This is a genomic window from Paenibacillus sp. FSL R7-0216 (assembly GCF_037969915.1).
GTDB lineage: Bacteria > Bacillota > Bacilli > Paenibacillales > Paenibacillaceae > Fontibacillus > Fontibacillus rhizolycopersici.
Genome location: NZ_CP150222.1, coordinates 851,879 through 909,549, shown reverse-complemented (window position 1 = coordinate 909,549; position 57,671 = coordinate 851,879). Strand labels below are relative to the sequence as shown.

Annotated in this window: 52 protein-coding genes and 1 pseudogene (2 of these 53 running past the window's edge); 12 read left to right on the top strand and 41 right to left on the bottom strand. The window is 53.8% G+C overall.

What is annotated here, in order from left to right; translation table 11 throughout:
* Positions 1–83 carry the end of a bile acid:sodium symporter family protein gene (locus tag MKZ15_RS03850; RefSeq protein ID WP_339819958.1) on the top strand. Its footprint begins 889 nt before the window's first position, so 83 of the gene's 972 nt are visible here — the last part of the coding sequence; its start codon lies beyond the left edge, outside the window; its stop codon occupies positions 81–83.
* A gap of 522 nt (positions 84–605) precedes the next feature.
* Here the strand turns inward: MKZ15_RS03850 and MKZ15_RS03845 are convergent.
* The 8 genes from MKZ15_RS03845 to MKZ15_RS03810 form a co-directional block, all read right to left on the bottom strand.
* Positions 606–2,072, bottom strand: a complete 1,467-nt coding sequence (locus MKZ15_RS03845) for an extracellular solute-binding protein (RefSeq protein WP_155607208.1) — start codon at positions 2,070–2,072, stop codon at positions 606–608.
* A 291-nt stretch (positions 2,073–2,363) separates the two neighbouring features.
* Positions 2,364–3,230, bottom strand: coding sequence for a carbohydrate ABC transporter permease (locus MKZ15_RS03840; RefSeq protein ID WP_155607209.1), 867 nt, complete (start codon positions 3,228–3,230; stop codon positions 2,364–2,366).
* Between the two features lie 2 nt (positions 3,231–3,232).
* Positions 3,233–4,141 (bottom strand): sugar ABC transporter permease, encoded by a 909-nt coding sequence (locus MKZ15_RS03835; RefSeq protein WP_239484100.1) that lies wholly within the window; start codon positions 4,139–4,141, stop codon positions 3,233–3,235.
* Positions 4,142–4,275: 134 nt separating this feature from the next.
* Entirely contained in the window at positions 4,276–5,601 is a 1,326-nt protein-coding gene (locus MKZ15_RS03830) for a response regulator (protein WP_193418787.1), read from the bottom strand.
* Between the two features lie 20 nt (positions 5,602–5,621).
* A complete protein-coding gene (locus tag MKZ15_RS03825; protein WP_193418824.1) occupies positions 5,622–7,412 on the bottom strand; it encodes a histidine kinase in 1,791 nt (596 codons plus the stop codon).
* 258 nt (positions 7,413–7,670) lie between these two features.
* Positions 7,671–8,315, bottom strand: a complete 645-nt coding sequence (gene pgmB / locus MKZ15_RS03820; RefSeq protein WP_339819953.1) for a beta-phosphoglucomutase — start codon at positions 8,313–8,315, stop codon at positions 7,671–7,673.
* A 211-nt stretch (positions 8,316–8,526) separates the two neighbouring features.
* Complete coding sequence (locus MKZ15_RS03815) at positions 8,527–10,857, bottom strand: glycosyl hydrolase family 65 protein (protein WP_339819951.1); 2,331 nt, start codon at positions 10,855–10,857, stop codon at positions 8,527–8,529.
* Positions 10,854–13,172 (bottom strand): glycosyl hydrolase family 65 protein, encoded by a 2,319-nt coding sequence (locus MKZ15_RS03810; RefSeq protein WP_339819948.1) that lies wholly within the window; start codon positions 13,170–13,172, stop codon positions 10,854–10,856. Before MKZ15_RS03810 ends, MKZ15_RS03815 begins: the two co-directional genes overlap by 4 nt.
* Positions 13,173–13,472: 300 nt before the next feature.
* Here MKZ15_RS03810 and MKZ15_RS03805 point away from each other — a divergent pair, with 300 nt between their 5' ends.
* Positions 13,473–14,387, top strand: a complete 915-nt coding sequence (locus tag MKZ15_RS03805; RefSeq protein WP_339819945.1) for an IS1595 family transposase — start codon at positions 13,473–13,475, stop codon at positions 14,385–14,387.
* A 277-nt stretch (positions 14,388–14,664) separates the two neighbouring features.
* Here the strand turns inward: MKZ15_RS03805 and MKZ15_RS03800 are convergent, their stop codons facing one another.
* The 8 genes from MKZ15_RS03800 to MKZ15_RS03765 form a co-directional block, all read right to left on the bottom strand.
* Positions 14,665–15,933, bottom strand: a complete 1,269-nt coding sequence (locus MKZ15_RS03800) for a stalk domain-containing protein (RefSeq protein ID WP_339819942.1) — start codon at positions 15,931–15,933, stop codon at positions 14,665–14,667.
* 35 nt (positions 15,934–15,968) lie between these two features.
* Positions 15,969–16,217 carry a hypothetical protein gene (locus tag MKZ15_RS03795; protein ID WP_155607215.1) on the bottom strand — a complete coding sequence of 83 codons (249 nt, stop codon included), beginning with the start codon at positions 16,215–16,217 and terminating at the stop codon, positions 15,969–15,971.
* A 57-nt stretch (positions 16,218–16,274) separates the two neighbouring features.
* The gene (locus MKZ15_RS03790; protein WP_339819938.1) at positions 16,275–17,087 is read right to left on the bottom strand and encodes an inositol monophosphatase family protein; all 813 of its coding nucleotides are present in this window, start codon (positions 17,085–17,087) and stop codon (positions 16,275–16,277) included.
* Positions 17,088–17,343: 256 nt separating this feature from the next.
* Positions 17,344–18,114, bottom strand: a complete 771-nt coding sequence (gene fabI / locus MKZ15_RS03785) for an enoyl-ACP reductase FabI (RefSeq protein ID WP_155607217.1) — start codon at positions 18,112–18,114, stop codon at positions 17,344–17,346.
* A 99-nt stretch (positions 18,115–18,213) separates the two neighbouring features.
* Positions 18,214–19,215, bottom strand: coding sequence for a UV DNA damage repair endonuclease UvsE (uvsE, locus tag MKZ15_RS03780; RefSeq protein WP_155607218.1), 1,002 nt, complete (start codon positions 19,213–19,215; stop codon positions 18,214–18,216).
* On the bottom strand, positions 19,212–19,535 hold the full coding sequence (locus MKZ15_RS03775; protein ID WP_155607219.1) for a hypothetical protein: 324 nt from the start codon (positions 19,533–19,535) through the stop codon (positions 19,212–19,214). The genes uvsE and MKZ15_RS03775 overlap by 4 nt, the downstream gene beginning before the upstream one ends.
* Positions 19,536–19,589: 54 nt before the next feature.
* On the bottom strand, positions 19,590–20,684 hold the full coding sequence (locus tag MKZ15_RS03770; protein WP_339819935.1) for a D-alanine--D-alanine ligase: 1,095 nt from the start codon (positions 20,682–20,684) through the stop codon (positions 19,590–19,592).
* A gap of 40 nt (positions 20,685–20,724) precedes the next feature.
* Positions 20,725–21,729: an amidase domain-containing protein gene (locus MKZ15_RS03765; protein ID WP_339819932.1), complete on the bottom strand. Its 1,005-nt coding sequence runs from the start codon at positions 21,727–21,729 to the stop codon at positions 20,725–20,727.
* 236 nt (positions 21,730–21,965) lie between these two features.
* Here MKZ15_RS03765 and acnA point away from each other — a divergent pair, with 236 nt between their 5' ends.
* Positions 21,966–24,680, top strand: coding sequence for an aconitate hydratase AcnA (acnA, locus tag MKZ15_RS03760; RefSeq protein ID WP_155607222.1), 2,715 nt, complete (start codon positions 21,966–21,968; stop codon positions 24,678–24,680).
* Between the two features lie 39 nt (positions 24,681–24,719).
* Here acnA and MKZ15_RS03755 read toward each other — a convergent pair whose 3' ends face one another.
* Positions 24,720–25,595 (bottom strand): GNAT family N-acetyltransferase, encoded by an 876-nt coding sequence (locus MKZ15_RS03755; RefSeq protein ID WP_339819929.1) that lies wholly within the window; start codon positions 25,593–25,595, stop codon positions 24,720–24,722.
* 125 nt (positions 25,596–25,720) lie between these two features.
* Here MKZ15_RS03755 and MKZ15_RS03750 point away from each other — a divergent pair, with 125 nt between their 5' ends.
* The 3 genes from MKZ15_RS03750 to MKZ15_RS03740 are packed head-to-tail and all read left to right on the top strand — an operon-like array spanning position 25,721 to position 28,869.
* Positions 25,721–26,107: a GntR family transcriptional regulator gene (locus MKZ15_RS03750; RefSeq protein ID WP_193418810.1), complete on the top strand. Its 387-nt coding sequence runs from the start codon at positions 25,721–25,723 to the stop codon at positions 26,105–26,107.
* A 6-nt stretch (positions 26,108–26,113) separates the two neighbouring features.
* Positions 26,114–27,220: a DUF5808 domain-containing protein gene (locus MKZ15_RS03745; RefSeq protein ID WP_213623566.1), complete on the top strand. Its 1,107-nt coding sequence runs from the start codon at positions 26,114–26,116 to the stop codon at positions 27,218–27,220.
* 23 nt (positions 27,221–27,243) lie between these two features.
* Positions 27,244–28,869 carry an alpha/beta fold hydrolase gene (locus MKZ15_RS03740; protein ID WP_339819925.1) on the top strand — a complete coding sequence of 542 codons (1,626 nt, stop codon included), beginning with the start codon at positions 27,244–27,246 and terminating at the stop codon, positions 28,867–28,869.
* Between the two features lie 124 nt (positions 28,870–28,993).
* On the opposite strand, the gene MKZ15_RS03735 is transcribed toward MKZ15_RS03740, so the two are convergent.
* Positions 28,994–29,746, bottom strand: a complete 753-nt coding sequence (locus MKZ15_RS03735) for an IclR family transcriptional regulator (RefSeq protein ID WP_155607299.1) — start codon at positions 29,744–29,746, stop codon at positions 28,994–28,996.
* 242 nt (positions 29,747–29,988) lie between these two features.
* On the opposite strand from MKZ15_RS03735, the gene MKZ15_RS03730 reads away from it, so the two are divergent.
* The gene (locus tag MKZ15_RS03730) at positions 29,989–31,020 is read left to right on the top strand and encodes an alpha/beta fold hydrolase (RefSeq protein ID WP_155607226.1); all 1,032 of its coding nucleotides are present in this window, start codon (positions 29,989–29,991) and stop codon (positions 31,018–31,020) included.
* Positions 31,021–31,088: 68 nt separating this feature from the next.
* Positions 31,089–32,345 (top strand): Fe-Mn family superoxide dismutase, encoded by a 1,257-nt coding sequence (locus MKZ15_RS03725; protein ID WP_339819922.1) that lies wholly within the window; start codon positions 31,089–31,091, stop codon positions 32,343–32,345.
* Positions 32,346–33,375: 1,030 nt separating this feature from the next.
* On the opposite strand, the gene MKZ15_RS03720 is transcribed toward MKZ15_RS03725, so the two are convergent.
* From MKZ15_RS03720 to MKZ15_RS03685, 8 genes and pseudogenes are all read right to left on the bottom strand, one after another.
* The gene (locus MKZ15_RS03720; RefSeq protein WP_339819920.1) at positions 33,376–33,798 is read right to left on the bottom strand and encodes a hypothetical protein; all 423 of its coding nucleotides are present in this window, start codon (positions 33,796–33,798) and stop codon (positions 33,376–33,378) included.
* Positions 33,799–34,017: 219 nt separating this feature from the next.
* A complete protein-coding gene (gene folE, locus MKZ15_RS03715; protein WP_155607229.1) occupies positions 34,018–34,611 on the bottom strand; it encodes a GTP cyclohydrolase I FolE in 594 nt (197 codons plus the stop codon).
* 44 nt (positions 34,612–34,655) lie between these two features.
* Positions 34,656–34,898, bottom strand: coding sequence for a YneF family protein (locus MKZ15_RS03710; RefSeq protein WP_155607230.1), 243 nt, complete (start codon positions 34,896–34,898; stop codon positions 34,656–34,658).
* A gap of 96 nt (positions 34,899–34,994) precedes the next feature.
* Positions 34,995–36,029, bottom strand: a complete 1,035-nt coding sequence (locus MKZ15_RS03705) for an HD domain-containing phosphohydrolase (protein WP_155607231.1) — start codon at positions 36,027–36,029, stop codon at positions 34,995–34,997.
* Positions 36,030–36,104: 75 nt separating this feature from the next.
* Positions 36,105–37,244, bottom strand: a pseudogene (gene queG / locus MKZ15_RS03700) (tRNA epoxyqueuosine(34) reductase QueG); the annotation flags it as partial.
* A 54-nt stretch (positions 37,245–37,298) separates the two neighbouring features.
* The gene (rnhA, locus tag MKZ15_RS03695) at positions 37,299–37,739 is read right to left on the bottom strand and encodes a ribonuclease HI (RefSeq protein WP_193416594.1); all 441 of its coding nucleotides are present in this window, start codon (positions 37,737–37,739) and stop codon (positions 37,299–37,301) included.
* Between the two features lie 24 nt (positions 37,740–37,763).
* Positions 37,764–38,348: a signal peptidase I gene (lepB, locus tag MKZ15_RS03690; RefSeq protein WP_240908758.1), complete on the bottom strand. Its 585-nt coding sequence runs from the start codon at positions 38,346–38,348 to the stop codon at positions 37,764–37,766.
* 129 nt (positions 38,349–38,477) lie between these two features.
* A complete protein-coding gene (locus MKZ15_RS03685) occupies positions 38,478–38,921 on the bottom strand; it encodes a GNAT family N-acetyltransferase (protein ID WP_155607234.1) in 444 nt (147 codons plus the stop codon).
* 360 nt (positions 38,922–39,281) lie between these two features.
* Here MKZ15_RS03685 and MKZ15_RS03680 point away from each other — a divergent pair, with 360 nt between their 5' ends.
* Both MKZ15_RS03680 and MKZ15_RS03675 read left to right on the top strand, forming a co-directional pair.
* Positions 39,282–39,896, top strand: coding sequence for a superoxide dismutase (locus MKZ15_RS03680; protein ID WP_155607235.1), 615 nt, complete (start codon positions 39,282–39,284; stop codon positions 39,894–39,896).
* A gap of 35 nt (positions 39,897–39,931) precedes the next feature.
* Positions 39,932–40,144, top strand: a complete 213-nt coding sequence (locus MKZ15_RS03675) for a hypothetical protein (protein WP_155607236.1) — start codon at positions 39,932–39,934, stop codon at positions 40,142–40,144.
* Between the two features lie 800 nt (positions 40,145–40,944).
* Here the strand turns inward: MKZ15_RS03675 and mutY are convergent.
* Both mutY and acpS read right to left on the bottom strand, forming a co-directional pair.
* Positions 40,945–42,132 carry an A/G-specific adenine glycosylase gene (gene mutY, locus MKZ15_RS03670; RefSeq protein ID WP_339819912.1) on the bottom strand — a complete coding sequence of 396 codons (1,188 nt, stop codon included), beginning with the start codon at positions 42,130–42,132 and terminating at the stop codon, positions 40,945–40,947.
* 12 nt (positions 42,133–42,144) lie between these two features.
* The gene (acpS, locus tag MKZ15_RS03665; protein WP_339819909.1) at positions 42,145–42,552 is read right to left on the bottom strand and encodes a holo-ACP synthase; all 408 of its coding nucleotides are present in this window, start codon (positions 42,550–42,552) and stop codon (positions 42,145–42,147) included.
* Between the two features lie 219 nt (positions 42,553–42,771).
* Here acpS and MKZ15_RS03660 point away from each other — a divergent pair, with 219 nt between their 5' ends.
* Positions 42,772–43,677 (top strand): AraC family transcriptional regulator, encoded by a 906-nt coding sequence (locus MKZ15_RS03660; protein WP_339819907.1) that lies wholly within the window; start codon positions 42,772–42,774, stop codon positions 43,675–43,677.
* A gap of 94 nt (positions 43,678–43,771) precedes the next feature.
* Here the strand turns inward: MKZ15_RS03660 and MKZ15_RS03655 are convergent, their stop codons facing one another.
* The 7 genes from MKZ15_RS03655 to MKZ15_RS03625 all read right to left on the bottom strand — a co-directional run bounded on the left by MKZ15_RS03655 (position 43,772) and on the right by MKZ15_RS03625 (position 50,946).
* Positions 43,772–44,971 (bottom strand): ABC transporter permease, encoded by a 1,200-nt coding sequence (locus MKZ15_RS03655; RefSeq protein ID WP_155607241.1) that lies wholly within the window; start codon positions 44,969–44,971, stop codon positions 43,772–43,774.
* Entirely contained in the window at positions 44,968–45,657 is a 690-nt protein-coding gene (locus tag MKZ15_RS03650; protein ID WP_155607242.1) for an ABC transporter ATP-binding protein, read from the bottom strand. Before MKZ15_RS03650 ends, MKZ15_RS03655 begins: the two co-directional genes overlap by 4 nt.
* A complete protein-coding gene (locus tag MKZ15_RS03645; RefSeq protein WP_155607243.1) occupies positions 45,654–46,721 on the bottom strand; it encodes an efflux RND transporter periplasmic adaptor subunit in 1,068 nt (355 codons plus the stop codon). The genes MKZ15_RS03650 and MKZ15_RS03645 overlap by 4 nt, the downstream gene beginning before the upstream one ends.
* Before the next feature lie 30 nt (positions 46,722–46,751).
* A complete protein-coding gene (locus MKZ15_RS03640) occupies positions 46,752–47,387 on the bottom strand; it encodes a Yip1 family protein (protein WP_155607244.1) in 636 nt (211 codons plus the stop codon).
* Positions 47,388–47,721: 334 nt separating this feature from the next.
* Positions 47,722–48,531, bottom strand: coding sequence for an ammonia-dependent NAD(+) synthetase (gene nadE / locus MKZ15_RS03635; RefSeq protein WP_193416600.1), 810 nt, complete (start codon positions 48,529–48,531; stop codon positions 47,722–47,724).
* A 138-nt stretch (positions 48,532–48,669) separates the two neighbouring features.
* Positions 48,670–49,104 carry a BrxA/BrxB family bacilliredoxin gene (locus MKZ15_RS03630; RefSeq protein WP_155607246.1) on the bottom strand — a complete coding sequence of 145 codons (435 nt, stop codon included), beginning with the start codon at positions 49,102–49,104 and terminating at the stop codon, positions 48,670–48,672.
* 144 nt (positions 49,105–49,248) lie between these two features.
* Positions 49,249–50,946 carry an ATP-binding protein gene (locus MKZ15_RS03625; protein WP_339819901.1) on the bottom strand — a complete coding sequence of 566 codons (1,698 nt, stop codon included), beginning with the start codon at positions 50,944–50,946 and terminating at the stop codon, positions 49,249–49,251.
* A 129-nt stretch (positions 50,947–51,075) separates the two neighbouring features.
* Here MKZ15_RS03625 and MKZ15_RS03620 point away from each other — a divergent pair, with 129 nt between their 5' ends.
* Positions 51,076–52,341, top strand: coding sequence for an NAD(P)/FAD-dependent oxidoreductase (locus MKZ15_RS03620; RefSeq protein ID WP_193416602.1), 1,266 nt, complete (start codon positions 51,076–51,078; stop codon positions 52,339–52,341).
* Positions 52,342–52,451: 110 nt separating this feature from the next.
* On the opposite strand, the gene MKZ15_RS03615 is transcribed toward MKZ15_RS03620, so the two are convergent.
* The 6 genes from MKZ15_RS03615 to MKZ15_RS03590 all read right to left on the bottom strand — a co-directional run.
* Positions 52,452–52,973, bottom strand: coding sequence for an MgtC/SapB family protein (locus tag MKZ15_RS03615; protein ID WP_339819900.1), 522 nt, complete (start codon positions 52,971–52,973; stop codon positions 52,452–52,454).
* 81 nt (positions 52,974–53,054) lie between these two features.
* Positions 53,055–53,639 (bottom strand): HAD family hydrolase, encoded by a 585-nt coding sequence (locus tag MKZ15_RS03610; RefSeq protein ID WP_339819898.1) that lies wholly within the window; start codon positions 53,637–53,639, stop codon positions 53,055–53,057.
* Positions 53,632–54,651, bottom strand: a complete 1,020-nt coding sequence (locus MKZ15_RS03605; protein WP_193416604.1) for an oligopeptide/dipeptide ABC transporter ATP-binding protein — start codon at positions 54,649–54,651, stop codon at positions 53,632–53,634. Before MKZ15_RS03605 ends, MKZ15_RS03610 begins: the two co-directional genes overlap by 8 nt.
* On the bottom strand, positions 54,648–55,697 hold the full coding sequence (locus tag MKZ15_RS03600; protein WP_193416605.1) for an ABC transporter ATP-binding protein: 1,050 nt from the start codon (positions 55,695–55,697) through the stop codon (positions 54,648–54,650). The genes MKZ15_RS03605 and MKZ15_RS03600 overlap by 4 nt, the downstream gene beginning before the upstream one ends.
* Positions 55,698–55,731: 34 nt before the next feature.
* Positions 55,732–56,895 carry an ABC transporter permease gene (locus MKZ15_RS03595; RefSeq protein ID WP_193416606.1) on the bottom strand — a complete coding sequence of 388 codons (1,164 nt, stop codon included), beginning with the start codon at positions 56,893–56,895 and terminating at the stop codon, positions 55,732–55,734.
* Between the two features lie 2 nt (positions 56,896–56,897).
* Positions 56,898–57,671, bottom strand: partial view of an ABC transporter permease gene (locus tag MKZ15_RS03590; RefSeq protein WP_193416607.1) — the 3' portion only. 225 nt of this gene lie beyond the right edge of the window; 774 of the gene's 999 nt are visible here — the last part of the coding sequence; the start codon falls outside the window, past its right edge — the gene reads right to left on this strand; it ends in the stop codon at positions 56,898–56,900.

Here is a 57,671-nt window from a genome sequence, read left to right as displayed (position 1 = left end):
TGATGGCCTCGCTCGTGGGCCTGGTGCTGGGCCGGCAAGCCCGTGCGCGCCAGCAGAAGGACAAAACGGCGGCGGCGGCGTGATCCATCGAAACTCGGAAGCATCCGTTCACTCGTCTCAGCAGCCACACTCACGGCCTTCCCTGCTTTCTCCGCCCTTTTCCTCCTTTTCCGCCTCTCTGCCACTCCGCCATCTCCACTCTCTCCGGCTTCCCCTCTCCCCCTCTAACGGAAACAGTTGACCTTATTCGATCATTTCCCGGCCATTTCCCAGCCTAACGGAACCAGTTGACGCTATTGGGCCTAAACTAGAGTTGAACCACGCCCAAATGGGGAAATAACGTCTCTCCGTTCCGTTAGATTCCAGAAAGGACCGATTACTCCCAAATAAGGTCTCTGAGTTCCGTTAGCGGTACTCTCACAAGTCACCGGCCCCCGTCACACTAGCACCAAACCGGCCCAACACATTGGCACCATACTAGCACACAGTTCCCCACACTGCCGTAGCTACCCGACCTTCACCACTCGCCACCTGACGCATCCAACGCAAAAAGAGCCTCCCCCGTCCAAATCGGACCGCAGGGGAGGCTCTTTAGCAATTTACGCTTATTGCGGTTGAATTTTATCGAAGAAATTCTCCTGTACGTATTTTGCTGCGACATCCAGCTGTTTCTTGGAATCGGTGCCCTTCTTCGAGAACGATTCCTGCACGACGTTCGACATCGTCGCGTAGTAGTCCTGCGTGCCGAACTGCGCTTCCGGCTTACCTTCCAGCAGGCTGAACAACTGTGGATCGTATTTGTACACGTTGTCGTACTTGTCGTAAATGGCTTTCACTTTGCCGGCGTAGTCGGAATCTTCGCTGAAATATTCCAGCGGCGTCGGCACGTAGTATTTGCCTTCAGCCTTACGGGCATTGATCGTGTCTTCGACCGATTTCAAAGCGTCATCGGTGAAGTAGTCAAACGTGATATAGCGGAACGCCATTTCCTGTTCGTCCTTCGTGGCATTTGGATTGATGACGAGGTAATTGCCGCCCAGAACGCCATAATGTTTGCCGCCCTTCTCTGCAGCAGGCATCGGGTAAGCAATGACGTCCTCCGGCTTCATGCCGCCTTCGTTCAGCGCCGCTTGAATGACGTCAAACGCCCCGGCGATCACCATCGCGGTCCGGCCTTGTTGGAAGGAGCTGACGGCATCGCCCCAGCCCAGCGCCCAGTCTTGCGGGATCGCGTTGGCTTCCCATCTCAGCTTCTTGTAGAAATCCAGCGCCTTCACCCCGGCCTCGGAGTTAAAGACGGCGGTCACTTTGCCGTTCTCATTCGTTTCGATGTCGCCGCCGGCTTCAAACAGGAAGTTGGTCCAGTTCCAGCCCGCTTCATTGCCTTTGCCCATCGGAGCGATCCCCGAAATGCCCTTCTTCGGATCGGCGACGCCTTTGGCTACGTTGTACATGTCATCCCAAGTCCAGTCGAACGCTGGAGCAGCGATCCCTTTATCGTCCAGCAGCTTCTTGTTGACTACGGTCGAAGTGACGTAACCGTTTTGGGTGATCCCGTACACCTTGCCGTCAACGATAAATTGGTTTTGCAGCACCGGGTTAATTTCGTCCTTGTACTCCCAGTTGTTCCACAGCTCCGTGATGTCGGCAACCCAGCCGCGTTCGACCAGGAACTGGGCTTCCGTTGCCCAAGTATTGTAGAAGGTTGGCGCTTCGTTGGACGCCATCTTCACGCCGATTTCGTTGACGCTATACTGCCAGTCGTCCTTCACGATCGTCACGTTCGGGTACTTGGCCTGAAAGCGAGCGATTTTATCGTCCTCCTGCTGGCGGAGCGTCGTTTCGTCCGGCAGCGGATAGTGGATTTTGATCGTAACTTTGCGCTGCGTGATGTCATCGGCTTCTCCCGCAGCCGGTTCGGCATTGCCTCCCCCGTTGTTGCCCGTGGCCGCCACATTCCCGCCGCCATTCCCGCCGTTATTTTGGGCTTCCTTGTTGTTTCCTCCACCGCAGGCCGCTAGCAACGAGCCGAACAGCATCAGGCACATCAACACCGCTGAAAACTTGCGCATTGAAACTCCCCTTTTCTAAAAGTTAGGTTATCTTGCATGTTCATCATAAAAGAGAACGATTTCGCAATCGATGTGTGATCTTATGACTTTCATGTGCAGGCCTACGATCGTTACAATGAAGGTTCAAAAAGTCAGGTTTTCAGGACCGAGAAGGTTGGATGAAGCTAGGGCCTGAGTAGCGGAGCGTAGGCAGACCTACGTGAGCAACAGAAGGCCCGGCTGAATTCAAGATTCGACGTCGAATCTGCCTCATGATCTGCCTCGTCATGGAAAGATTACTTTTTGAACTACCTATCCTTTGACCGCGGACAAGTTGACGCTGCGCATGATAAACTTCTGGAACCCGAGGAACACGAAGATCGGCGGAATCATGACCATGAACAAAATGCTGAACTTGAGGCTGCTGTCCATATTCCGCGCGTTAATCACATACTTGTAAATCGCCGTCGCCAGCGTGTACTTGTCTTCCGTATGCATGACCAGGGATGGCCAGAACCAGTCATTCCAGGCCGTGGAGAAAATAAAGATCGCCAGCGTCGCAAAGATCGGCACCGACAGCGGCACCGCGATCCGCAAGTAACTGGTCCACTCCGAAGCCCCGTCAATCCGGGCTGCCTCGAAGATTTCTGGATGGATGCCGTCGAAGAAGTTTTTCATCAGCAGGAAATAATACGCATTTGCCCCGGCAGGCAACCAGAAGGCCCAGTAAGAGTTCAACAGCCCCAACTCCTTCAGGTTCACGAAGTTCGGGATCATGTAGCTCGAGGCCGGAATAAACAACGTGAGCAGAATGAAGAAGTATATCGCCCGGCTGTACGGCACGCGGATCCGCGAAATGCTGAACGAGGCGAGGCCAAGTACCAGGATGGTCATCAGCAGGTTACCGCCGAAGATCAGCAGGGTATTTTTCAAAAACATCGGCAGATCGATATAACCCCAAGCTTTCGGAAAATTGTCCCAATGCCACTCCTGCGGCAAAAACCGCGGCGGGAACGAGTTGACCTCCTGATTGCTTTTGAGCCCGTTGAACATCGTCATCGCGATTGGATATAACATCGTAAAAGCCATGACCGCGATGCACAACACCATAAATCCGTAAACGATTTTATTAAGCGGCTTCTGCAAATCGGAGGGCGACAGGATGCCTCTTTCTTTCATAATCAGTACTCCTCCTTGTTCAGCTTGTATTGCAGCACGCCAAGCACGCTTAGCACGAGGAACATCAGGACGCCCAGCGCAGTCCCTGCCCCATAGTCGAGCTGGGTAAAGGCATATTTGACCGTCAAGAGCGCGTAGGTCAACGTTGCTTTGTTTGGACCGCCGTCCAGCAAAGCCAGCTGCGATTGGTAAGCCTGAGAAGTGCCGATCAGCTGTAGAATCAACATCAGCACGATCAAGTTCCGCATCGAGGGCAGCGTAATATATTTAATCCGGGCCCAGACGCCGGCTCCATCGATTTCCGCCGCTTCATACCAGTCCCGCGGAATGCTCAGCACCCCGGCCAAATAAATCAGCATCGCCGAACCGAACTGCTGCCACGTCTCCATAAAGACGATCGAGACCATCGACCACCTGCCGTCGGAGACGAAGGATACCGGATCGGCCCCAAACCATCCAAGCAATGCGTTGATCGGCCCAACCGGGTCGTACATCCAGCGCCACATCCCGTATAGGACGACGCCCGGCACGACAAACGGGAGGTACGCCGCAATGCGCGCGAAGCCCTGGAACCAGCGAAGTTCGGAAATCGCGATCGATGCGGCGATCGGTACCCAAAAGCCGATCACCAAGCAAAGGAGCATATAATACAAAGTGTTGCGAACCGACAGAAGTACGTCGGGGTTGTTGAACACCTTCACGTAATTGTCCATTCCGACAAACGTGTTGCCTTTGACGAAATCGATATTATAAAAGCTGTAAACCATCCCTTTGATGATCGGGACCCATAAGAACACAATAAATATGGCAATCGCCGGAATCAGGAATAGATAACCCCACATGTACTTCTTCCAGTTTGATCCCCGCCGCGGCGACCGCATAACGTCCGCCCTAACCGTGTCCTGCTGCATGTTCCCCGGTGAAATCACGGGTTCCCCCATCTTTCTCCCTCTTTTCTACGTAGTGTCTCTATCCATTGTAAAAAGGGAGTCCCCCGGCGAACATGTCTAAAACTATGTGAACTATGGTCGTTCTTACTTCATCGTTATTTCTTCAGCTCCGTGGGGCTGACGCCGAAATACTTCTTGAATATCTTGCTAAAATGCTCGGGCGACTCGTAGCCCACGCGTTCGGCAATCTCGTATCGACGGAGGTCCGTGTTCAGAATCAGCGCTTTGCTCTCCTCCATCCGCAGCTTGATGACATATTCCCAAAGGTTATAGCCGGTATTTTTCTTGAACAGGTAACTCAAATAATTGGGGCTGACATGGTTGCTGCGGGCCACCTCATGAATAGTTAACCCCTTCTGCCGGTAGTTCTCCTCGATATACTTCTTGGCACTCTCCACGATCCGGTTGCTCTGTGTCGTCAACTCCTCGGTGGAAGGGTCCTGGGTATAGTTATGCCAGTTGAAGTCGCCGTAATAAAACACATGGTAATCCCCGTGTCCCCCACCCCACAACATCGCTTTGTCCGCCTGCCGGCTCAGTGCATCCAAGAACCCCGCGCCCTTGAGAATTTGACTGATCCCAACCGTGCATAGCAAGCCAAGATACTTGTGAATATGATGGTGCAGGCTGCGGCCCAGCATTTCGAGCTGGTTGATTTTGTTGAGGTTCGGCTCGGCATACTCCGCTTCGTTCCACTGCAGGATGAGGGCCATCTCCAGGCTCCGAGTGTAAAAAGACGCCGCCCGCCACTCCTGATGCAGCAGCTCGTTGACAATATTCAGCGCCGCGTAGCGGAATAGGCGGGTATCCTCGTCCTGGTCAGCCGACGGCTCCTTCTCAGCGGGGATGACCAGCTTGATCTTGATCACGGAAAAATACGGCCCGGTAAGCCCCAACCGCTCGGCTTCGGCGGTCTGCTGCTCTTGATCTCCTTCGGAGGGTTCGCGCAAAAGGCGGCTCAGCCGATCGCCAGATTCCGGGAGCGGCTCCACCATGCGGAAGTGTTCTGCTCCCCCGGACAACCACTCCTCGGTCTGCGGCATCGGCTTATCCATCTTCAGTAGCGCGTTGCGCACGGAATCGAGGAACTGCTCGCTGTTCAGCGGCTTGATCAAATAATCCTTGGCCCCTAGCCGGATTGCCATTTGCGCGTATTGAAACGTTTCGTGCGCCGAGATAATGATCGTCTGTACCCATGGCTTGATCAGCTTCGCCTGCTGCATCAGCTCGATCCCGTTCATTTCCCCCATCTGGATGTCGGTGACCAGCAAATCGATATCCTCCATCCTCACGTAATCCAGCGCTTCATGCCCGTTATATGCAGTGTAGATCTGGCCGATATCAAGACCCGAGGCGGTCAATAGCCCGGATAATCCTTTACAAATCAACGGTTCGTCGTCGACGACCAAAATGTTATACATGTGCTTGTTCCCCCTGTTCGTCATTCGTTTCGGTCGGCCGCGAGGGGCAAGGTAATCGTAACTGCGGTGCCGCCTTCAGCTCTCCCCGCGTACTTCAAGCCGTACTCCGCCCCAAAGTGCAGCCGGAGCCGTTGATGGATGTTGCGGATCCCATAACCGAAGGATGGGCTTGGCGTCTCGTCATTAAGCAGCCTGTCGATCGCCTCGAAATCAACCGGTTTATATCCATTGTCGGTTATTGTTATGCGAACTAGGCCCTGCGCATCGTCCGCTTCGGCGCGGATGGCGATTTCGCCGTCTTCCCCCATATGCTTAACACCATGAATGATGGCATTCTCAATGAGCGGCTGGAGCGTGATTTTGGGAATGACAGTGGCATTCAACTCGGCCGGCACGTCCCAGGTCACGCGGAATCCGTACTCGTACCGATGCTCCTGCAGCTTGATATAAGCGGAGGCGTGCTCCAGCTCCTCCTCCAGCGTGATCAGCTCCCGGCCGCGGCTGAGGCTGATCTTCATCAGCTTAGACAGCTCCTTGATCATTTCTGCGGAGGCGTTGTTTCCCTCCATGGCGCTTTTCCAATAGATGCTTTCCAACGTGTTGTACAGCAGATGCGGGTTGATTTGTTGGTACAGGATTTGCAGTTGGGCTTCCTTCTGCTTGATGTCCATCTGGTATTTATAATGAATCAGCCCGTTGAGCCGGCGCGCCATCTCGTAAATCGTGGAGATCAACACGCTGACCTCGTCATTGCGATCGCGGTGCGGCGTCTCCGGCACTACGTTGCCCGGCTCGTAGCGGCGGACGAAATAAACCAGCTTCTGGATCGGGGTCATGAGCGACCGCCAGAAATACAAAATCAGCACCAGACCCACCGCAAAATAAGCGATAGAGATGAGCTGGATGATTCGTTTGATTTCGTTTTGTTGCTGTAACAGCGCCTTGACAGGCACTTTATAAACAAGCTTCTGCTGTAGGACGTAATTATAATTAATGACATAAATAAAATCATCGGTGATGACGTCCTTCACTCCAATCAGGGAATCCCCCAGATCGGCCTCCGGCGGCAGATTCAGGATTGCCCCGGACGGCGTCTCCGCTGGCGTCGAAGTCAGGATGCGGTTGCCCCAATCGGTAAAATACAGCTCCCCTTCCGGGATCGAGACCGTTTGCAACGATTCGCCGATGCGGCCGTCGACGTTGGAGACGACGAGCACGCCGATCGTGCCGTTTTTGTAAATGCTGTTGATCGCCCGGACATACGCAAGCGTTTTTTGGTTTTGCTGCCCTTGCGTAGGCGGGGACAAATGATCGATCAGGCGTAGGTAACCGTTTCCTTTTTTTGCGACGGCTTCCTCAAACCACTCCGGCTTCTCCTGTTCGAGAAAGAAATAGACGCCCGCCTTCCGCGCCTCCGGATAATAGGGGGCAAAAAAATACGCGTTGGACGGATCATACACGTAAAGGGAATAATACAGCGGCTCGCGCTGGTCGGTTTCCTGGGAATAATTGAACAGCAACGTCTCCAGCTTTTCGTAATTTTTGACCCGCTCCAGGACGGTTTCCGTCCCTTCGCCACTGGGATTCAGCTGCTGAAGCAACGGATGCTGGAACACGGTAGACGTTACTTTGTTGATCGCTTCAATGTCCCGGGTGATCAGCCGAAAGTTCTGTTTGTTGAGCTCGATATAAGCATTGGTGACGTTCCGCTTCAAGATCTGATCGGCTTTGTAGTTGCCGTAGGCATTCAGGATAAATAAGGGAATCACCATCACGACGAACAGAAGAATCATTTGCTGTTTGACGTTCATGTTGGCGAACGGGTTTCTAGTTCGGTTGCCTGGTTTCAACGAAATGCACCTCCGGCAATTCAAATATAGCAATAATCAAAATCGGCAAGGATGCGCGATCCTACGAAGATCGTGGCGATTTCTCCGATTCTAACTCGCGTAGGTCTGGGCCTCTGTGCCTTACCTCTTAGTGTAGGGGATTTTGGGAATCTTGCCAGCAAAAAATAAAAGGTCCCCCGGTCAACGTCCGGGGGACCTTATTCCATTTGGCGCAAGTCGTCATCTTACCGATTGCACCAGCTCATGCAGCCCGCTGACAACAAGGTCAGCCGCTGCCAAAATGTGCGGACTGCCGATGCCCACGACGCGGCAACCGGCGGCTATGCCCGCCTGTACCCCCGCCTCCGCGTCCTCAAACACGACGCAGTCGGACGGCGGCAACGCCAACGCCGCGCTGGCGGCGAGGAACACCTCGGGGTCCGGCTTCGCCTTGGACACCTTGGTGCCGTCGATCACCGCGTCGAACAGCTCCGCGATGCCAAGCCGGGCCAAGATGAACGCGGCGTTCTTGCTCGCCGATCCGAGGGCAATCTTCACGCCGCGCTCACGCAGCTGCAGCAAGTATTCCTTCGCCCCCGGCAAAATTTCCGAAGGCTCCAGCTTGGAAATCGAATCGACGTATTCATCATTTTTGTCCGCGGCCATTTGCTCGCGCTCTTCCTCCGTCGCTTCCACACCGCCCACCTCAAGTAAGATGCGAAGCGACTCCATGCGGCTAACGCCTTTCAGCCGCTCATTGTCGGCTTCGGTAAATTCGAAACCGAGACGGCGTGCGAGCGCCCGCCAGGCGAGATAGTGGTATTTGGCCGTATCGACGATCACGCCGTCAAGATCGAAGATCGCGCCTTTCATCGTTTCCAGCATGTTTGAATTCTCCTTCGATGAATGTATTCGATTTTTCGAATACAATTCGCTACTAACGACAATATTGGCGAATTCTATTCGATATTTCATACAGATTCTCGGCTTCCATCACCCTATGAACCAATTAAGCATGAAATTTCATATACATTAAGCCAAAGTCGCCGGAATCAGCAAATTCTATTCGATTTTTCGTATATATCTATCCAAACTTTCAGTCAACTTCATATGGGACGCAAACGTCCTGCCCCGGTGCCACCGCCAGCTCCCTATCCCCCACGATAAACCGCATAGCGGTCGGATTATCGCTATGAGCCGCAATACTCACCTCTTCCCGGCTGATGCGAATCCGGTAGGAACCGCCGCGAAGGCGGACCGGGAATTCCATCGCTTGCCAAGCGGAAGGCAAAGCGGGCCGAAGCGCTGCTTTAAGGCCATCGTATCGCAAGCCGGCAAATCCCAGTATTGCCGCCATCCAAGCCCCGCCATTCGCCGCAGGATGCGTACCGCCGATATAGAGGTCTCCGACATATTGTTTCGATTCCCCGGTGAGGTCGATCGTTGCCGTTCGCATAAAGTAAGGGTAACCCCAATCCGGAGATCCCGTATCTGCCGCCACCATGGCATAGATACAGGCGCTGAGGCTAGACCCATGCTCGGTGCGCGGCTCGTAGTAAGCCCAGTTCATCTGTTTGACAGACCGGTCGTAATCGCCTTTAAACAGGTGCAGCATCAGCACCACGTCCGCTTGCTTCAAAATTTGCGTCGTTGTAGCAGGGCCGCTTCCTCCACCGAGATATTCGTGCGGATGAAGCATCCGAGCCTTCAAATCCGGCAACGAGACGTCCTCAAGCACGTAATAACGATCGAACTGCTCAATCAAGCCGGACTCGGCGTCCGGCTGCGGAACGTACAGCCGGTCATGCATGTCGCGGATCTGTTCCGGGCTAACGGAGCTCCCCGCCGCAAGCGCCTCGTACCGACGTGGGTTGTGCGTTCGTAGAATCTCCATGACATCCAAAGCGATGCGCAGGCATTCCTTGACCATCCGGTTGGCAAACGCGTTGTTGTTCACTCGCTCGTGATATTCGTCAGGTCCGGTAACGTCTAGAATTTCGTACCGCTGCTTCCGCGGATTGAAGTACCCGTACGAGTAAAAGAACTTGGCGCACTCCCAAGCCACCTCGGCCCCGCCGTCCAGAAGCAGACTTACATCACCGGTAAACGCGTAATACTGCCAGATCCCGTAAGCCACATCCGCGCTGATATGCACTTGCTTGTCGCGAAAATAAGTACGCATCGGGCGCCCCGTGAACACGTCGTTGACGTTAAACAGCGTACAGGCATCGTCCCCTGTCTCCTGGCTTTCCCAGGCATAGAATGCCCCATCATAGCCATATTCCGCGGCTTTGCGTTTCGCGCCGTCCAATGTATGCACCCGGTACATCATCAAATTGCGGGCTACCTCCGGCTCCGTATGCAGGAAAAAAGGCAGCATAAACATCTCCGTATCCCAGAACACCGCACCTTTGTACACCTGCCCGGACAATCCGCGGGCCGGGATGGACACGCGCTCCGAACGATCCGGTGCGATGATGTGCAGTTGGTACATGCTGTAGCGCAACGCCAGCTGAGCCTCGTCATCGCCTTCGACTTTCATGTCGGAGGCTTCCCACTTACGCTCCCAGCGCTCGGCGTGCTTTAGCAGCAGCCGGTCGTAACCGAGTTGCCGTGCTTCCGAGACGGACTGCACCGCTGACGCCCGAACATCTTCTGCAGGAGCCCCGTCCTGCCCCGTGAATATGGCGACGTATTTAACAAGCTCGACCGATTCGCCGGCCCGGGAATTGATGTGGATTCTGCGACGGATTGAGGTTTCCTCGCGCAGAAGCTCCCCTCTCCCCTCACCAACGATGTCCGCCGCTTCCGCCACCGTTACCGGCACGCCAAGCTCCTGCGTCCACGCGGTCAGCGACACGACTTCTCCGGTCGCATCCGACTCGCTCTCCATCCGTTCCAGATGCGGGCCGTTGATATCCCAGACGTCACCGTCAATCCCGGTGACGATCGTCAGCGCGCCGTCCCGGCTGCTCTCCACCGCGATACGGCATACGATCAGCTCCGAATGCACCGCGCTGCAAAACCGCTCCGACGTGATCGTTACTTCCGTGCCGTCCGCCATGAGGAACACCGATCGCCGTTGGTGTAAGGCGCGGCGCAGGTCCAGCGACTGCTCGTGAGCCACCAATTCCGGACCGCCGCCGTTTCCATCCGCCTCTACGCGGGGTCCGGCTTTCAGCACGCTCAGCGGCTTCCCTTCCCAATCGACTGTCGTCGCTAGCCCGTTCGGGGCATTCACCGGCTCACGCCATTTATCCCCAACCTTGTCGTACAGACCGGCGACGATGGTGGCGGTCAGCTCGCTTTTGCCGAACTCCTCCAACGTTCCCCGATAACCCAAGTCCCCATTACCGATCATGAACTTGTTGCCGTGATGTGCGATTCGTTCCGGGTCGAACCCGCTTTCTCTAACGATCCAGCTCATTGAACGACCGCCTTTCGCAGCGGCACCCGAATGCCTGCTTCACCGACGTTAACCAGGTTCCCATACACCGAGATTTCCACCTCGCGGCCGGACATCCCGCGGATGGAGGCCTGGTTCTGATCCACTTCCACCAGCAGCTTCGCACCTTGGTAGGTGATCATGAACCGATAGCTCTTCCAACGTTCCGGGATACTCGGGTTTAATGCGAGCCGATCTCCATCCGAACGCATCCCGCCGAACCCGTACACGATGTTCATCCAGGCTGCAGCGATCGACGTTGTATGCAAGCCTTCCCGCGTATTCCGGTTATAGTTGTCGAGATCCAGACGGGTCGCAAACTCGAAGAACTTATATGCCTCCTCCGAACGCCCGATTTCCGCCGCCAGAATGGAGTGGATCGACGGCGACAACGAGGATTCGTGAATACAGCGCGATTCATAGTAATCGTAGTTCGCGCGTTTCTCCTCCAGCGAATATTCACTGTTGTACAGGAACATGAACATCAACACATCCGGCTGCTTAATCATGTCATACCGGTATAGCCGGTCATACGACCAATGCGAATAGAGCGGGAATTCCGTCACGGGAATCGCATGAATGTCCAAATGCGGCAAGTCGAAAAAACCGTCATGCTCTTCGAAAATCCCCGTCCGCTCATCCTTAGGGATTTTCATGTGCTGCGCCTTGTTCCGCCAATCCTCCTGCTCTTCCCCCGTCAAGCCGAGTCGCGCTGCCAGCTCGTCATATGCGGCAAACGCTTCGTCCCGCATCGTTCCCAGCACCTCAAGTGTGTACTCGAACAGCTTTTTGGCCATCAGGTTGAGGTAACAGTTGTTGTTAACCATCAGTTGAAATTCGTCGGGCCCCATGACACCGAAATAACCGTATTTCCCTGACTGCTGCCCCCATTGCCCCCGAGTCGCGTAGAAACGGCTGATCTGGACTAGCATTTCCGCGCCTTTTTCAAACAGGAACGCTCTGTCGCCCGTAATGTTCACATAATGACGCAACCCGTAGGCTACTGCCGTACCGACATGCAGCTGGAGATTGGAGTGTTGCCACAGGTCGCAGCTTTCCGTCCCGTCGATCGTAGCAATGGGATAAAATGCCCCTTCGCAATCCAATTCCTTGGCTCGCTTTAATGCTTCAGGTAGCGATTGGTAACGGAACTCGAGCAGACTGCGCGCCGCTTTCGGATTGTTGAAAATATAAAACGGCAAGCAATACGATTCCGTGTCCCAGAAAGCCAGCCCCCGGTAAGCCTCACCAGTCAACCCCTTCGCCCCGATATTGAAACCGGGATTATCCCCGTGGTAAGTCTGGTACAGCTGAAAAATACAAAAGCGGATTCCCTGCTGATTCTCTGGATCGCCTTCGATAGCGATGTCCGATTCGGCCCACACTTGGGACCAGTAAGCACGCTGTTCGGCCGCTACCGCATCGTATCCCGACTGCGCATGCCGAGTCGCGAGTTCGATCCCTCTTTGCCAGAGGTCGTCGCTACGGGTCGCAGGGTCTTTCTCCGCCACGTTGATGACCAGTTTGTCCAGCACGCTGCGCTTTCCCTGTTGCAGGCTCAGGATCAGTTCACGACCGATGTAGTTTTCCTCCTGTACCAGTTGGTTGCTCACGGCGTCCGATGTATCTACGCGAAAACCGGAAAACAATCGGTTCCCCGTGTTCACCGTCTCCCCCAGGATCCCTGAGATCCCGGCTCCACTGGATACGGATGCTTCTCCCTGCTTCAGCTGTTTCCAATAATAGCGTTGCTGATCCTCATGGATCACCGCGAGGTTCAATCCGGTACGCACCTGGACCATACCGGAGAAGTTCAGCGGCGTTAAGGTGATCCGCTGTGCCCCGAGATGCGACACTTTCATGCTGACTAAGCGTTCGAACGTAAGCAACACGTCCTTCCCGCCGGCCGTATGCCACACCAACTCCCGGGTGTAAATTCCAGTTCGGAAGTCCAGTTCCCGACGAAATCCGCTGAACTTGCTCTCGGCCAAATCCAGCGTCTCGCCGTCAAGCGTGATCCGCGTATGCAGCCAATCAACCGCGTTTACCATGAACCGCAGCGATTTAATGATGCCTTTATAATGAGCCGTGACCGGACTCTCTTCGTAGAGCCCATTGAAATAACTGCCCAGAAGCGTATCCCCGCTATACCCCTCTTCAGCGTAACCCCTGACCCCCATATATTCATTCCCCAGCGAAAAAATCGACTCGCTGACCCGGTTGCGTCCCGGATCAAAGCCTTCCTCCACGACCTTCCAGGGGTCGACCTGCAAATATTTATCCGCGATTTTCGGCATGCTCCGCCCTCTCCTTTTATGTTTACTCACGCGATAAGTCCGCTCATCATTCAGCTTAGCGAAACGTCCGCCGCCTCCAAATGTCCAGGACTAAGGAGCTTATGTGCGATATTACGGAGTTGGATCAACCGTGTTGAAGTCCGGGATCCCTTCTTGGCCCCTCTTTGCATGATTATCCCTTTAGTTCAGGAGGCGAAGTTAAGGGGAGTTGGAATATTTTTCTTGATAGGGGATCATATGTTTGGTATAATAAAAAAGAGAACACACGTACGCATTGCGATGACTTGGAGGTTGGCGGACATGGGGATACATACGGGAATTGATTCTCAAGACTTTAGCATCCTTTACAAGAATGAGGAAGAGTGTGCGGCGGCGATTATTGCGATGAAATGGCCGGGCGGCTTTATCTGCCCGCGTTGTGCTCATACCCACTGCAGCCGTCTCACCACCCGACGCATCCCTTTGTTCGAGTGCGGGAATTGCAGGCATCAAACGTCACCTTTAGTCGGTACGATTTTTGAGGGAACCCATTTGCCCTTGTTGAAGTGGTTTCAAGCCTTGGAGTTGTTCCTGCTCCCCGACGGCATTTCGGCGATGCGTCTGAGCCAGGTGATCCGGGTTACCTACAAGACCGCTTGGTTAATGTTGCACAAAATACGTCATGCCCTGGGGGAATTCGATGCCCGGGAATTGCTAAGCGGAGTAGTGAAGGTCAACAACGATCTGTACGGATATGATCCGTCGCGTTGTCAGCTTTCGCACCCTCATGCCTCGGTGGTCGTGGCAGGATGCGCAGTAACGGAGTCTGGCGAACCCGAACGAGTCAAAATTCATCTAGTCCCCCCACAGAACAGAACATACGGAGAAAGGGCGAGTCGTCACGATCTCGCCGAGTTCATCACCGGAAATGTAGATATTCATGCATCTGAAGTGCAATTGTTTCCTTTGGCCTTTCGACTATACGCACCCTTGCGGAAAGTGGTCCGCGAGGCTTGGCAATCGCTGAAGTGTACGTATGTAGCTTTGGGTCGCAAGCATCTCCAAGCATACCTGAACGAGTACACGGGACGACGCCGATTGCGGCAGTCCGGGGGAGAAAGAACGATGCGCCAAGGTTTGCTGCATATGTGTGCAGCCATTCCAACGATTTCTTATCGGCAGCTAACTATGCGCCATCGCCATCAAATCTTCCCTTTACCCGTGGCAGCTGCCTGATCGGGACACTCCTACTTCCTTGTCCTGCTTTCTTGATCCCTTTATGCTGCTCTTTGGGCCGATTTTCTGTCTACTTCACCAATGCCTCAACCCAACCTATCCTACTACTTCTATCCGCTTATCTTATCTTTCCTAAGCTTGCCTGCCTTCATCTCTTTGAGCATTTCATTCCCTGTGCTTCTGTACATCTCGATTATCTATAACCTGATCAAACGGGATAATCATGCAAAAGAGCGGTAAAGCATATGCTGCTCTACCGCCCACCCTAACGACAATATTAGATTTCGTTGATAAATACCGTCTTCATTTTTCCGCTATATTGTACATCGAGACCTAGTCCCTGCACGAGCAAGGCCAGTGGCACATAGGTTTTGTTCTCCTTACCAACCTTTTGAAGGAAGGCCGGAGTCGCTGTGGCGGCTGGCGTGCCGTCCACCTGGATTTGCTTGGAGCCCACCGGAATGACAACCGTCCGGCTGCCGTAAGTGATCGTGGCAGTGGAACTACGGGTATCCCATTTGCTTAACGCTCCAACCGCGTCGGTGATGTCCTTGATCGCCACAAACGTTTGACCGTTTTTCAGGATCGGCGGATATGGCGTGTTTAGTTCATTTCCTTTGACCACAACGGATATCGGCGCACCGCCTGACTTCGCCGTTGTTGTACGGAAGCTGCCCCAAACCGTCTCGGCGAATGTCTTGGCGATCACTTCATATCCAGCTTGATTCGGATGGATATCCGTATCGGAAAAAATATGCGTCAGCGATATTTCGCGTCCCGTAAAAGCTGCTGCCACATGAGCTGCCTTCACCGGCTTTGCTTGGTTCGCATGATCGGCAACAATGCCATCCACGATCGCAGTAAACTTGCCAGCCAACTGCTGCAGCTCCTCGTAAATGGAGGCGTCGGCAAGCTTTGGCACCGGCTGATATTGATCGGCAACCACGACTTGCGCCGACGGATTGAGTTCCGTCAGGACGCGGATAACCTCGCGGAGGTTGTCGCCATAAGCCTTCAACACCACTTCACTTTGGGCATGGAGCTGCTCGAGCGAGATGTTTTTCACATCCGGGAGCAGCTTAAGCAAGTCGTTCCCACCGATCGTGATCGTGATCAAATCGGCTTTCTGCAGGTCGGCCTTCGCTTGCGCGATACCGGAAGCAAATGAAGCAATCCGTGGATCCGGCACATTCGCCTGAATGTCGGCAGCGGTAACCGGTGAGCCTGCCTGAATCGCCGTTATGTAGTTCTTCAAGCCTTCGCTGGTCAAACCGAGGATGCCGTAATTAACCGCCGAAGTTCGGCCATGGAACAGTCCTTGTTCTTTCAAACGATCGACGAAGCCGTACGGAACGCTCGTTTCAGTCATCCCCGGCTCGTACCCGACGGTAATGGAATCGCCAAGCGCTACGATAAGGTAGTCGTCGGCTTGGACCGCCTCAGCGGCTTTAACCGGCGCGGCGGCGGTGACGTTGAATAGGAAAAGGATCAGAGCAAGCGCTCCCGCCAGGACGGAAGCCAAGTTTAAGCGAATGTTCTTCAACAAGCTTTTCAACTCCTTTAAATAGTAGATAGAAGCCGTTAATCCGGCTTCTTCTCTACGCGTTCAGTTCTTTTCAAATAATCATCATAACGGCCATCGATTTCCTTGGCCATTTTTCGGTAATTCAACGTCTCTTCCACGATCGGATCCAACGTCGTCTGAATGCGGATCTCGTACTTCGGTGACAATTTTCTGCGCTCTTCCTCGCGGCGTTCTTCCTCGCTGCCGTATTCCCCTTCGGTCAGCATCTCGCTGAGCTCGCGTTCCAAATCCTTGCTATCGCTCATCCTGGACACTCCTTCCGGTATTCTGAGATCAAGCGTACCTGCTGTGAAAGCTGGCTTTTACAGCCCTGTCGCATCCGCAGCCCGGACCACACCAAGCAGTTCTTCATGGATTTTGCCATTGCTGGCAATCAAATGACGTACGCCGATGTGATAAGGGTTGCCTGTGGTATCGGTCACTATTCCTCCCGATTCCTTCACGATCAGCGCACCCGCGGCAACGTCCCAGGCGTTTAGCCCCACCTCGTAATAACCGCTCAGCCGACCGGCGGCCACATAAGCCAGATGCAGGGCTGCCGATCCAGCGGCACGCAGACTGCGCACTTCACCGGACAACGCATTCAGGCCACGCATGTTCACCGGCAGCGCAAACTCCCGGTCCGGGTTAAAGCCAACGGCAACGATACTGCCGGACAAAGACGCATCGGTGGATACTTTTGACGGTTGCCCATGGATATACGCGCCTTTGCCTTTCTCCGCCACAAACATCTCGTCGCGCATCGGGTCATAAATGACGCCGATAATGATATCACCTTTATATGCCAGCGCAATCGATACGCAAAAGAACGGAAATCCGTGCACAAAATTGGTCGTTCCGTCCACCGGATCAACGATCCATAAATACTCCGATTTGCTAGCCTGCTTCAGTGCCGCAGCAGATGCCGCCGCTCCCGGCGCTACCCCTTCTTCGCCGAGGATCGCATGATCGGGAAAATGCGTCAGAATCAGCTTGCGGATCATCGCCTCCGCGCCTTTATCCACGTCCGTCACCAAATCTTGGGGCGACTGTTTCGTATTCAAATCTTGGTAGCCCCCAAGCCGGCTCTTGATCCATTCTCCCGCTTTTGCGGCGCAATTGATCGCTACGGCCATCGGACTTTTACTACCTACCACATATGGAACTTTCGGATTCGATTCCAATCGATTCACTCTACTTTCATCGTAAACTGATAATCTACTCCTTAAAAACTATACGTCTTTGAAATTGCAAAGTTGCGTCCTTTCGCCTGTCCTGGCGCAGAATAAAGCGAACGCCTTGCACTATATGCAAAAAGTCCGTGTCCAAAAGCGGGGGTTTCGCCCCGCTGGAAACGAACTTTCAGCTGACTGACCGCATGCGGTCTTTACATTATGCGCCTACGATATTGTACCCGCCGTCCACGAAAATAACCTCGCCGGTAATGCCGCGGGACAGATGACTGATCAGGAACATCGCCGTGTCGCCGACTTCTGCCGTTTCGGTCGTTCTGCGAAGCGGTGCTTTCTCCTCGACTTGCTTGAGGATCGAGTTGAAATCGCTGATGCCCTTGGCTGCCAATGTACGGATCGGCCCGGCAGATACCGCGTTGACGCGGATATTCTTCGGTCCCAGATCGTTCGCCAAATAACGAACCGAAGCTTCCAGCCCGGCTTTGGCTACACCCATCACGTTGTAGTTGCGCATTACGCGCTCCGATCCCATGTACGTCATCGTCATAATGCTGCCGCCTTCCGTCATAAGCGGAGCCAGGCGCTTCGACACAGCCACCAACGAATAAACGCTAATGTCGTTGGCCAATGCAAAACCCTCGCGAGACGTATCGGCAAATTCACCCGCCAAGTCTTCGCCTTTAGCGAACGCGATGCTGTGCACGAGACCATGCAGCACGCCAAATTCGCCGCGCAGCGTGTCGGCCAGCTTGTCAATCTCCTCATCCACCGTCACGTTGCACGGCAAGATCAGCGAACCCGGAATCGTTTCGGCCAGCTTACGTACCCGGCCTTCCACACGTTCGCTCTCATATGTAAAAGCCAAACGGGCGCCTTGCTCTGCCAAACTTTGCGCGATCGCCCAAGCGATACTGCGTTCATTGGCAACACCCATCACGATCACATTTTTCCCCGCTAATAAATCACCCATGAATATCCTCCTCTAAATTGCGCTTTCATTTTGTACAACTTACCTTATTTCCCTGCATTTTTCAAGAGAGACGGGAGACAAGCGCGGCTTGTCCAACAATTACGGATTGATGCGCACGCTGGCTCCGTCTAAAATCTCAACGCCATCCCCCTGGTAGCGTGCCAAGTCCTCCATCAACGCAAATAATGCCCCGTCTTTCAGCTTCGCCTCCAGCATGACGTCGACCCGATCAGTGATCGGAGCGATGCTGCGCAGAAATTCCAGCAGCGGAAGGACAATGACATGATCGGCATGTCCACGCGGATCGCTGGCGCTTTTGGGGCTGGACGCGTGGATTTTCGGCGGAAGCGGATCGTCTACCGGCGAATCGGCTTGTGCGTACGGCGTTTGCCATGTCGCCAGGATCCGCGGCCACAGCTCGGCCGGACTCTCGCCTTCATTGTTCACCCACTGATGATGAATGTCGAGCACCATCGGAATGCCCAGCGCTTCACATAGCTCCAAGGTCTCGGTCGCGTTGAATGTCTTGTCGTCATTCTCAAACGTAAGTCGCTGCTTGATGCGCTCCGGAAGAGCCGCCACATTCTCTCGGAAACGGGCTCCTGCAGAAGGCTTGTCCCCGTAAGCGCCGCCGACATGAATATTGTTCTTCGCCCGGGCGTTCAGGCCCATGGCGTCAAACATAGCGACATGATGATTCAGGTCGCGGATTGAAGACTTCAGTACCTCAGGCCGCGGCGTGCTTAGTACCGTAAAATGGTCCGGGTGAAACGACACCCGAAGGCCGTGCTCCTTGACATATTCCCCCACGGCAGCAAAAGGCTCCCGCAACGCGTCGAAGGGATTCCAGTCTGAAAGCGACTCGTGGGTCGCAAGCGGAATCAGCTTCGAGGAGAAGCGATAGACCTGAATATCATTGCCGACGTTATGTCGAAGCAGGCGAAGTGTGTTATGTAGATTATCCCCGGCAATCGTCTCTAGTTTCCGGATCGCCGCCTCACGGTCGGCAATTCCGTTAAACGTCTTCAGCGTCATCGTCTTAGACGGCGAAGCGTTATCGATCACAGTGGACATCGCTACATAACCAAAGCGCACGATCATTTTCGGTCCGGATCTCCGAAGAACATTTCATACGCCAGAGCGGTCTGCACCGCGGTCTCCTCTTCCGTCAGCGGACGGACCAACTCCAGCTCAACCGAGGTAACTTCCTCACCATTGAAGTTAATTTCGGCAACACAGGCGGTGATTTTCACAATGGCTACCGCCTTATTTTCGGGCGAATAAGCAATCACCTTTTGACCTGTCGGAAAGACGCGCAGCCCTTCTTTGAGCATTTTGCCGCGACCATATTCCAGCAGTTCGTAAAGCTCCTGCTCTTTCTTGAATTTACAGACCGAATTGAATTCGGTTTGAAACCCCATCGTCATCCCTTCCTTTCCTTAGCCGTTCGTCCGGGCAGCGATGACCGCCGCCGTCTATACGCCGCTTTCGAATTCCAGTTCTTGCCGGGCCGCGTAACGCTCCAGTGCCAGTTCGATCAGCCGATCCAACAACGACTCATAGGCTACTCCAGTTTCGCGCCACAGAAGCGGATACATGCTGAAGGGAGTGAAGCCCGGCATCGTATTCACTTCGTTAATCCAAATCTTGTGATCCGATTTCCGCACAAAGAAATCGGCCCGGCACAACCCGCTGCCGGCAATGGCTTTAAACGCTCTGACCGCCAAGTCGCGAATTCGATCAGCCAGTTCGGTATCGAGGGACGCAGGAATCAGCATCTGTGATTTACCGTCCAGGTATTTGGCCTGATAATCATAGTATTCTCCAGAAGAGACAATTTCTCCCGGCACGGAGGCAAGCGGTTCGTCGTTGCCGAGCACCCCAACTTCCACTTCGCGGGCGTCAACGAATTCCTCAACGATTACCTTCACATCGTAGCGGAAAGCTAGCGCCACGGATGCCAGCAATTCCTCACGTGTTCTCGCTTTGGAGATCCCGACGCTAGAGCCTAAGTTCGCCGGTTTGACGAAGCAGGGGTAACTGAGCTTCTCTTCAATTCCTTGTACCAGCGTATGACTGGATCGCTCCCACTCCGTAGCGGTGAAGTAGCAGTAAGCGCATTGTTCGAGACCTGCTTCGGCGAACAGTTTTTTCATGATGACCTTATCCATTCCGGCTGCGGAAGCGAGCACCCCCGCTCCGACGTAAGGCAAATCGGCCATTTCGAAGAGCCCCTGGATGGTTCCATCTTCGCCGTTCGTTCCATGCAGAAGTGGAAATACCACGTCAATGTTGGATTGACCAGACGAAAGCTTGCTGAACAAGAGCCCCATTGCGGCTGACGTATCCCCTGCGCTCTCCCCAAGCTTCAAATCCTCCAGAGCGGTAAACGGCGCGTTTAACTTACCGCCGACCTTCCATTTCCCCTGCTTGTCGATATAAAAAGGAAGCAGTTCGTATTTGTCGTAATTAAATGCCTTAGATACGGCAAAAGCTGTCTGCAGCGAAACTTCATGTTCTCCCGATTTGCCTCCGTAGATAAGTCCTACGGTGATTCTATCCAGTCCCATAATAAACCTCTTTCCTTAAATAGGTAGTTCTCAGCCGACTTTAGAACCGGTCCGCGATATGAAAAAAACGATACACCGTATTGTCGGTCCAGGCATAGGAATCCCGGTAGTCCCAATAGCGGTGTTTGCTTGGCGTCGTATGGGCGTTGACCAGCGGCATTCCGCCGGCGTCAAACGCAGTTACGATGGTACTATGCTGAAACGTGCCGTTTCCGTCCCAGTCGTAGGCGATAACGTCTCCGAGCTGGAGTTGTTCCGGACGTTCGAGCAACTCGGCGCGAAGCCCGTTTCGGCTTTGGCCGAGATGGCGTTCTAGCGCATTGGCGACAGACCAGCTGTAGCTCCACAGCTCCCGCCCGCCGACATGGCCTTTGTACCACCAGCCCGATTCTCTTTTTCCAGTATAGTTTATTGGGGCTCCGCCTGCAAAGAGACATTGGGAGATATAGTTCGTGCAGTCGACCTCGAAGGCGGCGAACTCCGGATTAAAACTGTCCCACCACCGATCGGCATATATAACAGCTTCTGCGCGCCGGTAGGCGATGCTGCGGGCACTGCCGCCCCCAAGGACATCGCGGTTTAAAAACGGCCTCGGCACAGCCCCTTTATGGCCTGTCGCTTCGCCCTCATCATTAGCAGGGAGCACCAACGCCGGATGTCGTTCAGGAACCGGCTGCTCTACCTTGATGACGGTCCAGCCCGCACCGTCCCGCGCCAAAGTCAGGCGCTGCTTATCGATTCGCTCCTCCTGGTGGCGGGCGCCTCCTTTTTCATAGTATATTTTTCGCGACAGTTGCAGATCGACCTCGATCTCGCCCTCGCGGTTTTCGATTTCGCGTACCAGCTTGGCCCGGGTCTCGCAGCGCAACGGCGCAGCCCCTCGAACACGATACCAACTCTCCAGCCTGCGCTTCCGTTCGCCCCGTTGCAGCAAATAATCCACATCGGTTACGACCGTGCCCCCGCTAGGCGTGCGATAGTCCACTTCATCCTGGTTTTGTTCGTTTACGTAAACCGATAACGTCTTTTTCCATTCATCCGCCATGCGTCCACGCCTCCTTTTTCCACTGTTAGTCATTATATGAACGCCTCGGAGGGAGTATGTTTTGCACCTGTCCCGGAGGGGTCTGAAAACCCATTCATCCGCACCGGAGCAGCCTAAACAAGGTGAGATTTGGGTACAAAAAGTACTTTACTCACCACGTGAGGGAAGGTATACTTAAATCAAAGAAAATTTGAAATTATGTTTCATTAGGTGAAACTTACTAAGGAGGTTCATTCATGTCAGCGAACGATTTTTTCTCCTCTGCCCGTACGCTGGAAGTCGGCGGCAAGAGCTACCGTTACTTCGACCTGCAGGCTCTCGAGCAACAAGGGCTTGGCAGCATTTCCAAGTTGCCGTTCTCGATTAAAGTGCTGCTTGAGGCCGCTGTACGTCAATACGACGGCAGAGCCATTACTCAGGAGCATGTGAAGCAAATCGCAGGTTGGAGCGAAGGCCGCGATGAGAATAAGGAGATTCCGTTTATCCCCGCTCGTATTGTTTTGCAGGATTTCACCGGCGTGCCGGTTGTCGTTGACCTCGCCGCCATGCGCGATACCGTAAAGAAAGCCGGCGGCGATCCGAAGCAGATCAACCCGCTCGTGCCTGTTGATCTCGTTATCGACCACTCCGTTATGGTCGACGCGTTTGGTTCCCCGGATGCGCTCGAGTATAACATGAAGGTCGAGTTTGAGCGCAACGAGGAACGTTACCGCTTCCTGCGCTGGGCGCAAACCGCCTTCAACAACTTCCGTGCCGTACCTCCGGCTACCGGGATCGTTCACCAGGTGAACCTGGAGTATCTGGCTTCCGTGGCCGCTACCAAGACGGTGAACGGGGAAACGGTTGTCTACCCGGATTCCCTCGTCGGTACCGACTCCCATACGACGATGATCAACGGCCTTGGCGTCGTTGGTTGGGGTGTTGGCGGAATCGAAGCCGAAGCCGGCATGTTGGGACAACCGCTTTATTTTGTTGCCCCGGAAGTCATCGGGTTTAAGCTGACCGGCAGTCTAGCCGAAGGCGCAACCGCGACCGACCTGGCGCTGACCGTAACCCAAATGCTGCGCAAGAAAGGCGTCGTTGGCAAATTCGTAGAATTCTACGGCCCGGGCCTGGCGAACATCGGCCTCGCTGATCGCGCGACCGTGGCAAATATGGCCCCGGAATACGGCGCAACGATCGGTTATTTCCCGGTAGATACGGAAACGCTCGCTTACTTGCGCGGCACCGGCCGCTCCGAAGAGCAAATCGCTCTTGTTGAAGCGTATTACAAAGCGCAAGGCATGTTCCGCACGAACGATACGCCAGATCCGGAATTCTCCGATCTGATCGAGCTGGATCTTGGCTCCGTTGTACCAAGCTTAGCTGGCCCTAAACGTCCGCAGGACCGCATCGAGCTCACTGCGATGAAGGAAAGCTTCAACACCATCATCCGCACGCCGGTTGAGAAAGGCGGCTACGGCCTCAGCGAAGAAAAAATCGAACAGTCCGTGCCGGTGAAGCATCCGAACGGCTCGACCAGCGAACTGAAAGCCGGGGCGGTTGTCATCGCGGCGATCACGAGCTGCACGAACACCTCCAACCCAAGCGTCATGGTCGGCGCCGGCCTGCTGGCGAAGAAAGCCGTAGAACGCGGTCTAACCAAACCGGGTTACGTGAAGAGCAGCTTGACGCCAGGTTCGCTCGTGGTCACCGAGTACCTGCAAAAAGCCGGCCTGATCGAGCCGCTGGAAGCTCTCGGCTTCCACGTTGCCGGTTACGGCTGCGCAACCTGTATCGGGAACTCCGGGCCATTGCCGGACGAAGTCAGCACGGCAATCGCCGATAACGATCTGACCGTTGCGGCGGTCCTCTCGGGCAACCGGAACTTCGAAGGTCGCGTCCATGCCCAGGTGAAAGCCAACTATCTGGCTTCCCCGCCGCTTGTCGTCGCTTACGCGTTGGCCGGCACAGTCAACATCGACCTGCAAAACGATCCGATCGGCTACGATCGCGACAATCAGCCGGTCTACCTGAAGGACATCTGGCCTTCTTCCGCGGAAATCAAGGAAGCGATCGGCCAATCGGTGAGTCCGGAGATGTTCCGCAGCAAATACGAGCACGTCTTCACGCAAAACGAACGGTGGAACTCGATTCCGGTTCCGCAAGGCGAGCTGTACGAGTGGGATGAGAAATCGACTTACATCCAGAACCCGCCATTCTTCGAGAAGATTGGCGAGGGGCTGTCCGACATCGCCGACATCCGCGGCGCTCGCGTACTGGCCCTGCTTGGCGATTCGGTCACGACCGACCATATCTCCCCGGCGGGTAACATTTCACCAAACAGCCCTGGGGGCCAATATTTGACCGATCATGGCGTCGAACGGAAGGACTTCAACTCCTACGGTTCCCGCCGCGGTAACCACGAGGTCATGATGCGCGGCACATTCGCGAACATCCGTATCCGCAACCAAGTGGCGCCGGGCACAGAAGGCGGCGTAACCAAGTATCTGCCAACGGATGAAGTGATGTCCATCTACGACGCTTCGATGAAATATCAAGCAGGCGGCCAGAACCTCGTCGTCATCGCCGGCAAAGAATACGGCACCGGCAGCTCCCGCGACTGGGCAGCTAAAGGCACGTATCTGCTGGGTGTCAAAGCGGTCATTGCCGAGAGCTTCGAACGGATCCACCGCAGCAACCTGGTTGGCATGGGCGTTCTGCCGCTGCAGTTCCAGGAAGGCGTGAGCTGGAAAACGCTGGCCATCGACGGTACCGAAACGTTTGATATCGACGGACTCAGCAATGACGTGAAGCCGGGTCAAGAATTGACCGTAACGGCAACTCGCGCGGACGGGACTACGTTCCAATTCCCGGCTATCGCCCGTCTCGACAGCATGGTTGACGTCGATTACTACCACAACGGCGGCATCCTGCAAACGGTATTGCGTCAAATGATTGCTTCAAACTGATCGTCCAACCTTTTCTATATAAAAGAGTTCCCTTCAGCCTTATGAAGGGAACTCTTTTCTTTTGCAGACGTAGTATCGCGATTCCGATACAATTGCAAAACCAGTCTTGCGGTACAACTCCAATGCGCTGCGGTTATCTGCGGCCACGCTCAAGCGGATCCTCGTACGGCCCTGCGCCAGAAGCAACCGCACGGTTTGGGCTAGCATCTCTCCTCCATACCCACGCCCCTGTTGGGACGGAAGCACGCAAAAATCGTGGATCACCGCCGTCTCGCTCCCCAGAAGATTGACGCGAATCAAGCCGATCCGCTCTTCCCCGCAGCAGCCGATATAGTTGTGGCGGCTGGGCTCCCGAGTATGGCCCAAATACTGAATAGTCCACTCCTCGGTATCGCCAAACGCCTGCGACAAGCAACGTACCATAAAGCCAAAATCCTCAAGCTCCTCCGGACGAAGCGTCAGGTCCGCGTGACCGGCTGAATCTTCTTGCCAGGAGGTGAGTTCCATGGCGAACTGCGAGCCGTCAAACCGCGTGCCCAGATGCTCCACACAGCGTAAGCCGGGTTCGGAATCGGCGGGAACCTTAAACCGGTAGGTTTGGATCCCCTGCTCGTCCATCTCCGTGATCGCAGCCTCCAGCAACCGTCGGAATACGCCTTGGCGGCGCGATTCCGGGTGAACCATGGCGATTAAGTTCGCCTCCACCCCATCCGCAGTATACCAACCTAAATATCCGCGCAGACTCCCTTCCACCTGGTAGAGATAGGCGTGATCGCCGCTTTCTTTGCTCAAGTTATCCAGACCGATGTTCAATTTTGACCCGTCCGCTTGACGGCAAACTTGCTCCAGCCAGTGAATCGGTTCCAGCGATTCCGGCGTAACTTCCGATAGCTTTACGATGATATAGGATGGCACCGATTCAGCCCCCTTCTATTTGTAAAAGAACATGTTAATAAAACCAAACGACTACTTTACACTACAACAACCATCTGTTATATTATAAGTATAACAGTTAGAACAAGAGAAGGAGATGCCACATTGTGATTATACAGCTGGATTTACAATCGGATGTCCCGATTTATACGCAGCTGGTCCATCAAATTATTGAGGGAATTGCCAGCGGGCAGCTTCAATTGGGGGAGCCCCTGCCATCGGTACGAAGTCTGGCTTCTGACATCGGCGTTAACCTGCATACCGTGAACAAAGCCTACACGCTGCTGAAGCAGGAAGGATATATTCAGGTCCATCGCCAAAAAGGCGTCGTCATTGATCCGGAGGGTATGCCCCCGGTGACTCCCGAATTCCGCGAGAAACAACGGCGAGAACTGCGTCCGATCGTAGCGGAGGCCATCTGCCGCGGGATCGAGAAGGACGAGTTGCTCTCCCTAGTGGAACAAATCCACCAAGAAATTACTCGAGAGGAGTAGTGCCCTATGATGTTTCTATCTACCTTGTTATTGCTGCTTATGTTTGTACCCCTGGTAGCATCTCTGGCCTTCATGCCTTATTTGACCCGGGAAACGGTAAGCTTCGGCGTATCGGTCAGCCCGGAGCAGTATTGGAGCGAACCGATCCGTCGGTTACGTCGGCAATATGCCGCTGTGAGCGGGGGAATTTATTCCCTGTTGCTGATTGCGTGCCTGCTTAGTGTATGGAACAAGGACGGGAACGCCCAAGGAGTCTGGTTTAGCGTTTATATCGGATTGACGATTATCTTCTCTACGGCCCTCTACCTTGTATTTTATTTCCGTATGAAAAAGATCCGTCCGGCCTTGCCAGTCGCCTCCTCCGCTCCCACTCTACTGGCGGTGGACACCGGCTTTCGCCGGCAAAAGCTGGCGCTTTCCGGCAAGTGGTTCTTGATCCACGCAGGGATTATTGCCGCCAGTGTAGCCTTGGTGTTAAGCCAATACGCCGCCATACCAGATCCCGTCGCGATGAAGTTTGACTTCTCCGGGGAAGTAGTCCGCAGCGCCACCAAATCTTACCGCGTCGTGTTGTTTCCCAATGTGATGCAGGTGATTATGACTATATTGTTCGGGTTTGTCAACTGGTCGATTCAACACAGCAAGCAGCAGCTTCAAGCCGCCGACCCGGAACGTTCACTCCGCCAAAACGTCGCGTTCCGTCGCAGATGGTCCGTTTTTACACTCGCGTCCTCGCTGGCGTTGATCTTGATGTTCTCTTTCATGCAAGTGAACCTGATTCGCCCAATGGACAAGAACATCATCACGCTAGTTAGCATGGCCGTCCCCGTCTTCATCGTGCTGTTCGCGTTGGTGTTATCCTTCACCACGGGACAAGGCGGAAGCCGAATCGGCCGCGGTACCGCAGCAGCTACCGGCACAAGCACGGCACCGGTTCCGGATGACCGCTACTGGAAGTTAGGTTCCATTTACTTCAATCCGCAAGACCCATCGTTATTTGTCGAGAAGCGAAGCGGCATCGGCTGGACGATGAATTTTGCTAATCCGCTATCCTGGATTACCCTGCTTGGCATTCTGGCCGTCATCGGTTGGTCTGCCTGGCTCGCAAAATAGAAGTTATTAAGGAGGAGATTACGATGACCAAACGATCCCGATTGTTCAAAAACGCTGCCGCCGCTACGCTGGCGCTCAGTCTGACCCTTCCGTCCGCTTCCGCCTTCGCAGCGAAGCAAAGCGCCACAGCGCTAGCCCCGGTACGGGAAGCTGCCGAAGGTTTTGGCGCACAAGTCCACTGGGAGTCCGGTAGCGCTACGATCCTTGTAACGAAGGATGGCCATAAGCTGGTGCTAACGATCGGTTCGGCGGAGGCTCTGCTTGACGGAAATCGCGTTGTTTTAGACGAGCCGGTACGTATTGCTGACGGCCGCGCTCTAGTAGACGCTGATTTTCTTGCTAAGGCGTTTGAAGTAAAGAGCACGAATCAGCCTGAAGTCGGGGCGAAAGATCACGCCGACTTGTTCTTGAACGCGCTGCTTGACGGAAACGGTGCCGAAGCAGCGAAATATGTCAGCCCTTCTTCGTCCTATGCCCTCCCGGCCGCCATGCTGAACCAGCTGTGGGCCAACTATGAAACGATTTTTGGCAAAGCGGCGGGCGCTCCGTCCAAAAGCGAAACGACCAACTCGATACATCGCAACGTAACGTATGCGTTCCAAACGGCGGCGTTTCCGGTGAACCTGACGCTTCGGCTTAACACCGCCGGGGAGATCGATGATATGTATATCGCCGCTGCGACCAGCTCGGCATACCAAAAACCCGCCTACGACGACGCTGCCGCTTACACCGAGCGAGAAGTAACCGTTGGCGAAGGCGCCATAGCCCTCCCGGGCACATTGACGCTGCCAGCCGCGGGCAAAGGTCCTTACCCGGCAGTAGTGCTCGTGCACGGCTCCGGCACGAACGACCGGAACGAGGCGATTGGCAGCTCCAAGCCCTTCCGTGACCTCGCGGTTGGTTTGGCTGCGCAAGGCATCGCCGTGCTGCGCTACGACAAGGTGTCGTACGAGCATACGTTCAAGGTTGCAGCGGATCCGAAGTTCACACTAAAGAAAGAGACCGTCGACGATGCTCTGAAGGCGGTCGCATTATTGAAACAAACGCCGGAGATCGATGCTTCTCGCATCTTCGTCGCCGGTCACAGCCAAGGCGGTTACGCTATGCCGCTCATTACCGCAGGCGATGCTAACGGCGACATCGCCGGAACGATTTTGTTGTCCGGGCCTAGCGGTAAATTCGCTGACGTGCTAGCCGAGCAGCAAGCCGAACTCGTCAACCGTGTGAAGCAGCTTGGCCAGGACCCGGCGCCTTACGAGCAGCAAGCGGCTGTGTACACGTCGATCGCCGCGATGGTCAACGACCCGCAGTATACGATTGACCATATGCCGGAGCAATTCCCGTCCCAGCCTGCTTACTGGTGGTTCGAGCAGAAAAATTATGTGCCGGCCGAGCTCGCCAAGCAGCAGTCCGGCCCGATGCTGATCCTGCAAGGCGAGAACGATTGGCAGGTGACGATGAAACAGTTCGAAGGTTGGAAAGCGGCGATGCAGAACCGCAAAGACGTCACGTTCAAGTCGTATCCACAGGTCAATCATCTTCTGGCCAAAGTGGACGGCCTCTCCATCGGCGCCGAATACAACCAGCCGTCCAACGTGTCCAAAGAGATCGTCGACGATATCGCGGCTTGGGTTCGCGGGACCAAGTAAGCCGCGCTGTGCTTACTGCCCCCTCGATGCCAACAAAGCCCGCCCCATAAGGGGCGGGCTTTTGCGTGCTCAAGACACAGGATGCCGCGACACACGGAGTCACAAATAAGGTGATCCAATCACCTTACCTTATTGGCTCCATCATCAGGCCCATCTCCCGGGCCGCTTCCACCAGGATCGGCCCGTACTCCTCCAGCCGCTGCAACGTCAAGCGGCTGACCGGCCCCGACACGGACAGGGCGGCGGCGAGCTTCCCCGTCCGGTCGAAGATCGGCGCGGAGACGGCGGATGCCCCCGGCTCCCGCTCCTCGTAGCTGGTGGCATATCCGTGTTCACGGATCTCCTCCAGCTGCGCCACATAGGCCGCCCGGTCAACCGTCGGCGGCCAATCCGGGCTGTCCAGCACCGCCTGGAGCACTTCGTCGCCCGAGTAGGCGACGAGCACCTTGCTGGACGCGCCCACGTACAGCGGCAGTCGCGCACCGACCGGCGCGACCCGGCGGATCGCCTGGTTGCTCTGCACCGCCTGGATCCGCAGCCGCTCGATGCCGTCGCGCAAATACAGGCTGACCGTCTCCCCGAGCCGATCGCGCAGTCGCTCCATCTGCGGCAGCAGCAGTACGGCCGGGTCGTCGCTGTGGGACATGTGCGTCGACAGCTCCCACACCTTAAGGCCCAGGCGGTACTTCTCCGTAGCCGGATCACGAACGACAAAACCTCGTTCCTCCAGCGTGGTCAACAAGCGGTGGACCGTGCTTTTATGCAGGCCGATTTCGGCGGCAATCTCCGTCAACCCCAAATCGCTTGCTTTCGTGAAGCAACCCAATATATCCAAAGCCCGCTCGACCGCGCGCACTGTCAGCTTCCGGTCTTCCATCCGGCATCTACTCTCCTTAGGTTTCACTATATGAAACTCGGTTACATAAATTATATGAAAGAAGCGAATTTCCGTCAATGAAACACCTTCCATTGACATTAATAAGGGATCGACTTACGATTAAATTCAGGAGAATCGCGTTATTTCGACATTTTCTCCGGTTCAACTGCTATAAAAGCGTTTTCTTAACGGTAAACTGTCCGCTTTTGCAATCATATAATCCAGTATTGGGAGGGAAGCGCATGAGCCACACTGGCCGAAATGACCTTCCCTTGCCTTCTTCGGCTTACGTTACCGACGATGTTCCCGCGGCGACTACCCGGCGCGTCAGCATTAAAAATATCCTCGTAGCTCTCCTGTTGTCCGTGCTGTTCTTCCTGATTTTTTGTTTTGTCTCGCTGCACGGGTATATCGCCTGGGTATTGTCCAATCCAAAGGTGGCACCGCTTTATTCTAATCCAAAGCTGTCCATCAACCTCGAATACGAGAACATCGCTTTTCCCGCGGCCGACGGGAGCCGAATAATGCAAGGGTGGTATATTCCTGCGGAGGACTCCGTCAAAACCATCGTCTTTAGCCATGGGTATGGAGCCAACCGTGAAGAAACCTGGATTCCGATGTATGATCTGGCCAATTTCGCCCATCGGTTGAACTTCAATGTCCTGATGTTTGATTACGGCTTTGCCGCGCAAAACAGCAAGGAAGTCGCCACCGGCGGCAAAAAGGAAGCCCAACAGCTGCTCGGAGCGATTCAGGTTGCCAAGCAGCGAGGCGGCCAGGAAATCATCGTCTGGGGCTTCTCTATGGGAGCCGGGACCGCATTGCAAACTGCTTTAAAAAGCCCGGACATTGACGGTATGATCCTTGACAGTACGTTCCTGCTTGAGCCGGATACGATGTACCACAACATCCGTCAGCATATCGGGCTGCCCCGCCATCCTTCGCTGGAGATCATCGGCATGCTGTTGCCGGTGCTAAACGGGACCAGCCTGCGGCAAATTCCGTACGCTCAGGTTAAATCGGAGGACTATCCTTTTCCGACTCTGTTCATTCACGGCACTGAAGATGAAAAGGCTCCTTACCCCATCGCGGAGAAACTCGCAGCCAACCAGACCAACCCCGATTCCGGCGTGTGGATCGTGGACGGAGCTCATCATGAATTGATTTTCCGTGAGCATCCCAAGGAGTATTTACGCAAAGTGTCGTTGTTCCTCGGAAAAATCAAGCTAGCATCCCAAAATACCAATGTGCAAATCGGGTCTGTATCTGAATAGCATAAGCCAACCCTCCTCGCTCATAAGTTAGTAGTAATGTACTTCTTAATCTTGAGGAGGTAGGCCGAATGTTGTTCGTTTACGGGCCTTTTTTGCCTGTGCGTATTTTGGAGGAAATTCGCTTTTGGAAGCAGCAGGAAGCGGAGCATACGGAGGTGATCCAAGCCATCGTTCCCGGCCTGGAAGCCAATTACGTCCAGCTTCTGGAGGAATGGAAGCCCGTATTTGAAGGGACACAGACCGCGGCCGACAGGCTGTTGCAATACGCTTTGGCGACCCCTTCCGCCGCCTCCAGCCCTGAGGTCGTCCGGCAGACGGAACGGCTTCTGCAAGCCTCGTTCCAGCAATCGCGGGAATTCATCCGCCAGCTAGAAATCATGCTGAATCATAGCCATGCCGTCAAGATGGTACCGCTCGCTCCGGTCGTACTTCAGCATATCATTCGCGAATCGGCGTATTTCCTCGAGGTCCTCGAGCGGTTGAACCGGCCGGGGGGAATTGCCGGCAATATGGCCGGGGCGACGCCTTATCCTTATCCCCCTGCTGCCCCCCTCCCCGCATCGTTAAACAGAGAGGACACCTACGATACTTCTGAGGAGAACTTCGAGGCGGAAGCCGTGCAGGAAGATGCACCTCTTCGCCAAGAACCGGCTGCGAACGACAACGCTGAAGAAGCCGCAGCGCGTGTACCGGAGCGTCCCGTCCCAATCGGCGGGCATACGCTTCCTCCTTTGCCTTACCCTTATAACGCACTGGAGCCGCACATCGACGAGCAGACGATGCGCATCCACCACGATAAGCACCATAAGACGTACGTCGACGATTTGAACAAAGCGGAGCTGAAGCTCCAGGAAGCCCGCAAATCCGGCAACTTCGATTTAGTGAAGCATTGGGAGCGAGAACTGGCCTTTAACGGCGCGGGGCATTATCTTCATACGATTTTCTGGGATGTCATGAGTCCAAAAGGCGGAGGCAAACCGGAAGGTGAACTGCTAGAGCAGATCAAACGCGACTTCGGCAGCTACGACGCTTTCCATAAACAGTTCTCCGAAGCGGCCGCGAAGGTGGAAGGCGGCGGTTGGGCCATTCTCGTGTGGAGCCCGCGTGCCCACCGGCTGGAGATCCTCACGGCGGAGAAACACCAGAACCTGTCGCAATGGGACGTCGTTCCGTTGCTTCCGCTCGACGTATGGGAACACGCCTATTATCTGAAGCATCAGAACATGCGTGCCGACTACATCAAAGCCTGGTGGAACGTCGTCTATTGGCCGGCCGTCGCCAAGCGGTTCGAGGCGGCAAGAAAATTAAAATGGCAGCCGTTTTAACGGCTGCCATTTTGTTCACACTATTCACTTTCATTTACTCAATTTGAAGAGGATAAGAGTTAATAACAAAATAATAATAGTGTTATTTAATTGTTGGATAAGGAGTCCGTACCCATTTTCAGCGTAGCTCATCGTTACTACAAAATATAAGACTGCTATGATTAGAATCGTCAAAATAAGTATTAATTTATTCGGGGTAATATTCTTATTCATGATCTTATCCTCAACATATACATGTATTTATTAATAATCATATTCTATTTGTTTATAGATACTCAAGTAGTAATCCGTAGTCCCATACTTAACTTTAGCAGAGTTATCCATGTTGATGGAAGCTAAAGATCCAGTAGACGCCCATGCAGTGCCAGGTTGAATTCTTGTCGGATTACCTAAGGAATACCTCAATCCTGTAAATGCCTCATTGTAAACACTCCAATGCAATGAATCTGAAGTTTGCCCCCCAGACACAGAAATATCCGTCGATACATTTGATGGAGTGAATGACCAGGAGACTGCCCAAGGCAATCCTACAGTAATTGAATTTCCATTCGCATTATTGGTTGAGTCAGGCCCCCAATCCAAAATATTATCCGAAGAGGGGTATTTTAAGCTATGATCTATGTCTATTGTTTCAAGAGACGTAACCGTACTATAAGAAGTTAATTCTACATTATTTCTCAGATAAAGATAATCATACTTGGGATCCTGATCTTCGGTTGTGTTTCTTTTCAAAATGTAGTCAGCATTTAATGTAGCCCGTAGTATCGAGTTTCCATTTGCATCATCTCTATATAACGAACTATTGAGATTATAACCACTAGTAATAATTGTATCTGTGCCATAGCTAAGTATAGATGCGATATCTTCAGCATTATCCTTTCCATATTGTGAAATCTCTTGAAGTACGACATCCTCATAAAGCGCCTTTTTCTTCCCCTCATATGTGTACGACTGAATATTACTAAAAAATTTAGGTTCACCATCTACATATCCGATTAAATTCCAAGACTCTTCCTTATCATTAATTACTTCAATTCATCTCTTCTTTTGATTCTTTCTCTCTTGCTTGATCTGTTATTCTACTTGGAGTAAATTTTGAGATTTTATTAGAATCCAGATTCTCACCAAAAACAAAGACTTCCCGACCATTACTTATGATATTTTGTAGAATATTCATATTGCTTTCTGCTTTTTCCCATGAAATAACTATAGCGTCAAAATTATCTTGCGGAATCTCTTCATTGTAGCTTATTTCATAGTTATTTCTAAAGTTATTCATTGCATTATCTTCCGAAACTTTATATTGTACTCTTTTTTCTACTTCATGTATCTGGTCTGTGATAACGATTATCTTTTCCTTGATATTCGTAATATTTGAACCAGCGTAGGCACTTGAACTTGAGGTAACAAAAAATAGTGCTAAGGAAAATGATACTATAGCTTTTAGTTTCATTGACGAAGCCTCCTATAATATAATAGGTTCCGGCCAGATCCCTTATTGTTATTATATACCATTTATGTATTTTATATCAATATATTGTTTTTTCAGTACCTCCCTTCCATACTTAACCAGATTTCTAAATAGGATAATGATACGCAAACCCATCTCAAAACTAAAAAACCTTCAGTTAACGAGGCATAATCCTCGAAACCAAAGGTCTTTTATAAAAAACTAATTTTTGATGAGCGACAAAAACTCCGCCCGAGCAGCTGCATCCTTGCGGAAACTTCCGCGTACGGCTGAGGTTACGGTCTTGCTGCCCGGCTTCTTGACGCCGCGGGCGCACATGCATAGATGCTCGCCTTCGACGACAACCATCACGCCTTTCGGCTGCAGTACTTCGTCCATGATGTCAGCAATCTGCGAAGTAATCCGCTCCTGCACCTGCAAGCGGCGAGTCACCGCTTCAACCAGACGGGCCAGTTTGCTGAGCCCGGCGATCCGGCCGCTCGGAATATAGCCGATATGGGCTTTACCGAAGAAAGGCGCCATATGATGCTCGCATTGACTGTAGTAGACGATATCTTTGACAATGACGAGTTCCTCGTGATTTTCCTCGAAGGTCACGCCCAGTACGTCACGGGGATCCACTTCATATCCGGCAAAAATCTCCTCATACATCCGGGTCACCCGGGCCGGGGTTTCGAGTAGTCCTTCACGTTCCACGTCTTCCCCGATCAATTTCAGGATTTCCCGAACATGATGTTCAATTTGCTCCCGATTGTCGCCTACCTGCTTGTTTACATAATCTTTCAATCCAGCCATCTTCAGCGCCTCCTCCCTTCACATGAAATATGTGAAACGTTTCATTATTTTTTCTTCTTTGTCGGACGGCCCGGTACCGGCGCTTGTCCGCCTTGATTTTTCATCATCTGCTGCGCGCGTTGCATCTGTTTGCTGTTCAGGTTATACCCCATTTGCTTCGCCATCTTTTGCAGCATCTCCGGATCGCTCTGCATCTTCGTAAGCTGTCTGCGGAGGTAAAATACCCCGATCGCGAAGCCGCCGACCAGCCCGACGATTAAAGTAATGATTGGAATAACGATATCCATGCTTCAGCCACCCCTGGATTATAATCGTGCAGCCCCTGCTATAAAGGCCGGCGCACTCCAAATATCATAGCATCCAGCCTGCCGCGATTCAAGGATTCAGGCCAAAACCGCCTCGATAAACAACGTGGTTTCCGTCGCCAGGTCGACTTCGTTCACGTCCAACTCGTCGCCGGTTCCCCGCACGATCCGAATGACCGGTCGGCCCGGCAATCCCCGGTGCTGCCTTACAACCACGCCGGTCTCCTTCGTTCCGAGCCGGACCGAGGTTCCGTTCGGATAAACGGAGATGATGCGCGTAAATTCTACAAGCACCTCGTGGTCCAGCTCTTGTTCGGAGCAGGCCATCATATGCTCGCAGGCCTCATGCGGTAACAAAACCCGCCCATCCTTACTTCCACCGCTGATCAGGTTGTCGTACATATTGGCGACCGCGACGATCCTCGGGAACAGATGGATTTCCTCTCCCGCGAGCTTCCGCGGTATGCCGTTACCGTCCGGACGCTCATGATGTTGCAGCGCCGTATGGGCGATTAGCAGATTAAATTCGCGTTTATGACGCAGCAACTCGTATCCCCGCCACGTATGGTGGTTTTTGGGGTCCTCCGGATCGGCTCCCTCTGGCAGTTCCAACGATTTGCCGATATCGTGCAGCATCGCGCCGATGGCCAAATCCTTGAGTTGGGAATATCCCAACCCCAGGTTAAGTCCAATCATGGACGAAATCAGGCTGACGTTAACCGCGTGAAGATAGGCGGCATTATCCGCCGTCCGAATATCGGTAAGCTGCAACAATACTTCCTTGCTATTCAACACGTCGGTCAGCAGAGAGTCGACGCTGTTGCTGATTTTGCGCGTGCTCCAGTCCTTCCCGGAGCGGATCGCCTGCAGCGTTTCGGACATCTCCCGGAACACCGCCTGTTTGGTCGATTCGCTGAGCACGTCTTCGATTTCGATATCCTCGTAATCCGGATCCTTAATATATAACATCGTTACGCCGATCCGCTTCAGCGTGTTGATCATGAACACCGTAAGCTGAACCCCTGACGACAATAACACGGTCCCGTTAGCCGAATACACGGTTTTCCCCAGATGTTGCCCCGGTTCGATATCCTCGATATTGATGAAACGCATCTATGTTATCCCCCTTGCCGGATATCAATCCCCGATGGAAGCCTGCAGCTTCTGCTCGGCGGTCCGAAGCCGAACCCGCACTTCTTCCTCCTGCTCGGCGTCAAGCGCCCGGCCGATCGCTTCTCCGGCCTCCATGCCCCCGATTTGGCTTAATGCCCAAGCTGCGGTTCCCCTTAGCTCTGGACGTGGATCATGAAGCAGTATATCTATTAATTTCGGCACGGAAGTCGGATCTTTGAAGTTACCTAGCGCAATAACTGCATTGCGTTGGATCGGTTTCTTGCCTCTCCAGGCTGCGGCGCTGTCACCGAAACGTTCCTTAAATTCGCGATTGCTTAAGTCTAGCAGCGGCAGCAGCAGCGGTTTGACCTTCTCCGGGTCCGGCGCCAGCTCCGGCCGATGGTTCCATGACTTGCCTTTGTTCTTCGGGCAGACGACTTGGCACGTATCGCAGCCGTACAGACGATTGCCGATTTTAACCATAAATTCTTCATCTACAAACCCTTTGGTCTGCGTCAAAAAAGAAATGCAACGCTGTGCGTTCAGTTCGCCGGGGCCAACTAACGCTCCCGTCGGGCACGCGTCGATGCACTTGGTGCAGTCGCCACAGTCCTCCGTTACCGGCGAGTCCGGAGGAAATGGCACGTTCGTGATCAACTCGCCGAGGTAAATCCACGAGCCCCACTTCGGGGAAATGATCGCGCAGTTTTTGCCCTTGAAGCCAATCCCTGCCCGCTCCGCCACCGCTCGATCTACCAATACCCCGGTGTCAACCATGCTTTCGATTCGCGCTTCGGGTACGCGTTCGTGGATAAAGCCCTCAAGCTTCTCCATCGCTTCGCGGAGCACCTGATGATAGTCCTGTCCCCAGGCGGAACGAGCCAGGATGCCCCGCCGCTCGCCAGGCGCAGACTTCGGAGGATTCTCCATCTTCGACGGATACGCTACCGCGATCGAAATCAGCGAAGCCGGCTGCGTAAGCGACAATTCCGGATACACCCGTTTATTTAGATCCGGCTCTTCAAAGCCGGATTCGTAACCTTTGTCGCGCCGGTCCTCCAGAATCGCTTTCAGCGACACAAACGGATCAGCGCTGGCAAATCCGATATCGTCGATGCCGAGCTCCGCCGCCGCTTCCTGGATCTCCCGCTTCAGCTCGGCCCAGCGGCTATCCCCAGCCGGTAAACGGGCAAAGCCGGTTTCCGTCATCGGCATCTCTTCCCCCTCCTTGCTGTTCATGTTGCTGTTATGGTAACAAAGCATTATTTTTCAAGAGGACAACCGTTTAATCGCTTCCCGAGCCAACAGGTCGCAATGATTGTTCAGCTCGTTGTCGCTATGCCCCTTCACTTTCACGTATTCCACCTTGTGGATGCCCATGAGCCGCCAAAGTTCTTCCCAAAGGTCGCGATTCTCGACAGGCTGGTTTTTGCTGTTCTTCCATCCGTTCTTAAGCCACCCGCGGATCCAATTCTGTTGAAAACAGTTGACCACGTAGGCGGAGTCGCTGTAGACCTTCACCTGGCAAGGCTCCTTCAAATGGCTGAGCGCTGAAATGACCGCTTGAATCTCCATACGGTTGTTCGTCGTCATTTTCTCGCCGCCGGACAGGTCTTTGCGATGCCCGTTAAACAGCAGCACTGCGCCCCATCCCCCTGGACCCGGATTCCCGGAGCAGGCCCCATCCGTATATATCATAACTTCCTTCACGATTCATCCTCCCAAACAAACGTCTTATAAATCACGGATCTTGGCAATCGGCCAAAAAACGAATTCAGCACGGCCAACGATCCATTTCTCTTTCACGGTGCCAAAGTAACGGCTGTCTTTGCTCCGTCCGGCATGGCGGTTATCGCCCATCACAAAATAATCCCCCGCGCCGAGTTGAACCTCCGACATGTCACCGTCTTCGATCGCCGAGTCGGTGTACGGTTCGTTCTGGGACTCCCCATTTATAATCAATTGGCCGTCCCGTACCTCGACCGAATCACCCGGTACCGCCACGACTCGCTTAACCAGAAACGGTTTCCGATCGGCATCGACGCTGGGATCCTTCAGCACAACGACTTCGCCGCGTTTCGGATGGCCAAACCGGTACACCATCTTGTCCACGAACAGCCGCTCCTGCTCCTCCAAGGTAGGTTGCATCGACTGCCCCTTCACCATCGACAAATTAAACACGAATACATTTAACAGCATCATGATCACGAAGGCGATGACGATCGTCTTCAACATCTCCCATATTTCCGCAGCCCAGCGACTCTGCGGCTTGCCGGCGGATCCCTCGAGGTCCGCTTGTGCCTTGCTTTCCGAATCCATGACCGGTTCCATCCTACACCTCATCAAATTTAAACAATCTATATAATAGAAAAGCATATCCTTCACCCATTTGCAATGGATGGAAGATATGCTTCAACATTTCCCGAATTTGCTTCGGGACGTTTTTCATCAATTGGATCCCGTCAATGTCCGAGCTGCCGCGATGCCAAGCTTCTGGAATGCTTCCAAAAACTTACTGGCTCCATAGCCCATCGCTTCATACAACGGCATGATCGCTTTATTGTGTTCGTCTCCGGCGACCATAATCCGACGGACATTCCGCTGCTGGAATCGTTGTTCCATCGCGGAAACGAGGCTGCGGCCGACGCCGCGCCGACGGTACTCAGGGTGCACGGCCATGCGATAAATGCATCCCGTATTCTGATCGATCGTCCCGATCAATACCCCTTTGATCTCTTCCTCGACTTCCGCAACCATAATCAGTTCGGAATCCCAGGAAAGTTGTCTGGCAAACGCGCACTTGGTATCTTCGTAGCAATCTTCCGATAAGGCCACCTGCAATAGCTCCATCACTTGATTTACATCACTCAACTGAAAGGAACGAATACGCATGCTATGATCTCCCTTTTCTTCACGCAAGATAGGCCGATGTAAAAAAAGAACCCCCCTGTTTTACATCAACCGAATATTTGATTCCAGACAAAAAACGAGGAAAAAACTCTTTCCTTGTCCATTAAACCATAGATATCCCCCAAATACATCATTTTTCTTCTGAAAGCGCTTTATATTAAGCGTTTACAATTATGAACTTTCGCAAAATGTCCTTAACCGACTCACAGTTATGCATATATTTTTATGCATTACCAATAATAGGATTGTTATGCAGGTGTAATACGGAAGGGGCTTTCCTGCTAACTTTTTACACAAGGATGATGAGACTTGATCCAATTCAAACGGGAGGTAAGATCGAACATGGCACATGAATTGCCTGCGTTGCCCTATCCGGCAAACGCATTGGAACCTCATATTGATGAACAAACGATGAATATCCACCATGACCGGCACCATAATACCTATGTAACCAACCTGAACGCAGCTCTGGAAAGTGCGCCTGACCTGCAGGGCAAAAGCGTGGAGGAGCTTATCTCCAACCTGGACGCCGTTCCGGAAAATATCCGTACGGCCGTGCGCAATAACGGAGGCGGACATGCCAATCACAGCTTGTTCTGGAAGGTCATCGGCCCCGGCGGCGGAGGTGCGCCAACCGGTGCTGTTGCCTCCGCGATCGACAGCGATCTCGGCGGTTACGATAAGTTCAAAGAAGATTTCACCAAAGCCGCGACGACCCGTTTCGGCAGCGGCTGGGCCTGGCTTGTCGTTGGCAAAGACGGCAAGCTCTCCGTCACCAGCACGCCAAACCAAGACAACCCGCTCTCTGAAGGCTTGACGCCGATTCTCGGCCTCGACGTTTGGGAACACGCATATTACTTGAAGTACCAAAACAAACGGCCGGATTACATCGCGGCGTTCTGGAACATTATTAACTGGGACGAAGTGAACCGGCTTTACGAAGCTGCGAAGAAATAAAGCCGCGTTGATTACTTACGAAGGAGGGAACATCTATGGCAAAGCAAAAGCGTAAATTGACAAATGACCCGGAGGAGCTCCTCGCCACCAAACACGCCGAGGACGCGCATAAGCAGCAATTCACGAACTTCGCCCACAACGTGACCGGCAGCGGGGCAACCCCCGACCTCGGTAAAGTCGAGGGCGAGGAGCACCGCGAACCGGATACGCAAAACCATATGAAATCCGTGGAGAACCGCATGATGTAATGAGCAACTGCGCAAGGGCTCCGAGAACAGCAAAAAGGGAAGGCGTGTAGACGCCTTCCCTTTTTGCTGTTGCGGCCGGATAGCGGTAAATTATGGCCTTATTCGGCCGGATTACGGCTCCAAATGGCGCTGGTGCCCGAAATAAGGGTACGATTTACCGCTATTGGGCTCTATACAAATGGTTCCGGTGAAATAGCGGTAAACTTTAGCGCTATTCAGCCAAAATATGTCCCAAATGAGCTCTGATGCTGAATATAAGAACACTTTTTAACGCTATTTGCACCCAAAATTGGTGGGGTGGGCCAAATAAGGTGATATTATAACGTTATATTGCTACCACACGAGCTACACAACCTCTAATTAGTCACTCGCCCCTGTTACTAGCTGCTGTCCTAGATCCTTTTAGCCCTCCCCACCATCATTCCGCCAATTTACGAGCCAAGGAGCCTGTCACGGCCGAATAGCGGTAAAAAGTACCACTATCGTTACCGGGGGATGCGCTTCGCCCGCAAATAGCGGTAAATGATGGCCCTATTCGGCCAAATTGCAGCTCCTTGTGACGCCGATGCACGAAATAAGGGTACAATTTACCGCTATTTTGCTCAAACCAGGGGATTTCAGTGAAATAGCGGTAAGATTTACCGCTATTTGGCCAAATTACGTCCCAAATGCGCTCGATGCTGAACAGAAGAACATTTTATAACGCTATATTGCTGCTGCACTGCTACACAACCTCTAATTAGTCACTCGCCCTTGTTACAAGTTGCTGTCCCAGATCCTTTTACAGCTTCCTGCCGACTTCACTCTGAGCCAAAATATCCGTTCAGAATGCGCAGGAAAACGTTCGGGAACGCCAGGTTGTCCATGTCCTCCCGAGTGATCCACCGGTACTCGGAGGTTGTGTCTTCGCCGCCCGCCGCGTCATACGCCGCGGCGGTCTCGGCCACGGCCGCGGGGCTGACGCCCCCGCCGGCCGGCGCCTGCATTGGAATCTCCGCGTCAAAACGAAAGACGCGGAGATTCCAATGGATGTGGCTGAACGTGTGCTCCGCGTTCAGCAGTGCCCCGCCCGGCCGGGCGGGCACCCCGGCGGCGGCCAGAACCGCCGCCAGCCGGTCCATCGCCGGGCCGTCGGGCAAGCCGGCGCCTTCGCCCGGCACGGCGTCGGCGGGGATATGGGGCAGCTCCCACATCCGTGCGAGCAGCCCCGTGTCCGGCCGCCGGCGCACGAGCACGCGGCCGGACAATGCCCCGCCGCCTTCGACGAGGGCGGCGAGCCGGTACTCCGGTCGCGGCGGCTTCGCCTTGCTCTTGACCGGCAGGCGCTCCTCTGCGCCCTCAAGCCGGCCGGCGCAGCGGGCCATCACCGGGCAAACCAGGCATTGCGGCGACTTGGGCGTGCAGACGAGCGCGCCCAGCTCCATCAAGGCCTGATTGAAGTCGGAGGCCCGCCCTTCCGGGATCAGCTCCGCGGCCAGTTCCTCCATGAGGGTGCGTGTCCCGACCTTCGCCACGTCTTCCTCAATCAGGAAGTAGCGTGACAGCACCCGCATGACGTTCCCGTCCACCGCTGGCTCCGGGCGGTTAAATGCGATGCTCAGGATGGCCCCGGTTGTATACGGGCCAACCCCCTTCAAGGCGGACACCTCCGCCTTGGTATTCGGCACGATCCCGCCGTGGCGCTCCATGACCTGTTTGGCCGCCGCTTGCAGATTGCGGGCCCGCGAATAATAACCAAGCCCTTCCCAGCACTTCAGCACGTCTTCCTCCGGCGCCTCCGCCAAATCAGCAATCGTCGGGAAGCGCTCAATAAACCGCTGAAAATACGGAATAACCGTATCCACGCGCGTCTGCTGCAGCATAATCTCCGACACCCAAATATAATAAGGATCGCGGTGCCTGCGCCAAGGCAGGTCCCGCTTGGATTGCTCGTACCAGCCGAGCAGCTCCTTACTGAAAAATATCCGTGTTTCCCTGTTTCCCCGCATGTTGCTCTCCTTCTATTTCACGCGTTCCACCACAGCAAAAGCCGAAGCCAGCTGCCGCTCATGCGTAATGCTAAGATGTATGGCGTATCCGTCGTCCTCCGGACGATTCGCTCCAGTTAACCCCAGCCGTTCCCATGCCTCCGGAGTCAATGAAACCGACGGCTTCCCGTTCGCATCGGGCAAGATCTCCATGTCGGTAAAGCTCAGCACCTGGCCGATCCCGCAGCCAAACGCCTTGCTGACCGCTTCCTTGGCCGCGAACCGCCCCGCCAAAAACTCCGCTGGACGAGCCGATTGACCCGGCAACTCCAGCTCCGCTGCGGTCAAGATCCGCCGCCGAAACCGTTCGCCGATCGCCTTGTTCAACAAGCGCTCTATGCGATGAATTTCGACGATGTCATGTCCGATTCCGAAAATCAAAAGGCAGCCCTTCTTCCTTCTATCTTCTTCCTTCTATCCTGGCGTCTCGTCCGGGACTAGCCCGTAGACGGCCGCTTCCCCCATTGTATCAGGGAACCCGCAGCGGTGCGAGTCTTGGTGAGAACGGAATTGATCCCTTTCACACCAACCGCAAGATTGATCAAGAAGAGCATCCATCTATCAGCTATACTATAGGCATAGACCGGTCTGGAGGAAGTTATGAACCAAATCCGCATCATTCAACAAAGCATCGAATATATCGAAGCGCGGCTGGGCGAGGAGCTTACGTTAGCCGAAGTGGCCAAGGCGATGTTTTACTCCGAATACCATTTCCATCGCACGTTCCTCTACTTCGTTGGGGATACGATGACCTCTTACGTCCGAAAGCGAAGACTATCCCAAGCGGCCGAGCTCCTGGCCCATTCCGACATGAAGGTACTCGATATTGCGCTGCATTGCGGCTTCAGCTCCCACGAAGCTTTCACCCGAGCCTTCCGGAAAATGTACGGGATCTTGCCGACGGAATGCCGCCGCCGCGGCTGCCCGCCTTACCTGGTGCCTAGGGCCAACCCGCTTCGAGACTTCGTTGCCCAAATTTCTTACGATTGGGGAGATTATGACATGCAATACCGTATCGAGCAAGTTCCGTCCCTACGTATCCTGGGATTTTCGCTGCAAACGTCTACTGTAGAAGGGGAAAATCACAAAGACATCCCGGCTTTCTGGCAAAAATACATGCGCGAACAATGGGCCTCTCGCGTGCCCGGCAAGCTTCACCCCAACGTCGAGTTGGGCGTCTGCACCACCGTGGACGAAGACGGCACGTTCCGTTATATCATCGGCTTTGAGGTCGACGAAACGGCTGAGGTTCAAGAAGGCCTAACCGAGTTTCGAATCCCGCCGGCCACCTATGCCATCTTCACCACTCCGCCAGCCGGCGAAGCTGACTTCACCTCATCCATCCAGCAAACCTGGGACGAGATCTTCACCAACTGGTTCCCGTCATCCGGATACGAGCAAGTGGCCGCACCCGACTTCGAATGGTACGACGAACGCTGCTGGCCGAAGGAAGGCAAACAGATCGACATTTACATTCCAGTTCAACCGGCTGGCGCGAAAGCCTAATCCCGGCTTATCTGTCAGGCCCAGCAGCCCGCACAAACAAAACAACCCGATTCCTCCGTACGGAGGACCGGGTTGTTTCACTATATAAATAGGGCTACTCGTACCGCAGCGATTCGATCGGATGCAGCTTAGACGCTTTGTTCGCCGGATACAACCCGAAGAAAATACCCACCGCGGCCGAAAATCCGAAAGCCAGCAAAATCGCCCAAACCGAGACGACAAACGGCCAACCCGAAATCAATGCAAACACCCAGGCCGCCAATAAACCGAGCAACGCACCGAGCGTCCCGCCAAAGAACGAGAGAATCACCGCTTCAATCATGAACTGAAGCATGATGGTCCCTGGCGTTGCGCCGATCGCTTTACGGATCCCTATTTCCCGGGTCCGCTCCGTCACGGAGACCAGCATAATGTTCATGACCCCGATCCCCCCGACCAACAGGGAAATGCCGGCGATGGAGCCGATAATCGTCTGCAGGATGGAGAACGTGCTTTTGATCATTTGCTCGGCATCTTTTGCCGATTCCGAGACATATGCGTCCTTGCTCACGTTCTTCCGATCCGCCAACCAGGATTTGATCGACTCCACCGTTTCGTCCATTCTCTCCGGCGAAGTGGGCAGGACTTCGATCATGCCTAGCCGGTCACTTGGCCCTTCCCCGTCCGTAGGCATGGCGGTAATGGGTGCGTAAGCGGAATAACGCTCTCCGCCCATCCCGCTCATGAGGCTCTCCTGCACCTTATACACCCCAACGATCCGGAACAGTCCCCCGGATAACTGGATCTTCCGGCCGATTGCCCCTTGCGCAGACCCAAATACTTTATCTGCATATTTGGCCTCGACCACAATGGTTTTTTGACGCGCCCGTTCCTCCTGAGAATTGAAAAAGCGCCCTGCCACCATATCGATTTTTTGCAGCTTCGGCGATTCCGAAGTCGTTCCGGTCACGCTGAATTGCAAATCGTCCTTCTTAAATTTGCTCGTCATGCCGTAGGACGACGACGCAGAAACGTAACGCACCCCCGGAAGCTTACGGATTTCAGCTAATTCCCGCTGCCGGAAATAGGTATTGTCATCGGGTTCTCCGTTGTTATAGTTCGGATAAATCAGGAAATATCCATCTTCGTAATTCGACATTTCGGACATAATCGAGCTTTGGCCGGCTTGCCCGATGGACACGACCGTAACCACCGCGGCGACGCCAAAGACGATGCCGATCATCGTCAGGAAGGAACGCAGCTTGTTCATTCGGAGATTGTCCAGGGCAACGAGGATACTCTCCCAAATGCTCATAGGCTAACACTTCCTTTACGCTTGTCGCTTAAGATCCGGCCGTCCCCAAACGTAATGATTCGGTCGGCATGCTCGGCGATATCCGGCTCGTGGGTAACGAGCACAATCGTCGTGCCATCGGCATGAATTTCTTTGAACAACTCCATGATTTCAGAGGACGATTTCGTATCCAAGTTTCCTGTTGGCTCGTCGGCTAACAGGATTGGCGCGTTCATCGTTAGTGCCCGGGCGATCGCGACCCGCTGCTTCTGCCCCCCGGAGAGCTCATTCGGACGATGCTTGACCCGTTCGGCTAGTCCAACCCTGCCCAGCAGCTCAAGCGCCCGTTCGTTGCGCTTCTCCCGGGAAATGCCGGCATACATCATCGGTAGCGTGACGTTCTGCAAGACGGTTTGTCGGCCCAGCAGATTAAAGCTTTGGAAGACAAAACCGATTTTACGGTTTCGCACCCGGGACAGTTCCTCCTCGCTCAGGGACTGCACCGGATCTCCATCCAGCTCATAGCTACCGGCGGTCGGGATATCGAGGCAGCCGATAATGTTCATCAGCGTCGACTTGCCGGAGCCCGACGAGCCCATGATCGCTACGAACTCGCCTTTTTCGATATTCAAGTCGAGCGGCATCAAGGCCTGCACCTCGAGAGGACCGTTTTTATATACCTTGGTGATTCCTTCCAGCGTAATCATCGAACCTTCACCTTAGCGCCGTCCTGCAGTTTGTCGCCGCCTTCGACAACCACGAGGTCACCCGCGGTCACCCCTGTGAGCAGCTCGATTTGTTCTTCGCCTTCCTTGCCCGTTGTGACAAGTGCCTTAACGGCAACCCCGTCCTGGACCTTAAAGACGTACGCCTGCTCACCGTCGTACTGAACCGCGTCGATCGGCGCGAGCAACCGTTCCTTGTCGGGAATCTCCATTTCGACCGTCACGTTATAACCTGGACGAAGCTCCGGCGATACCTGATCCAGGCTGACCTTCATTTCCACGGATGTATCCTTGGATGTCGGATCGGACAGCCCTGCCGTTGGAGCCAGGTAAGAGATCGTGCCGTCATAACTGTCCGTGAAGGCCTCGCCGGTAACGACGGTCTTCATCCCTTGCGCCGCTTTCCCTGCATCCAACTCGTTCAGGTATGCCGTTACCTTCAGACTGCTCACATCAGCAATCTTCGCGATTTCTCCGCCTTCGGCAAGCATTTGTCCTGCGTTCGCTGTTAGAGAGGTAACCACGCCGTCCGCAGGAGCCAGCACCTGCTGGTTTGCGAGCTGCTTCTCCAGGGATTCGATCGTTAACTGACTGGATCGGATACGTAAATCATAGGCAGTGAGGTCCAGCTCCTTCGGCTCCTGGTCGGGGTTTTCGGTAAACGCCTGCTTGAAGCTTTCAAAATGCTGCTTCTTAGCCGCCAGCCGCTCTGCTTCGGTCAATTGCAGATTAATTTGCTCCTTCTCTAGCTGGTCCTTGACCTGCTCCATACTAAGCGTTAATAGAATCTGTCCCTTCTTGACCGCATCGCCCTGCTTGACCTTCAAAGCTCCCACTACGCCGCTAGCCGGCGCATATACTGCCGTCGTCTGTCCCGGCTCCAGCTTGCCATTCGTAAAGATCTGCTCGACGATCTTCCCCATCGTTACTTCTGCGGTCTTCACCTCGGCCGCCCGATTGAGCCCCACCATATTGGTGATCACCAACGCGACGACGGCCAATCCTACGACGGCACCCCAAAACCATTTCTTCTTGAACAAGTCCATCACCTATCCTATTTATGTATAATTGCGGACTTAACTCAGCAGCAGAGAGCCCAGCGAAATGACAACCCAAGCTGCAATAATCCAGGTGGCCACCGTTTTGCGCGGCCGGTTCATAATTACCGAGGAGCCGATAATGTACAACACAAGGCTCCAAATGGAGAACGGATTGATCAAGGACAGTAAGCGATACATCTGGCTGGACTTATCGGCGACAAAGGCCCCTAAGCTAAGCGAAACGTCCGTAGCCGATTGAACGTCCATCGTCATGACCATTATCCCCGTAATCAAGCTGCCTACGATGCCCGGCAGGGCTGCAAATGCAGCGATGGATACAAACTGCATGTATTTGCCTTCCCCGCGAACCACCAGATTCAGCAGCATCAGCAGCAGACCTGTCACGAACAACATGATCACCGGCATGATCGCGCCCATGATGTAAGCGGTCGTTTTCGCCGTGGCCATAAACGTTTGTTGCATGCCTGCGTCGATTTGTTGGTTCTGGAACTGCCGTTGAAACTCCTTCTCCAGCGTCGGCATCTGCATGTAGATCACCACAACGGAGACAACCAGCAGCACCGCAAGCGCGAACAACCAAGCCGTCTTACTCTCCCGCACCCGTTTAAACGTTTCTTCCGGTGCCGTAAAAATCGTGAATACGTTTTTCAATGAAACCCCTCCTCAAATCTCCCAACTTAACTCCATCCTATACCACTTCCAAATAAAGACTATAACATGGATCATGTTATATATACGGACAAAGTCGTAAAGAGATTCATAGGCCGTTCCATCCGCGAGTCCACGCAAGCCGCTTCGTAATGTCTCCCTGCATTATAGCGTTTTCTCCTAACAACGCCACAGGCCGCGGTCCGGGATTTGTCCTGGACTTAAGTCCAAGTCCACAAGACAAAAAAACGCGAGCCTCCGGGCATAGCGCCCAGGCTCGCGTAGTGGTGATACCGATGTTTGGCCTCCGGCCTTCTTCTGCCGGCGCCTCTTGTATTCAGATACCCGGGATCGGGCTGCGCTTGTGCTCCGTCTTCCGATAGAACGACTCCAGCCGCTCTTGGACCGCCGGATCCACCGGCTTGCCTTCGAGATAATCGCTGTTGTCATCGTAGCTGATTCCGAGCTCTTTCTCGTCCGTTTGCCCTTCCCAAAGGCCGGCGGTTGGTGCCTTATCAATGACGCTTTGCGGCACGCCGAGGCGGGCGGCAAGCTGGCGAACCTGACGTTTGTTCAGCGAGCTAAGCGGTGTGATGTCAACGGCCCCGTCGCCCCATTTGGTGTAAAAGCCGGTAATCGCCTCGGAAGCATGGTCGGTGCCAACGACAAGCAGGTTAAGCTCGAATGCCAGCGCATACTGCATAACCATCCGCGTCCGCGCCTTGATGTTGCCTTTGCCTTGCGGGCTCAGGTGACGGGATTTGCCGATTTTTCTAAAACTGTGCTCGACTTCGAGGGCCATTTCGTCTACGGCTTCCTCAATGTTCGTCTCCGCCGTATGTTCAAGTCCAAACGCCTTGGCCACCTCGTAGCTGTGATCGATATCCTCCTGCTCCCCGTAGGGCTGGAATACGCCCAACGTCATATACGGTTGGCCGGTTTCCTGCGTCAGCTCGTCTGTCGCCCTTTTGCATAAGCCGGTCGCCACGGCGCTGTCGATCCCGCCGCTAATGGCAATTAAGAGGCCGGTCGTGCGCGCAGCTTTGACATGCTCCTTCAAGAAGTCAACGCGACGGCGAATTTCCTCCTCCACGTCGATGACAGGCTTTACGCCCAACCGTTTAATGATTTCCTGTTGCAAGCTCATTCTTAAATCCCTCCACATCCTTAATATTACACCCTATGTAAGTCGCATTCCCCAAATCTAAAAACGCCCCGGGCCCATCCGGACAATCCGGATGGCGGGGCGAAAGCGGCTGGCGGTTCGGCCGCCGCCAGGATCTGCTTACCGGCAGAACCGGTCGAACGCGCTGGTCAGATCGGCGGCGATTTCCTCAGCCGAACGATCTTCAATTTGGTGGCGCTCGATGAAATGGACAAGCTCTCCGTCCTTCATCAAAGCGATCGAAGGCGAAGAAGGCGGATACGGCGCGAAATATTCGCGTGCTTTTGCCGTTGCTTCCTTGTCTTGTCCGGCGAATACGGTGAACAAGTGATCCGGCGTCAGATCGTGCTGCAGCGCCTTCGCAACGCCAGGACGGCATTGCCCCGCCGCGCAACCGCAAACGGAATTAACAACGACCAGTGTCGTTCCCTTCGCGTTTGGCAACTTCTCCTCGACTTCGTCCGGCAAGCGCAACTCTTGAACGCCCAGCACGGTCAATTCGTCTCTCATCGGTTGCACCATGTCTCGCATATATTGGTCAAATGACATCGACATTACCTATCACTCCTTATGCAATAATGAAATGGCTTGTTACCCAAGCGCCGCGCCATGCGTCGCTCCTAGCCAGATTAATTTTATTATACATTCATAAGGAAGGAAAGCAACTCTCCCCTATCGCTCCCCACAACCCATTCGGGCTTACAAGAGCGGGAAGAATACCGTAAACGTCGTGCCTTGCCCTTCCGCCGAATCAACGCTGATTTTGCCACCGTGGCGTTCAATGATACTGAGACATAAAGCCAGCCCGAGTCCTGTGCCCTTCGCTTTCGTGGTGAAAAAGGGCTCGAACAGCTTCTCCCGCTGCCCGGGAGGAATCCCCGGTCCTGTATCGCTGACAAGCAATAGCGCGCCTTGATCGGCCACCCTGGTCTCGAGCGTCAGTTGCCCCTTCTCCTCCATCGCTTCCATCGCGTTGCGCGATAGGTTCAAGATCAGCTGTTTGATCTCCTTGGCGTTCAGCAGCAAGGGCGGCAGGGAATCATCCAATTTGACTTCGATCGTTTGCCCGCGAAGGTTTGCGTCCGCCCAGAGCAGCGGCGTCAATTCCTTGATGATGTCGTGGAGGTGGCATTTCTCGCTTTCGACCGGACGATTCTGCGCAAGGGAAAGAAAGTCATTGATGATGCCGTTCGCCCGGTCCAGTTCCTCCATCACAATCCGGTAGTAATGGTCCAACGTCGGAGGGCTCTTCTCCCGCATTAGCTGCAGGAATCCCCGGACCACTGCCATTGGATTGCGGATTTCGTGAGTTATGCCGGCGGCCATTTGACCGACCAGGCTAAGCCGTTCCACATGGTTCAGCTCCATTCGAAGCGTTTCCAATTCGGTGATATCCTGAACGATGGCCACCGCGCCGATGACTTCTTTGGAATGGCTTTTTTGAATCGGCGAAGTACTGGTAAAATAAATATGATCGTTCGCTTTGATCAAATCGGTCATCTTGATTTGGCCTTCAAGCGACTGCTCGACCCTGGAGGCGATCGACTCGATCGGGACGCCGCTGAGCACGTCATTCAGCTTGCGCAGCAGCAAATCCTCGCGTCGCAGCTCCTCCGACTCCTCGCGGTACGTCCGGTATAACTGGAGAAACGTGTCGTTTATCGATATAATATTGCCTTGTTGATCCAGCAACACGATGCCCAGCGGTGCGGCGTCCATCATCTGCTGCAGCTTCTCCGCTTCCCGGAAGTATTCGCGCGACAGCTGCATCACTTGGCCGCGGAGCTTTTCCTTCTCCATCGTGCTTTCAATCATGTAAACGAACAAGCTACCGACCAGCATCGTCACCAGCACATTGACGAGCCAATTGGATAACGCGCCAAGATCGGAATTAAACGACATGTTTCCGGCCAAAAATGGAGACAACGCGATCATCGTCTCCCCGCCCATAAAGAAGAGGGAAAGAATAGCCACTTTACTCTGTCGGCCGGTCCTTTTGAAATAGCGGGAAGTGAGTAGAACAAAGGGATACAAGAGTAATCCCGTCTCCATGATAAACCCAACAAGGGTGTAATTTACTGCAAACAGTGGATAGAGTATGATCTGCATCAGAGCCAATGCGACCCCGTCCCGAAACCTGCCATACAGCATCAGGGCAAACAGGGGTAAAATTCCAAAATTCAGCGGAATAACGTCCTCTATCCGCGAGGCGAAGATATCGCAGAGCAGCGTGCTGCACAAGCAGGTATACGTTAAGCCTATGGCGAAGGGTTGCCCCTTGGCAGTACGGTTGTTGTGCTGCCAGTAGCAATTCCGTTTCTCAAACGTCAATGGAAACAGAAAGGCCGGCAAGCTGGCAATCAACACTTGAAGCAGGATCTCTTTTACAGCATCCACGTTCTCCCTCCTCAGGCGGAAGAATACAAGAATACAACTCTAGTTTCGATTAAATCATAGCCGACAAAGTTTTACAATAATGCATAGTTTAGAAAATAGTAAGAAAGTACAAATAGAGAGGATACGAACATGAAAAATGTAGACGTAATCGTCATCGGCGGCGGCCCCTCCGGGCTGATGGCTGCCATTGCCGCAAGCAAGCAAGGTGCCAAAGTGCTTCTTGTGGACAAAGGAGACAAGCTGGGGCGAAAATTGGGCATATCTGGCGGCGGAAGATGTAATGTCACCAACGCGAAAGAGCTCGATGAACTGATCAAGTTTATTCCCGGCAATGGGCGTTTCCTTTACAGCGCTCTAACCACCTTCAGCAATCAAGACATTGTGGCGTTCTTTGAAGATTTAGGGATCAAGCTGAAAGAAGAGGACAACGGGCGCATGTTCCCTGTTTCTGATAAAGCCAAGACCGTGGTAGATGCACTGATCAGCAAAGTGCGCTCCCAAGGTGTCGAAATCAGAGTAAACAGCCCCGTAGAGGAAGTGCTCTATGATAATGGTCGAACCGTCGGCGTCAGGCTGAAAACAGGGGAAGTGTTAGAGAGCTCGGCGGTGATTGTCGCTGTTGGGGGAAGATCCGTACCTCATACAGGTTCAACGGGTGACGGATATGCTTGGGCCGAACGCGCCGGACACTCGATAACGGAACTCTTCCCAACAGAAGTTCCATTGACCTCTAACGAGCCCTTCATTCAAAGCAAGGAATTGCAGGGGCTCTCCTTGAGAAACGTTTCCCTTTCCGTATGGAGTCCCAAGGGGAAAAGGTTGATCGAGCATCAAGGTGACATGCTGTTCACACACTTCGGGATTTCAGGACCGATTGCTTTACGGTGCAGTCAGTTCGTCGTCAAAGCTTTGAAGCAGTTTGGGACGGGCAATGTGGAAGTATCCGTCGATTTCGCCCCGGATAAGAGCCTGGATGAAATCTATCATGAAACCCTGAAGCTTACCGAACAAGAATCTAAAAAGTCGATCAAGAACGCATTAAAAGCTTATTTGCCTGAAAAAGTAATTCCACTCCTCCTTCAGAAAGCTGAATTAGATCCCCACCTGACGTACGATCACATTCCGAAGCAAAGGTGGCTGCAACTCGCCCAGTTCATGAAACGTTTCCCGATTCGGGTGTATGGCACGTTATCCATTGAAGAAGCATTCGTAACGGGCGGCGGGGTGAATTTAAAGGAAATCGATCCCAAAACGATGCAATCAAAGCTGATGCAGGGACTGTATTTCTGCGGCGAAATTCTGGATATCCACGGTTATACCGGCGGGTATAACATTACTGCTGCCTTCTCAACGGGTTACACCGCGGGCAGCAGCGCAGCGCTAACTGCTGGATGACCACCGAGCGGAACGACAAAAGGGACGCCGCGGAGCTCGAGCTCGCTTCGTCCCGTTGCAGGGCGGCGAATGCCGCCAAGGTTATTCCTCCCGTTCTCTAGCGATGTCTATCAAGCCGAATGATCCGTATGATCATCCATGTCGCACTTGTCCGCCTCTAGTCGATCGTGCTCCCGTCGCTCGATCCAGCTGCCGAAGCGTACAAATACAAAGGCGATCACCAATGTGAATAACACGATACCGTAGAAGCCGGCTCCAACGCCGATGCCCACGCCCCCTGCAAATAGGATCATCGCCGCGGACGTCAGTCCCTTTACCTCGAATCCGGCTTTCATAATGAGGCCTGCCCCGAGAAAGCCAAGTCCGCTGACGATTTGCGCCGTAAGTCGCATCGGGTCCATCATCGTTCGGTCGTGCAAATGACCGTATCGCACGGCGCTTTCGATCGAAACAATCGTGATAAGCGCCGATGCGAGCGTGACGAACGTATACGTCTTTACGCCCGCCGGCTTGTTCTTATGCGTGCGGTCGAAGCCGATCACGAGTCCGAGCAGAGCGCTGATCAACACTCGGAAATAGATTTCATACGCGGAAAAGAACGCCAGCATCTGCATCTCCGTCCCGCGCATCATCGCCCTCCTCCAATCGGCAAGCCCTTCGGTTCGCCCGCCAGCCGCACCGCAGTGTTGTCAACTTGGGTCATAAGCGCTACGTCACTCTCTCCCTTCGCCGTCATTCCCTTTCTCGGACAAGTTCGCATCCAACCTTTCCGCTAACTCGATCAGCTCCAGCGGGGTTCCAATCGTATACCGCGGGATCTCCGAATCGTCTGCCGGCGTCTTCGGATACCGCGGCGTCCAGCTCAGGAACACACTGGTGATGCCAAGCGCATTCGCTCCCTTGGCGTCGCGGCTCAGGTTGTTGCCAACCATAATCATTCTGGTAATGTCGGTTTCATCCAGTTCCATGGCGCCCATGGCCGCCTTGAACATCCGCGGGTTCGGCTTCGTTGCACGGATGTTCTCGGAGTAGATGAGCGTCTCGAAGCATTCATAAAGACCGTTTCGGATCAACAGGTTTTTGAACGATTGCGCTGCGCCGTCGGCCACTATCGCCAGCCGGAATCCCCGCTCCGCCAACGTCTTTACCATCACGTCCGCGCCGGGAATGACACGGCCGTCAAGCACGATGCCCTCCTCGTCCCTTGTCTCGGTGCTTTCATCAATAATCGTATCTCCGCAATCCAGGAAGATAATCAACTTTCTCGGATTCGGATTGGCTGGGGCACGTTCAATCATGGCGTACACCTCTTAAGTTTAATTGTTCCGCATAATGGCAGGCCACGGAATGGCCGTCTGCGATTTCCCGCAACTCCGGCGATTGCTGCGCACATTTCTCGGTGCGGTAGGCACAACGCGGATGGAAGTGGCAGCCGCTCGGCGGATGGGCCGGGTTCGGCACCTCGCCTTCCAGAATGATACGGCTATGGTCCGCTTCCGGATCGGGCTGCGGCACGGCTGACATGAGCGCCTCCGTGTACGGATGCTTTGGACCTGCGAACAACGCCTTCGTTGGCGCCAGCTCGACAATACGTCCTAAATGCATGACGGCGACGCGGTCTGAAATGTTCTGCACAATAGACAAGTCGTGAGAAATAAATAGATATGTGATCTTAAACTGCTCCTGCAAATCTTTGAGCAGATTAATAATCTGCGCTTGAATGGACACGTCCAACGCGGACACCGCCTCATCGCAGACGATCAACCGCGGCTTCATGATCAGGGCGCGGGCGATCGCGATCCGCTGCCGCTGGCCGCCGGAGAACGCATGTGGATAACGGCGCAGATAACTGACGTTGAGGCCGGCTTTTTCCGCGATATCCTTCACTTTCTCTTCGACCTCCGCCCGGCTCAGCTTGAAGTTGGCGACGAGCGGCTCCGAAATAATATCGAATACGCTCATGCGCGGGCTAAGAGACGAGTAAGGGTCCTGGAAAATCATCTGAATATCTCTGCGCAGCCGCTTAGCCTCTTTTCCCTTCAACTTCAGAAAGTCAACTTGTTCATCCTCCTCGGTGCGATAGATGACTTGCCCTGTGGTGGCGGGGATGCCTTTGACCAGACAACGGCCAAGCGTCGTCTTGCCGCAGCCGGATTCCCCAACGATACTTAGCGTCTCTCCTTCGTACAACTCGAACGAAATATCGCTTAACACCTGGACCTTCGTTGGCTTAGCGAATAACTTCGCCGACTTCGGCTTCACCTGAAATTCCTTGTTCAACTCGACGACGTCGAGCATGGCGTTCGTCATGGCGATTCGCCTCCTTCCGACTCCGAATACAGGAAGCATCTGACGGTATGATCCTCGGAAATCGAGGTCATCGGAACGGCAGACGCATTACACACCCCTTCGATGCGGTCCTTACAGCGTTCATAGAAGCCGCACATCGGCGGCATGTCGATCGCCATCGGCACCGAGCCTTCGATGGACTCCAGCCGCTTATCCTTGCCGCCTCCAAGCCGCGGCATCGATCTCATCAGGCCTTTGGTGTAAGGATGTTTCGGATTGCGGAACAATTCCTTCACCGGCGCCTGCTCAACGATTTTGCCCAGGTACATGACCGCAACCTCGTCACACATCTGCGCGATAATGCCAAGATCGTGCGTAACCAGCAGAATCGACATGCCGAACTCCTGCTGAAGCGCGCGCATCAGTTCAAGCACCTGCGCCTGAATCGTCACATCTAACGCTGTTGTCGGCTCGTCGGCGATTAAAAGCTCGGGATTACATGACAACGCCATCGATATCATCGCGCGCTGCCGCATCCCCCCGGAGAACTCATGCGGATATTGATCATACCGCTTCTCCTCGTCCGAAATGCCGACCTTGGATAACATCTCGAGCGCAATGTTTTTGGCTTCCTTCTTGTCCTTCGTTCGGTGGATGCGAATGGCCTCCACGATCTGGTTGCCGATCGTATACATCGGAGAGAACGCCGTCATCGGCTCCTGAAAGATCATGGAGATTCTCCGGCCGCGAATGGAGCGGATCGCCTTCCCGTTGGGTTCTAAGGAGAGAATGTCCATGTCCATCTCCTTCGCCCCCTTGCCGTCGGAAGGGCGATAAACAATCGAGCCCGACGTCTCGCACTCCTTCGGATTGAGGTGGAGGAGTGATCGGCTGGTTAAGCTTTTGCCGCAGCCGGACTCACCAACGAGCCCCAGCGTCTTCCCTTTACGTATGTCAAAATCGACCCCATCCACAGCATTCATGATGCCGTTGTCCAGCTGGATACGGATCTTCAGATTTCGGACCGAGAGCAGAGGCTGCTCGGTTGCTAATGGTTGCGTCGTCATACGGTCCCCTCGCTCGCTTCAAAGTATCGTTGAATCATTTCTTATACGGATCGGCGGCATCGCGCATCCCGTCGCCCAGGAAGTTGTAGGTCAGCACGGTCAGAATGACGATGCCAAGCGGGAACAGCTTCCACGGATACAGGGCGACGTTCTCAATCTGCTGGGCTTCCTGCAGCAACACGCCCCAACTTGTGGCAGGGGAACGGATGCCAAGGCCCAGGAAGCTCATCGCCGTTTCGGAGAGAATCATGCCGGGAATCGCCAGCGTCGTCGCGACGACAAGGTAGCTGATGAAGCCCGGCAGCAGATGCTTAATAATAATTTTCGTATCGCTGACCCCGGCGATTTTGGCTGCGACGACGTAGTCTTCATTTTTCAACGAGATGAACTTGCCTCGGACGACACGCGCCAGATCGGTCCAACCGATCAGCGCGAAGATGATCACGATGTAGAGATACATCGTGACGACCGGAATGCGCGGCGGTATCGCTGCCGATAACGCCATCCACAACGGAAGCGTCGGGAACGAGCGGATAATCTCGATGATCCGTTGGATAAGCGAATCAATCCAGCCACCGAAGTAGCCGGAGATTCCGCCGAGAATGAGGCCGATTACGAAGCTGATGCCTACCCCGACCAGCGGGATCGACAGCGAGATTTGACTGCCAAGCACAATGCGGGAGAATAAATCCCGGCCCATACCGTCCGTTCCGAGCATGAAAATCCGGCCCGGCTGCTCGACCCCCAGCAGGTGGACGTCGGTGCGGAACAAGCCGAGAAATTTATATTCCTCTCCTTTGACAAACAATTGCAGCGGATATCTCTTCTCCTCGTTATTGACGAATATTTTGCGCATCGTCTCGGGATCACGCTCGGATTTTAATTCATAGACAAAGGGACGAAGATGGAATTTCCCCTCGGCGTCAACGAAGCGCGGCAGTGTCGGCGGCGCGTTAACGTATTTACTGTCATAGCTTTGCAGGCTATACGGCGCGATGAATTGGGCCAGCAGCGCGACAATATACAGGATCCCGAGAATAACCAGGCTGACCCGTGCCAGCTTGTGCCTCTTGAACCGCAAGTACATCAGCTTCCATTGCGAGCTGTAGTTCAGGTCCGATTTGTCGTCCTGCTTGCCCGGCCTTGGGACTTTGGCGGTTGTCGGAACTTTCTTCTTAAATATCGTCGATGTGTTCATCGTTAGTTACCTCTGAACTCTGTACGGATTTTTGGATCAAGCCAAGCCAACAAAATATCCGAGATCAACGTTCCCAGCACGGTGAGCAACGCCATAAACAGCAGCCATGATCCGGCTAAGTACATGTCTTGGCCCAGCAGGGCATTGTACATAACCGGCCCTTGGATCGGAAGATTCAGTACGATCGCGGTAATGGTAGAACCCGTAAAAATGGAAGACAGCGACCAGCCGAGCGTACTTACGATTGGGTTTAAGGCAGCGCGTGTCGGATATTTGAACAGAATTTTCAGATTCGATACGCCCTTCGCGCGGGCGGTTACGATATTCGGCTTATTCAGTTCGTCGAGCATCTGGCCTCTCATGACGCGGATCAGATCCGCGGTATGGGCAATCCCGATAACGATGACCGGGATGATTAAGTGCTTCATCAAATCGACGACTTTATCCATAGACCACGGCGCATTGACATATTCGGGCGAGAACAGTCCCAGCAACGGGTCCCCAAACCATTTGTAGGAGAAGAACATCAGAATTATAGCCAGCAGGAAGTTCGGTGTCGCCATGCCGATAAAGCTGATTCCCGAGAAGAAATAGTCCCCTGCGGAATACTGCTTCACGGCGGTATAGATACCGATAGGGATCGCAACGATATAATGAAAAAACAACGTAACGAACGAGACGACGAGCGTAAGGCCCATATACTGCTTGACAACATCTAGAACCGGTTTGTTGTAGCTAAACGAAAAGCCGAAATCGCCGTGCAGTACGATTTTTTT

Excerpts from the sequence above, each read along its gene's own strand:
- acnA (WP_155607222.1), top strand. The coding sequence starts at position 21,966 with ATGTCAGCGAACGATTTTTTCTCCTCTGCCCGTACGCTGGAAGTCGGC.
- MKZ15_RS03630 (WP_155607246.1), bottom strand. The coding sequence starts at position 49,104 with ATGTCGATGTCATTTGACCAATATATGCGAGACATGGTGCAACCGATG.
- MKZ15_RS03620 (WP_193416602.1), top strand. The coding sequence starts at position 51,076 with ATGAAAAATGTAGACGTAATCGTCATCGGCGGCGGCCCCTCCGGGCTG.
- MKZ15_RS03595 (WP_193416606.1), bottom strand. The coding sequence starts at position 56,895 with ATGAACACATCGACGATATTTAAGAAGAAAGTTCCGACAACCGCCAAA.
- MKZ15_RS03730 (WP_155607226.1), top strand. The coding sequence starts at position 29,989 with ATGAGCCACACTGGCCGAAATGACCTTCCCTTGCCTTCTTCGGCTTAC.
- MKZ15_RS03685 (WP_155607234.1), bottom strand. The coding sequence starts at position 38,921 with ATGCGTATTCGTTCCTTTCAGTTGAGTGATGTAAATCAAGTGATGGAG.
- MKZ15_RS03770 (WP_339819935.1), bottom strand. The coding sequence starts at position 20,684 with ATGGGACTGGATAGAATCACCGTAGGACTTATCTACGGAGGCAAATCG.
- MKZ15_RS03710 (WP_155607230.1), bottom strand. The coding sequence starts at position 34,898 with ATGGATATCGTTATTCCAATCATTACTTTAATCGTCGGGCTGGTCGGC.
- MKZ15_RS03790 (WP_339819938.1), bottom strand. The coding sequence starts at position 17,087 with ATGGCCGTAGCGATCAATTGCGCCGCAAAAGCGGGAGAATGGATCAAG.
- uvsE (WP_155607218.1), bottom strand. The coding sequence starts at position 19,215 with ATGATCGTGCGCTTTGGTTATGTAGCGATGTCCACTGTGATCGATAAC.
- MKZ15_RS03650 (WP_155607242.1), bottom strand. The coding sequence starts at position 45,657 with ATGATTACGCTGGAAGGAATCACCAAGGTATATAAAAACGGTCCTCTC.
- MKZ15_RS03645 (WP_155607243.1), bottom strand. The coding sequence starts at position 46,721 with ATGGACTTGTTCAAGAAGAAATGGTTTTGGGGTGCCGTCGTAGGATTG.
- MKZ15_RS03605 (WP_193416604.1), bottom strand. The coding sequence starts at position 54,651 with ATGACGAACGCCATGCTCGACGTCGTCGAGTTGAACAAGGAATTTCAG.
- folE (WP_155607229.1), bottom strand. The coding sequence starts at position 34,611 with ATGGCTGGATTGAAAGATTATGTAAACAAGCAGGTAGGCGACAATCGG.
- MKZ15_RS03725 (WP_339819922.1), top strand. The coding sequence starts at position 31,089 with ATGTTGTTCGTTTACGGGCCTTTTTTGCCTGTGCGTATTTTGGAGGAA.
- MKZ15_RS03610 (WP_339819898.1), bottom strand. The coding sequence starts at position 53,639 with ATGATTGAACGTGCCCCAGCCAATCCGAATCCGAGAAAGTTGATTATC.
- MKZ15_RS03680 (WP_155607235.1), top strand. The coding sequence starts at position 39,282 with ATGGCACATGAATTGCCTGCGTTGCCCTATCCGGCAAACGCATTGGAA.
- MKZ15_RS03805 (WP_339819945.1), top strand. The coding sequence starts at position 13,473 with ATGGGGATACATACGGGAATTGATTCTCAAGACTTTAGCATCCTTTAC.
- MKZ15_RS03765 (WP_339819932.1), bottom strand. The coding sequence starts at position 21,729 with ATGGCGGATGAATGGAAAAAGACGTTATCGGTTTACGTAAACGAACAA.
- MKZ15_RS03795 (WP_155607215.1), bottom strand. The coding sequence starts at position 16,217 with ATGAGCGATAGCAAGGATTTGGAACGCGAGCTCAGCGAGATGCTGACC.
- MKZ15_RS03735 (WP_155607299.1), bottom strand. The coding sequence starts at position 29,746 with ATGGAAGACCGGAAGCTGACAGTGCGCGCGGTCGAGCGGGCTTTGGAT.
- pgmB (WP_339819953.1), bottom strand. The coding sequence starts at position 8,315 with ATGCTGGAAACGATGAAAGGCGCGATCTTCGATCTTGACGGCGTGATC.
- MKZ15_RS03705 (WP_155607231.1), bottom strand. The coding sequence starts at position 36,029 with ATGCGTTTCATCAATATCGAGGATATCGAACCGGGGCAACATCTGGGG.
- MKZ15_RS03825 (WP_193418824.1), bottom strand. The coding sequence starts at position 7,412 with ATGAACGTCAAACAGCAAATGATTCTTCTGTTCGTCGTGATGGTGATT.
- MKZ15_RS03815 (WP_339819951.1), bottom strand. The coding sequence starts at position 10,857 with ATGAGCTGGATCGTTAGAGAAAGCGGGTTCGACCCGGAACGAATCGCA.
- lepB (WP_240908758.1), bottom strand. The coding sequence starts at position 38,348 with ATGGATTCGGAAAGCAAGGCACAAGCGGACCTCGAGGGATCCGCCGGC.
- MKZ15_RS03655 (WP_155607241.1), bottom strand. The coding sequence starts at position 44,971 with ATGAGCATTTGGGAGAGTATCCTCGTTGCCCTGGACAATCTCCGAATG.
- MKZ15_RS03660 (WP_339819907.1), top strand. The coding sequence starts at position 42,772 with ATGAACCAAATCCGCATCATTCAACAAAGCATCGAATATATCGAAGCG.
- MKZ15_RS03835 (WP_239484100.1), bottom strand. The coding sequence starts at position 4,141 with ATGCAGCAGGACACGGTTAGGGCGGACGTTATGCGGTCGCCGCGGCGG.
- fabI (WP_155607217.1), bottom strand. The coding sequence starts at position 18,114 with ATGGGTGATTTATTAGCGGGGAAAAATGTGATCGTGATGGGTGTTGCC.
- MKZ15_RS03775 (WP_155607219.1), bottom strand. The coding sequence starts at position 19,535 with ATGGGGTTTCAAACCGAATTCAATTCGGTCTGTAAATTCAAGAAAGAG.
- MKZ15_RS03600 (WP_193416605.1), bottom strand. The coding sequence starts at position 55,697 with ATGACGACGCAACCATTAGCAACCGAGCAGCCTCTGCTCTCGGTCCGA.
- MKZ15_RS03840 (WP_155607209.1), bottom strand. The coding sequence starts at position 3,230 with ATGAAAGAAAGAGGCATCCTGTCGCCCTCCGATTTGCAGAAGCCGCTT.
- mutY (WP_339819912.1), bottom strand. The coding sequence starts at position 42,132 with ATGCGGGGAAACAGGGAAACACGGATATTTTTCAGTAAGGAGCTGCTC.
- MKZ15_RS03740 (WP_339819925.1), top strand. The coding sequence starts at position 27,244 with ATGACCAAACGATCCCGATTGTTCAAAAACGCTGCCGCCGCTACGCTG.
- MKZ15_RS03830 (WP_193418787.1), bottom strand. The coding sequence starts at position 5,601 with ATGTATAACATTTTGGTCGTCGACGACGAACCGTTGATTTGTAAAGGA.
- MKZ15_RS03745 (WP_213623566.1), top strand. The coding sequence starts at position 26,114 with ATGATGTTTCTATCTACCTTGTTATTGCTGCTTATGTTTGTACCCCTG.
- MKZ15_RS03720 (WP_339819920.1), bottom strand. The coding sequence starts at position 33,798 with ATGAAACTAAAAGCTATAGTATCATTTTCCTTAGCACTATTTTTTGTT.
- MKZ15_RS03675 (WP_155607236.1), top strand. The coding sequence starts at position 39,932 with ATGGCAAAGCAAAAGCGTAAATTGACAAATGACCCGGAGGAGCTCCTC.
- nadE (WP_193416600.1), bottom strand. The coding sequence starts at position 48,531 with ATGAGCTTGCAACAGGAAATCATTAAACGGTTGGGCGTAAAGCCTGTC.
- MKZ15_RS03615 (WP_339819900.1), bottom strand. The coding sequence starts at position 52,973 with ATGATGCGCGGGACGGAGATGCAGATGCTGGCGTTCTTTTCCGCGTAT.
- MKZ15_RS03810 (WP_339819948.1), bottom strand. The coding sequence starts at position 13,172 with ATGCCGAAAATCGCGGATAAATATTTGCAGGTCGACCCCTGGAAGGTC.
- MKZ15_RS03845 (WP_155607208.1), bottom strand. The coding sequence starts at position 2,072 with ATGCGCAAGTTTTCAGCGGTGTTGATGTGCCTGATGCTGTTCGGCTCG.